This is a genomic window from Aquabacterium sp. (assembly GCF_035476535.1).
Classification (GTDB): Bacteria; Pseudomonadota; Gammaproteobacteria; order Burkholderiales; family Burkholderiaceae_C; genus Pseudaquabacterium.
Map to the genome: position 1 here is coordinate 1 of NZ_DATILJ010000125.1, position 56241 is coordinate 56241.

At 68.6% G+C, this 56241-nt stretch carries 54 protein-coding genes (1 of these 54 only partly in view); 28 read left to right on the forward strand and 26 right to left on the reverse strand.

Going from position 1 to position 56241, the window contains the following annotated elements; all coding sequences use genetic code 11:
- Both VLK61_RS12480 and VLK61_RS12485 read left to right on the forward strand, forming a co-directional pair.
- Positions 1-212, forward strand: a 212-nt coding sequence (locus tag VLK61_RS12480; protein WP_325421608.1) for a hypothetical protein, incomplete at its 5' end; no start/stop codon positions are given.
- Between the two features lie 100 nt (positions 213-312).
- Positions 313-669 carry a DOPA 4,5-dioxygenase family protein gene (locus VLK61_RS12485; RefSeq protein ID WP_325421610.1) on the forward strand — a complete coding sequence of 119 codons (357 nt, stop codon included), beginning with the start codon at positions 313-315 and terminating at the stop codon, positions 667-669.
- A 17-nt stretch (positions 670-686) separates the two neighbouring features.
- Here VLK61_RS12485 and VLK61_RS12490 read toward each other — a convergent pair whose 3' ends face one another.
- The 5 genes from VLK61_RS12490 to VLK61_RS12510 all read right to left on the reverse strand — a co-directional run bounded on the left by VLK61_RS12490 (position 687) and on the right by VLK61_RS12510 (position 4469).
- Complete coding sequence (locus VLK61_RS12490; protein ID WP_325421612.1) at positions 687-1424, reverse strand: amino acid ABC transporter ATP-binding protein; 738 nt, start codon at positions 1422-1424, stop codon at positions 687-689.
- Positions 1421-2062 carry an amino acid ABC transporter permease gene (locus tag VLK61_RS12495; RefSeq protein WP_325421614.1) on the reverse strand — a complete coding sequence of 214 codons (642 nt, stop codon included), beginning with the start codon at positions 2060-2062 and terminating at the stop codon, positions 1421-1423. Before VLK61_RS12495 ends, VLK61_RS12490 begins: the two co-directional genes overlap by 4 nt.
- 6 nt (positions 2063-2068) lie before the next feature.
- The gene (locus tag VLK61_RS12500; protein WP_325421616.1) at positions 2069-2731 is read right to left on the reverse strand and encodes an amino acid ABC transporter permease; all 663 of its coding nucleotides are present in this window, start codon (positions 2729-2731) and stop codon (positions 2069-2071) included.
- Positions 2732-2859: 128 nt separating this feature from the next.
- A complete protein-coding gene (locus VLK61_RS12505) occupies positions 2860-3642 on the reverse strand; it encodes a transporter substrate-binding domain-containing protein (RefSeq protein ID WP_325421618.1) in 783 nt (260 codons plus the stop codon).
- 2 nt (positions 3643-3644) lie between these two features.
- Complete coding sequence (locus tag VLK61_RS12510) at positions 3645-4469, reverse strand: GntR family transcriptional regulator (protein ID WP_325421620.1); 825 nt, start codon at positions 4467-4469, stop codon at positions 3645-3647.
- A gap of 151 nt (positions 4470-4620) precedes the next feature.
- On the opposite strand from VLK61_RS12510, the gene VLK61_RS12515 reads away from it, so the two are divergent.
- A complete protein-coding gene (locus VLK61_RS12515) occupies positions 4621-5388 on the forward strand; it encodes a type III pantothenate kinase (RefSeq protein WP_325421622.1) in 768 nt (255 codons plus the stop codon).
- A gap of 1 nt (position 5389) precedes the next feature.
- On the opposite strand, the gene hslU is transcribed toward VLK61_RS12515, so the two are convergent.
- The 5 genes from hslU to VLK61_RS12540 all read right to left on the reverse strand — a co-directional run bounded on the left by hslU (position 5390) and on the right by VLK61_RS12540 (position 11181).
- Entirely contained in the window at positions 5390-6724 is a 1335-nt protein-coding gene (hslU, locus tag VLK61_RS12520; protein WP_325421624.1) for an ATP-dependent protease ATPase subunit HslU, read from the reverse strand.
- Positions 6725-6728: 4 nt separating this feature from the next.
- Positions 6729-7277, reverse strand: coding sequence for an ATP-dependent protease subunit HslV (gene hslV, locus VLK61_RS12525; protein WP_325421626.1), 549 nt, complete (start codon positions 7275-7277; stop codon positions 6729-6731).
- 78 nt (positions 7278-7355) lie between these two features.
- Complete coding sequence (locus VLK61_RS12530; protein ID WP_325421628.1) at positions 7356-9218, reverse strand: STAS domain-containing protein; 1863 nt, start codon at positions 9216-9218, stop codon at positions 7356-7358.
- Positions 9219-9239: 21 nt separating this feature from the next.
- On the reverse strand, positions 9240-10016 hold the full coding sequence (dksA, locus tag VLK61_RS12535; RefSeq protein WP_325421630.1) for an RNA polymerase-binding protein DksA: 777 nt from the start codon (positions 10014-10016) through the stop codon (positions 9240-9242).
- Between the two features lie 112 nt (positions 10017-10128).
- On the reverse strand, positions 10129-11181 hold the full coding sequence (locus tag VLK61_RS12540) for a CobW family GTP-binding protein (RefSeq protein ID WP_325421632.1): 1053 nt from the start codon (positions 11179-11181) through the stop codon (positions 10129-10131).
- A 131-nt stretch (positions 11182-11312) separates the two neighbouring features.
- On the opposite strand from VLK61_RS12540, the gene VLK61_RS12545 reads away from it, so the two are divergent.
- The 14 genes from VLK61_RS12545 to VLK61_RS12610 all read left to right on the forward strand — a co-directional run bounded on the left by VLK61_RS12545 (position 11313) and on the right by VLK61_RS12610 (position 26790).
- Entirely contained in the window at positions 11313-12200 is an 888-nt protein-coding gene (locus VLK61_RS12545) for an HlyC/CorC family transporter (protein ID WP_325421634.1), read from the forward strand.
- Entirely contained in the window at positions 12197-13783 is a 1587-nt protein-coding gene (gene lnt / locus VLK61_RS12550; protein WP_325421636.1) for an apolipoprotein N-acyltransferase, read from the forward strand. The genes VLK61_RS12545 and lnt overlap by 4 nt, the downstream gene beginning before the upstream one ends.
- Before the next feature lie 24 nt (positions 13784-13807).
- A complete protein-coding gene (glyQ, locus tag VLK61_RS12555; protein WP_325421638.1) occupies positions 13808-14728 on the forward strand; it encodes a glycine--tRNA ligase subunit alpha in 921 nt (306 codons plus the stop codon).
- A 3-nt stretch (positions 14729-14731) separates the two neighbouring features.
- Positions 14732-16861 carry a glycine--tRNA ligase subunit beta gene (glyS, locus tag VLK61_RS12560; protein WP_325421640.1) on the forward strand — a complete coding sequence of 710 codons (2130 nt, stop codon included), beginning with the start codon at positions 14732-14734 and terminating at the stop codon, positions 16859-16861.
- Positions 16862-16918: 57 nt separating this feature from the next.
- A complete protein-coding gene (gmhB, locus tag VLK61_RS12565; protein ID WP_325421641.1) occupies positions 16919-17518 on the forward strand; it encodes a D-glycero-beta-D-manno-heptose 1,7-bisphosphate 7-phosphatase in 600 nt (199 codons plus the stop codon).
- 5 nt (positions 17519-17523) lie between these two features.
- Complete coding sequence (locus VLK61_RS12570) at positions 17524-18297, forward strand: lysophospholipid acyltransferase family protein (protein ID WP_414636808.1); 774 nt, start codon at positions 17524-17526, stop codon at positions 18295-18297.
- A 10-nt stretch (positions 18298-18307) separates the two neighbouring features.
- On the forward strand, positions 18308-19255 hold the full coding sequence (locus VLK61_RS12575) for a M48 family metallopeptidase (protein ID WP_325421643.1): 948 nt from the start codon (positions 18308-18310) through the stop codon (positions 19253-19255).
- A gap of 47 nt (positions 19256-19302) precedes the next feature.
- On the forward strand, positions 19303-19824 hold the full coding sequence (locus VLK61_RS12580; RefSeq protein WP_325421645.1) for a MerR family transcriptional regulator: 522 nt from the start codon (positions 19303-19305) through the stop codon (positions 19822-19824).
- 188 nt (positions 19825-20012) lie between these two features.
- Complete coding sequence (locus VLK61_RS12585) at positions 20013-21194, forward strand: isovaleryl-CoA dehydrogenase (RefSeq protein ID WP_325421647.1); 1182 nt, start codon at positions 20013-20015, stop codon at positions 21192-21194.
- Between the two features lie 57 nt (positions 21195-21251).
- Positions 21252-21932, forward strand: a complete 681-nt coding sequence (gene can / locus VLK61_RS12590; protein WP_325421649.1) for a carbonate dehydratase — start codon at positions 21252-21254, stop codon at positions 21930-21932.
- A gap of 7 nt (positions 21933-21939) precedes the next feature.
- Entirely contained in the window at positions 21940-23742 is a 1803-nt protein-coding gene (gene aceK / locus VLK61_RS12595) for a bifunctional isocitrate dehydrogenase kinase/phosphatase (protein WP_325421651.1), read from the forward strand.
- Between the two features lie 15 nt (positions 23743-23757).
- A complete protein-coding gene (locus VLK61_RS12600) occupies positions 23758-24936 on the forward strand; it encodes an acetyl-CoA C-acyltransferase (RefSeq protein ID WP_325421653.1) in 1179 nt (392 codons plus the stop codon).
- Between the two features lie 31 nt (positions 24937-24967).
- Entirely contained in the window at positions 24968-25633 is a 666-nt protein-coding gene (locus VLK61_RS12605; protein ID WP_325421655.1) for an SDR family oxidoreductase, read from the forward strand.
- A 26-nt stretch (positions 25634-25659) separates the two neighbouring features.
- Positions 25660-26790 carry an acyl-CoA dehydrogenase family protein gene (locus VLK61_RS12610; protein WP_325421657.1) on the forward strand — a complete coding sequence of 377 codons (1131 nt, stop codon included), beginning with the start codon at positions 25660-25662 and terminating at the stop codon, positions 26788-26790.
- Positions 26791-26793: 3 nt separating this feature from the next.
- Here the strand turns inward: VLK61_RS12610 and VLK61_RS12615 are convergent, their stop codons facing one another.
- A complete protein-coding gene (locus VLK61_RS12615; protein ID WP_325421659.1) occupies positions 26794-27939 on the reverse strand; it encodes a GGDEF domain-containing protein in 1146 nt (381 codons plus the stop codon).
- A 196-nt stretch (positions 27940-28135) separates the two neighbouring features.
- Between VLK61_RS12615 and VLK61_RS12620 the strand changes: the two genes are divergently transcribed.
- On the forward strand, positions 28136-28741 hold the full coding sequence (locus tag VLK61_RS12620) for a 2-hydroxychromene-2-carboxylate isomerase (protein WP_325421661.1): 606 nt from the start codon (positions 28136-28138) through the stop codon (positions 28739-28741).
- A gap of 34 nt (positions 28742-28775) precedes the next feature.
- Positions 28776-29951 carry a class I SAM-dependent methyltransferase gene (locus VLK61_RS12625; protein ID WP_325421663.1) on the forward strand — a complete coding sequence of 392 codons (1176 nt, stop codon included), beginning with the start codon at positions 28776-28778 and terminating at the stop codon, positions 29949-29951.
- Here VLK61_RS12625 and VLK61_RS12630 read toward each other — a convergent pair.
- Entirely contained in the window at positions 29911-30957 is a 1047-nt protein-coding gene (locus VLK61_RS12630) for a GlxA family transcriptional regulator (RefSeq protein WP_325421666.1), read from the reverse strand. The two genes, VLK61_RS12625 and VLK61_RS12630, sit on opposite strands and share 41 nt — an antisense overlap.
- Before the next feature lie 108 nt (positions 30958-31065).
- Here VLK61_RS12630 and VLK61_RS12635 point away from each other — a divergent pair, with 108 nt between their 5' ends.
- The gene (locus VLK61_RS12635) at positions 31066-31539 is read left to right on the forward strand and encodes a nuclear transport factor 2 family protein (protein ID WP_325421759.1); all 474 of its coding nucleotides are present in this window, start codon (positions 31066-31068) and stop codon (positions 31537-31539) included.
- 115 nt (positions 31540-31654) lie between these two features.
- Positions 31655-32869 carry a glycerophosphodiester phosphodiesterase gene (locus tag VLK61_RS12640; protein WP_414636807.1) on the forward strand — a complete coding sequence of 405 codons (1215 nt, stop codon included), beginning with the start codon at positions 31655-31657 and terminating at the stop codon, positions 32867-32869.
- 51 nt (positions 32870-32920) lie between these two features.
- On the opposite strand, the gene VLK61_RS12645 is transcribed toward VLK61_RS12640, so the two are convergent.
- Complete coding sequence (locus VLK61_RS12645; RefSeq protein ID WP_325421668.1) at positions 32921-33427, reverse strand: hypothetical protein; 507 nt, start codon at positions 33425-33427, stop codon at positions 32921-32923.
- 240 nt (positions 33428-33667) lie between these two features.
- On the opposite strand from VLK61_RS12645, the gene VLK61_RS12650 reads away from it, so the two are divergent.
- Positions 33668-35485 carry a DUF885 domain-containing protein gene (locus VLK61_RS12650; protein WP_325421670.1) on the forward strand — a complete coding sequence of 606 codons (1818 nt, stop codon included), beginning with the start codon at positions 33668-33670 and terminating at the stop codon, positions 35483-35485.
- A gap of 37 nt (positions 35486-35522) precedes the next feature.
- Here the strand turns inward: VLK61_RS12650 and VLK61_RS12655 are convergent, their stop codons facing one another.
- Together VLK61_RS12655 and VLK61_RS12660 are read right to left on the reverse strand one after the other, a co-directional pair.
- Positions 35523-36101 (reverse strand): PEP-CTERM sorting domain-containing protein, encoded by a 579-nt coding sequence (locus VLK61_RS12655; RefSeq protein WP_325421672.1) that lies wholly within the window; start codon positions 36099-36101, stop codon positions 35523-35525.
- A 53-nt stretch (positions 36102-36154) separates the two neighbouring features.
- On the reverse strand, positions 36155-37696 hold the full coding sequence (locus VLK61_RS12660; protein ID WP_325421674.1) for a PhoX family protein: 1542 nt from the start codon (positions 37694-37696) through the stop codon (positions 36155-36157).
- A 166-nt stretch (positions 37697-37862) separates the two neighbouring features.
- Here VLK61_RS12660 and VLK61_RS12665 point away from each other — a divergent pair, with 166 nt between their 5' ends.
- Both VLK61_RS12665 and VLK61_RS12670 read left to right on the forward strand, forming a co-directional pair.
- On the forward strand, positions 37863-38420 hold the full coding sequence (locus tag VLK61_RS12665) for a DinB family protein (RefSeq protein WP_325421676.1): 558 nt from the start codon (positions 37863-37865) through the stop codon (positions 38418-38420).
- A gap of 119 nt (positions 38421-38539) precedes the next feature.
- Complete coding sequence (locus VLK61_RS12670) at positions 38540-39607, forward strand: NADP-dependent oxidoreductase (RefSeq protein ID WP_325421678.1); 1068 nt, start codon at positions 38540-38542, stop codon at positions 39605-39607.
- An 85-nt stretch (positions 39608-39692) separates the two neighbouring features.
- Here the strand turns inward: VLK61_RS12670 and VLK61_RS12675 are convergent, their stop codons facing one another.
- The 8 genes from VLK61_RS12675 to VLK61_RS12710 form a co-directional block, all read right to left on the reverse strand.
- Positions 39693-41777 carry a hybrid sensor histidine kinase/response regulator gene (locus VLK61_RS12675; protein ID WP_325421680.1) on the reverse strand — a complete coding sequence of 695 codons (2085 nt, stop codon included), beginning with the start codon at positions 41775-41777 and terminating at the stop codon, positions 39693-39695.
- A gap of 58 nt (positions 41778-41835) precedes the next feature.
- A complete protein-coding gene (locus tag VLK61_RS12680; RefSeq protein ID WP_325421682.1) occupies positions 41836-42375 on the reverse strand; it encodes a YfiR family protein in 540 nt (179 codons plus the stop codon).
- Between the two features lie 47 nt (positions 42376-42422).
- Entirely contained in the window at positions 42423-44285 is a 1863-nt protein-coding gene (locus VLK61_RS12685) for a TonB-dependent receptor plug domain-containing protein (RefSeq protein ID WP_325421684.1), read from the reverse strand.
- Between the two features lie 205 nt (positions 44286-44490).
- Positions 44491-44628: a hypothetical protein gene (locus tag VLK61_RS12690; protein ID WP_325421686.1), complete on the reverse strand. Its 138-nt coding sequence runs from the start codon at positions 44626-44628 to the stop codon at positions 44491-44493.
- 127 nt (positions 44629-44755) lie between these two features.
- Complete coding sequence (locus tag VLK61_RS12695) at positions 44756-47404, reverse strand: LuxR C-terminal-related transcriptional regulator (protein WP_325421688.1); 2649 nt, start codon at positions 47402-47404, stop codon at positions 44756-44758.
- 23 nt (positions 47405-47427) lie between these two features.
- A complete protein-coding gene (locus VLK61_RS12700; RefSeq protein WP_325421690.1) occupies positions 47428-48033 on the reverse strand; it encodes a c-type cytochrome in 606 nt (201 codons plus the stop codon).
- On the reverse strand, positions 48030-49172 hold the full coding sequence (locus VLK61_RS12705) for a hypothetical protein (protein WP_325421692.1): 1143 nt from the start codon (positions 49170-49172) through the stop codon (positions 48030-48032). The genes VLK61_RS12700 and VLK61_RS12705 overlap by 4 nt, the downstream gene beginning before the upstream one ends.
- 141 nt (positions 49173-49313) lie before the next feature.
- A complete protein-coding gene (locus VLK61_RS12710; RefSeq protein WP_325421694.1) occupies positions 49314-49679 on the reverse strand; it encodes an SPW repeat protein in 366 nt (121 codons plus the stop codon).
- Between the two features lie 236 nt (positions 49680-49915).
- On the opposite strand from VLK61_RS12710, the gene VLK61_RS12715 reads away from it, so the two are divergent.
- The gene (locus VLK61_RS12715; RefSeq protein WP_325421696.1) at positions 49916-50149 is read left to right on the forward strand and encodes a DUF2789 domain-containing protein; all 234 of its coding nucleotides are present in this window, start codon (positions 49916-49918) and stop codon (positions 50147-50149) included.
- Between the two features lie 71 nt (positions 50150-50220).
- Here the strand turns inward: VLK61_RS12715 and VLK61_RS12720 are convergent, their stop codons facing one another.
- Positions 50221-51978, reverse strand: coding sequence for a SulP family inorganic anion transporter (locus tag VLK61_RS12720; RefSeq protein ID WP_325421698.1), 1758 nt, complete (start codon positions 51976-51978; stop codon positions 50221-50223).
- A 247-nt stretch (positions 51979-52225) separates the two neighbouring features.
- Here VLK61_RS12720 and VLK61_RS12725 point away from each other — a divergent pair, with 247 nt between their 5' ends.
- Positions 52226-53803, forward strand: a complete 1578-nt coding sequence (locus VLK61_RS12725; RefSeq protein WP_325421700.1) for an ABC transporter substrate-binding protein — start codon at positions 52226-52228, stop codon at positions 53801-53803.
- A gap of 14 nt (positions 53804-53817) precedes the next feature.
- Here the strand turns inward: VLK61_RS12725 and VLK61_RS12730 are convergent, their stop codons facing one another.
- A complete protein-coding gene (locus VLK61_RS12730; protein WP_325421702.1) occupies positions 53818-54183 on the reverse strand; it encodes a hypothetical protein in 366 nt (121 codons plus the stop codon).
- Between the two features lie 121 nt (positions 54184-54304).
- On the opposite strand from VLK61_RS12730, the gene VLK61_RS12735 reads away from it, so the two are divergent.
- Together VLK61_RS12735 and VLK61_RS12740 are read left to right on the forward strand one after the other, a co-directional pair.
- A complete protein-coding gene (locus VLK61_RS12735; RefSeq protein WP_325421704.1) occupies positions 54305-55030 on the forward strand; it encodes a helix-turn-helix transcriptional regulator in 726 nt (241 codons plus the stop codon).
- A 398-nt stretch (positions 55031-55428) separates the two neighbouring features.
- Complete coding sequence (locus VLK61_RS12740; protein ID WP_325421706.1) at positions 55429-55926, forward strand: response regulator; 498 nt, start codon at positions 55429-55431, stop codon at positions 55924-55926.
- Here VLK61_RS12740 and VLK61_RS12745 read toward each other — a convergent pair.
- Positions 55893-56241, reverse strand: partial view of a ligase-associated DNA damage response DEXH box helicase gene (locus tag VLK61_RS12745; protein WP_325421708.1) — the 3' end only. It continues 2234 nt past the right edge of the window; only the last 349 of its 2583 coding nucleotides appear in the window; its start codon lies off the right edge, out of view; the stop codon is at positions 55893-55895. The genes VLK61_RS12740 and VLK61_RS12745 overlap by 34 nt on opposite strands.

Here is a 56241-nt window from a genome sequence, read left to right on the forward strand (position 1 = left end):
GGGCCTCGCAGTGGGCGCCGCGGGTGCGCCGCGCGGATGTGCGTGTCGGTGCCTGCGAGATCAAGGCGCTGCCGGTGCGCGTGCATAGCTCGAACACCGAATGGTGGCTGTGGTGGGTGCCGCTGCCCCACGTGGGCGGCAAGCCGCGCCAGTATTTCGAATTCGTGGTCGCCGTCGACAGCCGGGCCTGTGCGGGAGTGGCCAATCCCTGATCCCATCGTCCCCTCCGAGATGAGGCCATGAACGAGTTCCTTCGCGACTGAGCGTCGACACGGGGGGACAGGCGATGGGAAAGGCGCTAACCTTGGCGGCATGCCACGCCGCCCCCAGAACATCCACAAGGCTTACCACGCCCACGTGTACTTCGGTCCCGAGTCGGTGGCCCAGGCGCGGGCGCTGGTGGAAGAGGCGGGCGGGCTGTTCAAGGTGCAGGTCGGGCGCGTGCACGAGAAGCTGGTGGGCCCGCATCCTTGCTGGAGTTGCCAGTTGGCCTTCAGCGCGGCCGAGTTCGAGCAGGTCATCCCCTGGCTCGACGAGCATCGCCGCGGCCTGGACGTCTTCGTGCACGGCTTGACGGGCGATGACCTCGCCGACCACACCGCCCACGCCTATTGGCTGGGCAACGAGTGGCCGCTCAACCTGGCCATGTTCCGGCAGCGCGAGTCGTAAAGGCGGTGGGGTGCCCCTCAGTCGTTGAGCGACGAGAGGAACTGCTTCAGCTCGGGGGTCTGCGGGCTGCCGAAGAGCTGTTGCGGCGGCCCCATCTCGTGCACCTTGCCCTGGTGCATGAAAATCACGCGGTCGCTCACCTTGCGGGCGAAACTCATCTCGTGGGTGACCATGAGCAGGGTCATGCCCTCGTCGGCCAGGCTTTCCACCACACGCAGCACTTCACCCACCAGTTCGGGGTCGAGTGCGCTGGTAATCTCGTCGCACAGCAGCACAGCCGGCTCCATCGCCAGCGCGCGGGCGATCGCCACGCGCTGCTGCTGCCCGCCGGAGAGCTGGTCGGGCATGGCGTCGAATTTCTCGGCCAGGCCCACGCGCGCCAGCAGCTTTCTTGCCAGGTCGGCCGCCGCTGTGCCGTTCTTTTTCTTCACCAGCGTCGGCGCCAGCATGATGTTGCGGCCCACCGTGAGGTGAGGGAACAGGTTGAAGCCCTGGAAGATCATGCCCACGTGCTGGCGCAGCTCGCGCATGGCCATGGGGCTGTCGTGCAGCAGCGGCTTGCCGTCCACGGTGAGCGAACCTTCCTGGAACACCTCCAGGCCATTGATGCAGCGAAGCAGCGTGCTCTTGCCCGAGCCGCTCTTGCCGATGATGGCAATCACCTCGCCGCGGCTCACCGTCAGGTCGATGCCCTTGAGCACCTCGTTGTCGCCGTAACGCTTGCGCAGCGCGTCGATTTGAACAATGGCGTTCATTTCAGTTTTCTTTCCAGGCGGTGGGCATAGGCCGAGACGGGGAAGCACAGCGCGAAGTACAGCAGCGCGACGAAGGCATAGACGGTGAAGGGGCGGAAGGTGGCGTTGCTGATCATCGTGCCGGCCTTGGTGAGTTCGATGAAGCCCAGCACCGAGGCCAGCGCCGTGCCCTTGATCACCTGCACCGCGAAGCCGACGGTGGGTGCCACGCCGATGCGCAGCGCCTGCGGGCCGACCACGTGCAGCAGCTTTTCGCGCAGGTTCAGTGCCAGGCTGTCGGCGGCCTCCCACTGGCCCTTGGGGATCGCGAGCACGCAGCCGCGCCAGATCTCCGTCAGGAACGCACTGCTGTACAGCGTCAACGCCAGGCCGGCCGCGGCCCAGGCCGGCACGTTCAGCCCCAGCAAGGCCAGGCCGAAGTAGGCCAGGAACAGCTGCATCAGCAGCGGTGTGCCCTGGAACAGTTGCACGTACAGGCTCACGCCGCGTTCGGCGCCGGGCAGCTTGGCGATGCGGGCGATCAGCAGGGCCGCGCCGACCAGCCCGCCGCCGATGAAGGCCACCAATGACAACAAGACGGTCCAACGCGCAGCCAGCAGCAGGTTGCGCAGGATGTCCCAGAGACTGAAGTCAACCATGGCAGCTCATTTTCTGACGGTCAAAAGACGCGTCCCGGCCCATTGCAACGCTTGCCGCAGCAGCACCGCCAGCAGCAGGTACATGCCGGTGGCGATGAAGGTGGCTTCGAAAGCGCGGAAGTTGCGGCTGTGGATCAGGTTGGCGCTGTAGCTCAGTTCCTGCGTCGCGATCTGGCCGCAGACGGCCGAGCCCAGCATCACGATGATGATCTGGCCGACCATCGCCGGCCACACGCGGGCCAGCGCCGGCGGCAGCACCACGCGAATGAACACCTGCGCTTCGCTCAGCGCCAGCGAACGCGCCGCTTCGATCTGGCCCCGCGGCGTGGCCTGGATGCCGGCTCGGGCGATTTCGCCGGCATAGGCACCCAGGTTGATCACCATCGCGATCACCGCGGCCCATTCCGGCGTCAGCTTCACGCCCAGGCTGGGCAGGCCGAAGAACACGAAGAACAGCTGCACGATGAAGGGCGTGTTGCGGATCAGCTCGATGTAGGTCGTGGCCGCCCAGCGCAGCGGCAGCGCGCCGTTCAGCCGCGCCCAGGCGCAGGCCACGCCGAGTGCGAGGCCCAGCGTTGCCGAAACCGCCGTCAGCAGCACCGTCATGCCCGCGCCGCGCAGCAGCAGCGGCCAGTCGACGAGTACCGCGCCGAAATCAAAAGTAATCATCGTCGCTACACCACCAAATCATGCGCGGGCCAAGTTCCCAAGTGGCCATCGCGGATCCGGCTTTGCCGGTCCGCAGGTGGCCGCCCCCTTGAGGGGGAAGCGCCGAAGGCGCTCCGGGGGTGGGCTGGTCAATTCGGGAGATCGCCAGTCGGGCGGCCCAGCCACTTCACGGCCATCTTGTCGAGTTCACCCGAGGCCTTGGCGCCGGCGATGATCTCGTTGACCTTGGCGCGCAGCTTGTCTTCGCCCTTGGCAATGCCGACGAAGTTCGGCGAATCCTTCAGCACGAACTTGTATTCGGTGCCCAACTGCGGGTTCTTGGCCATCATCGCGCCGGCCACCTGGGCGCCGGTGGCGATCACCTGCACCTGGCCGGAGACGAAGGCGGCCACGGTGGCGTTGTTGTCCTCGAAGCGCTTGACGTCCAGGTTCGGTGGCGCCACCTTGGCGAGTTCGATGTCCTCCATCGCGCCGCGGGTCACGCCCACGGTCTTGCCGGTCAGGTCGGCCGGGGTCTTGATGGCCAGCGTCTTGGGTGCGAACACCGCCTGGAAGAACGGCGAGTAGGCGATCGAGAAGTCGATGACCTTCTCGCGCTCGGCGTTCTTGCCCAGTGTGGAGATCACCAGGTCGGCCTTCTTGGTCTGCAGGTAGGGGATGCGGTTGGCGCTGATCACCGGCAGCAATTCCAGCGAGACGCCGAGCTTGGCCGCAATCAGCGCGGCCAGGTCGATGTCCAGCCCCTGCGGCTTCAGGTCGGTGCCGACGAAGCCGTAGGGCGGGTAGTCGGTTGGGATCGCGATGGTGATCTGCTTCTTCGCGAGGATGGTGTCCAGCGCGGTCTGCGCCTGGGCCAGCGCTGGCAGCAGCGTGGCGGCGAGCAGGACGGGGAGGAGGGTACGGCGTTGCATGGTCAAGTCTCCGAACGGACGGTGGATCGTGGGGGGGTGAGGGGGGGTGAATCTGGATCGGCGGATGGCCCGGGCACCAGGTCGGTGAACAGGCGCTGGCGGCGGGGGGCCTTGGGCTGGGCTCCGGCCTTCAGCGGCGATAGCGCGGCGCGCAGCGGCGCCAGCGGATCATCGGCCGCGGCGTCCTGGCCCAGGTGGCGTGCCACGCTGTCGATGTGCTCGCGCAGCCGCGCAGTGGCCTGTGCGGCATCGCCCGCCTCCAGCGCAGCGACGATGGCCGCATGTTCGTCGCACGAAGTCGCCGCGGCATGCGTGCTTTGGTAGAGCGTGGCGATCAGCGTGGTGCGCGCGGTCAGGTCTTTCAGGATCTCGGCGAGCAGGCTGTTGCCGGCGCATTCGGCCAGGCAGACATGGAAGTCGCCGAGCAGCCAGCTGCGTTCGCCGGCATCGCCGGCGCGGATGGCGGCACGCTCGTCGGCCACATGGGCCTTCAGCCGGCGGATCGTGGCTGGTGGCAGCGGCCCGGGCAGGCTTTGCAGCAGGCCGGTTTCGATGGCCAGGCGGGCACCGAAGGCTTCGCGCGCTTCGTCCAGCGAGGGCTGCACGACGAACCAGCCGCGCCGCGCGTTGACCTCCACCATGCCGCGTGCCGACAGGCGGGCCAGCGCCTCGCGCACCAGCGTGCGGCTGACACCGAACAGATCGGCCAGGGCCTGCTCGCCCAGCCGCTGACCTGGCGCCAGGCGGCCGGCCAGGATGGCATCGACGATGCGATCGGCGATCTGGTCGGGCCGTTTGCCCTCACTGCTGCCCTCTTTGGGGGCCATCTGCATGCTCCTGGTGCGTCGCGCTGCGGCGTGTGCCGCAGTCTTGTGCGCGTCAAGTGTCGATCAGCCTTGTATGCAAACGCAATGCCAGGCTGCACGGCAGGGCCAATCCCGGGGTGCCGCATCGGCACCGCCTGATACGCTCCGGCCCATGAGCTTTCTCGCCATCGACATCGGCAACACCCGCCTGAAATGGTCGCTGTACGCGTCACCGCAGCCTGGTGCGGCGGTGCTGGCGCATGGCGCGGTGTTCCTCGAAACCATCGACGAACTGGCCGAAGGCGACTGGAAGCGGCTGCAGGCGCCGGCCAGCATGCTGGGCTGCAATGTCGCCGGCGATGCGATCCGCCGCCGCGTCGAAGAGCAGCTGGAGTTGTGGGACATCGAGCCGCGCTGGGTGGTTTCCAATGCGCACGCGGCGGGCATCAGCAATGGCTACGACCACCCGGCGCGGCTGGGCACCGACCGATTCGTTGCGCAGATCGGCGCCCGCCACCATGTGCTGGCACGCGGCGTTTCGCGGCCGGTGCTGGTGGTGATGATCGGCACGGCCGTGACGGTGGACGCAGTAGACGTCGAGGGCAAGTTTCTCGGCGGGCTGATCCTGCCGGGTCACGGCATCATGCTGAAGGCGCTGGAGAGCGGCACCGCCGGCCTGCGTGTACCCACCGGCGAGGTGGTGAAATTCCCCACCAACACCAGCGACGCGCTGACCAGCGGCGGCACCTATGCGATCACCGGCGCCATCGAGCGCATGCACCGGCACCTGACACAGCAATGCGGCGAACCGCCAGTCACACTGATCGGTGGCGGCGCCGGCTGGAAGGTAGCGCCCGACCTGGACATCGAGCACGAGTTGGTCGATTCACTGATCTTCGACGGGCTGCTGGCGCTGCAGTCCCACCGCTTGGCGCTGTGACCTACAGGATGTAGCGGGACAGGTCTTCGTTGCGCGCCAGTTCTCCGAGCTTGGCATCCACCGCTGCGGCGTCGATGCGCACGGTCTGGCCGCCCAAGTTCGGCGCGTCGAAGCTCACTTCGTCGAGCAGGCGCTCCATCACCGTGGCCAGCCGGCGGGCACCGATGTTCTCGGTGCGCTCGTTGACGTCGTAGGCGATCTGCGCCAGCCGGCGGATGCCCTCGGGCGCGATCTCCAGCGTCACGCCCTCGGTGGCCAGCAAGGCCTGGTACTGCTTGATCAGGCTGGCATGCGTGCTGGTCAGGATGGCTTCGAAGTCGTCGACCGACAGCGAACCAAGTTCGACGCGGATCGGAAAGCGCCCCTGCAGCTCGGGGATCAGGTCGCTCGGCTTGGCGAGGTGGAAGGCACCGGACGCGATGAACAGGATGTGGTCGGTCTTGACCATGCCGTGCTTGGTGCTGACGGTGGTGCCCTCCACCAAGGGCAGCAGGTCGCGCTGCACGCCCTGGCGCGAGACTTCGGCGCCGCCATGTTCGGAGCGCGAGGTGACTTTGTCGATCTCGTCGATGAAGACGATGCCGTTGTTCTCGGCATTGGCCAGCGCCAGGGTCTTGATGTCCTCATCATTCACGAGCTTGGCCGCTTCTTCCTCGACCAGCAACTTCTGCGCTTCGTCGATGCGCAGCTTGCGGGTCTTCTTCCGGCCGCCGCCGAGCTGCGAGAACATGCCCTTCAGCTGCTCGGCCATCTCTTCCATGCCGGGCGGCGTCATGATCTCCATCGAGCCGCGCGGCTCGGCCAGTTCCAGCTCGATTTCCTTGTCGGCCAGCGCACCTTCGCGCAGGCGCTTGCGCATCACCTGGCGCGCGGTGTTGTCGGCGGCGGGAGCGCCGGTGTTGCCGAAGCCCAGCTCATGGCGCGGCGGCGGTACCAGCACATCGAGGATGCGGTCCTCGGCGGCGTCTTCGGCGCGCGCGCGCTGGCGCTTCATCGCCGATTCACGTTCCTGCTTGACGGCCATGTCGACCAGGTCGCGGATGATGGTGTCGACATCCTTGCCGACGTAGCCGACCTCGGTGAATTTCGTCGCCTCGACCTTGATGAAGGGCGCATCGGCCAGCCGCGCCAGGCGGCGAGCGATCTCGGTCTTGCCGACGCCGGTGGGGCCGATCATCAGGATGTTCTTCGGTGTGATCTCGCTGCGCAGCTTGTCGTCCACCTGCTGGCGGCGCCAGCGGTTGCGCAGCGCAATGGCCACGGCGCGCTTGGCAGCCGATTGGCCAACGATGTGGCGGTCGAGTTCGGAGACGATCTCTTGTGGCGTCATGCTCATGGTGTCAGCCCAAGGTCTCGATGGTGTGGTTCTGGTTGGTATAGATGCACAGGTCGCCCGCGATGGTGAGTGCCTGCTTGACGATGTCTTGGGCGCTGAGATCGGTGTGCTGCAGCAGCGCACGGGCGGCGGCCTGGGCGTAGGCGCCGCCGGAGCCGATAGAAATAATGCCGAGTTCGGGCTCCAGCACGTCGCCGTTGCCGGTGATGATCAGCGAGGCCTCGTGGTCGGCCACCGCCAGCATCGCTTCCAGCCGGCGCAGCACGCGGTCGGTGCGCCAGTCCTTGGTCAGCTCGATCGCCGCGCGCACCAGGTGGCCCTGGTGCTTCTCCAGCTTGGCCTCGAAGCGCTCGAACAAGGTGAAGGCATCGGCGGTGGCGCCGGCAAAACCGGCCAGCACCTGGTCGCGGTAGAGCTTGCGCACCTTGCGCGCACTGGCCTTGACGACGATGTTGCCCAGCGTGACCTGGCCGTCGCCGCCGAGCGCAACTTGCCAGCCGGCCGGCGTTTGCCGCCGCACGCTGATGATGGTGGTGCCGTGGAAGGGTTCCATGGGTGTTTCAAGTGGGGGAGAAATGGCTGGCCGCAAGTGGCGGCGGCACAGGCGCCGTTGGCGCGGCGGCCTGCGGCTTCAGTCGCGCAGGACCTGCACGCGCGCGTGCTCGTTGATGCCCATCGCGCCGAAGAACAGCGCCACCAGGCGGTGGGCTTCGGTGAAGGTGACGCTGCGGTTCTGGCTGCGCTTGGACAGCACCCAGTTCAGCAGGTCGCCCGCGGCGATGAAGTCGACGCGGATCAAACGTGCGCAGGACACGCTGACCAGCGGCGCCGTGGCCAGCTGGCTGTCGATGCGCGTCAGCGTCGAGCCGATGTCGCCGATCAGTTGGCCGGACAGGTCGACGCTGGCCACCTGCTGGCCGCCCTGCGGGTCGTCGAGCAGGCTGGATTCCATGAAGCCGGTGGACACTTCGCTGACGATGGACAGCGGCGGCGTCGCGGTGGTATGTGAGACGCCGCCCATGCGCACCACGCAGTCGGTGCGCTCCCACGAGGGCGGCGACACTTCGTAGGTGACGCAGTAGTCGATGGCGGCCTCGTCGAACTGGTCCGGCCGGTTGGCCAGGCGCAGGGCCTCAATGCGGGCCATCCAGAACGCCGGGTCGGCATCGCGCACGCCGGTGGGTGCAGCCTCGGCCAGGGTGCTCAGCAACTGCTCGCCGGCCTGCCAGCGCATCTCCACTTTCTGCTTGGCCCATTGGCGGAATAGCTCGGTGAGCTGCGACGCCGCTTCAGCCTCGACGCGCTGCAGCCCGGACCAGTCCAGCACCCAGGGCAGCGGCAACTGCAGCGTGACGGAACGCAGCCGCGCCACGGCATCGATGTCCAGCACCTCGGCACTGACCCAGCCGACATTGCCGATGCTGGGTCGCGCGGCCTTGGGCCGCTCTTCGGCCGCGGCTGCTTCGGCCACGCGCTTGGGCAGCGAATACCACTGCGGCGACGAGCTGCCGAACAGGTTGGCGAACTCCAGCGCCAAGCCCTCGAACTTCATCTGCTGTCCGGTGGCACGGTACAGGTCGAACAGCACCTTCCAGGTTTCCGGGTGCTGGTAGCGCGCGGAGCCTGCGGCCACGAGCTGGGTCAACGAATCTTCGCAGTGGCCGAAATCGGCATTGGCGAACGCAATCACCGCTTCGTCCAGCTCGGGGTCGTGCACCACCTCGCTGACTTCCACCGCAAACTGCGAGCCGAAGTCAGCGCCCGGCCCGGCCTGGCGGTTGCTGGCGGTTTTGGGGTCGATGGCCGCGCTGGCGGTGGCGAAAGCCGGGGTGCTGGCGGGTGCGGGCGCGGGCTTGGGCGCCGGCGTGGCGGCCACCGGGCCCGCGGCGCGCGTCACCGGCGGCGGGTTCAGGGGGGCGACACCGCTGCCCATCACCGCCGGGGCCGGCGCGGACGGCAGCGGCACATCGAATTCGGGCAGGGGCGGCAAGGCCGGCAGGCGCTCGTCGTCGTGGTCCCTGCCGTCTGCCGGCGCATCGTCTTCTGCCGGATGCGACTGGAAGGCCACCGGTTGCGTCGGCGCGTTGTAGAAGGCCGGCGTGCGGCGTGGCGGCGGCGAGGCAGCGCGCAGGCTTTCGCCGACCATCTGCTGCTCGATCTCGTCGATCTTGGCCTTGACCTGCTGGTCCTGGCGCGCGCCGGGCTCCTGCAGCCGCACTTCGGAGTCGTCGATGCGCGACGAGCCGCCCAGGGCGGCCAGTTGCTCCGGCGACAGGCCTTCGCGGCGGAGCCGGCGCAGCACGTCGAATTCGCGCTTGCGCACGAAGTCGTTGCGGCGCTTGCGCTCGACCATGGCCTTGAGCTCGGAGCGCTCCAGGTCCGTGTCGCGGCTGTCTTCCTGGCGCGAATTGATGTCGGACCAATCCGTCGCCGGGTTGGCGACAAAACGCACCACCTTGCGCAGGAAGCTCTCGCCGTCCTTGGGATCCGCCATGGAGTCTGGTCTTCTGGGCGCTTAGTCGCCGAACATTTTTTGCTTGAGCTCGCGGCGCTGCTGGGCTTCCAGCGACAGCGTCGCCGTCGGGCGAGCAAGAAGCCTGCCCAGGCCGATGGGCTCGCCGGTTTCGTCGCAATAACCGTAATCGCCGGCTTCGATGCGGCCCAGCGACTGCGAGATCTTCTTCAGCAGCTTGCGTTCACGGTCACGCGTGCGCAACTCCAGCGCATGCTCTTCCTCGATGGTCGCGCGGTCGGCCGGGTCGGGCACGATGGAGGTGTCTTCACGCAGATGCTCGGTGGTTTCGCCGGCGTTGGACAACAGGTCGTCCTTCAGCGCTTGCAGGCGGGCACGGAAGAAGTCGAGCTGCTTCTCGTTCATGTACTCGGCCTCGGGCATGGCCATCAACTCGGGCTCGGTCAGCTCGCGGCCGGCCTTGGACTTCCAGGCGTTGGCCAGCTTGGGGTCCGCCTTGACGGCGGGCTTCACAGTTTCCATTGGTTCGGGGAATCCACGGGCGGGTGGCTTGGGAGGAGAAAAACGTTCGGCGAAGCGGTTGACGGCGGGCGCCGGGGCCTCCGCCGCATGCGAGCCGGTGGGGGCCGCACTCTTGGCGGGCGCCGTCTTGGCTGGGGCGGTTTTGGCCACCGCGGTCTTGGCGGGGGCTGGTTTGGTGCTGGTCTTGGCTGCAGCCGAGGCGGAAACAGGGGCTGGCGCGTGCACCTCGGCCGCAGTGCCCTTGCGGGTGGCTGCAGGCTTGTCGGTGGCCGGGCTTTTTTCCGAGGTCTTGCTCACTTCGGGACTCCTCGCAGTGGCTTTATACCTGTTAACTGCCCACACCTGTGGTTTTGCAGCGTCGTTTCGGGCGCGCGGATTGTAGCCACGCGCCTTTCTGCCTGAACGGCGATCAGACCAGGCAGCCTTCCAGGCCCTGCAACAGGATGTCGCGCGGCAGATCGATGCCGATGAACACCATCTTGCTGAGCTTTTTTTCGCCCGGCAACCACTTCGGCCCCAGGTCGCTGCCCATCAACTGGTGCACGCCCTGGAAGATGACCTTGCGATCGCTGCCCTTCATGAACAGCACGCCTTTGTAGCGCAGCATCTTCGGTCCGTATACCTGCACGATGGAACCGAGGAAATCCTCCAGCTTGGCGGGGTTGAAGGCCCGCTCGGCGCGGAAGACGAAAGACTTCACATCATCGTCGTGGGCATGGTGGTGCGGGTGGTCGCAGTGCTCGCCATGTTCATGATCGTGATCATGGTGGTCGTGATCGTGCGCATGGTCATGGCCGCCCTCGGTGAGGAATTCGGGGTCGATCTCGAGCTTGGCATTGAGGTTGAAGCCGCGCAGGTCGAACACCCGGGCCAGGTCCACCTCGCCGAAATGTACGCGCTGCTGCGGCGCCCGCGGGTTCATGTGCTTGAGCCGGTGGGCCAGCGCATCCACGTCGGCACCGGGCACCAGGTCGGTCTTGCTGATGAAGATCTGGTCGGCAAAGCCGATCTGGCGGCGCGCTTCCTGGCGCCTGTCCAGCTGGCCGTCGGCATGCTTGGCGTCCACCAGTGTCAGCACCGAATCCAGCAGGTAGCTTTCGGCGATCTCGTCGTCCATGAAGAAGGTTTGCGCCACCGGGCCGGGGTCGGCGAGGCCGGTGGTCTCGATCACCACGCGGTCGAAGTCCAGTTCGCCCTTGCGGCGCTTCTCGGCCAGGTCGGCCAGCGTCGAGCGCAGGTCCTCGCGGATCGTGCAGCAGACGCAGCCGTTGTTCATCTGGATCACCTGCTCCTTCGTATCGGCGACCAGGATCTCGTTGTCGATGTTCTCTTCGCCGAACTCGTTCTCGATCACGGCGATCTTCTGGCCATGGGCTTCGGTCAGCACCCGCTTGAGCAGGGTGGTCTTGCCGGAACCCAAGAAGCCCGTCAGGATGGTTGCAGGAATCAGTCCGTTTGACATGGGGTTCTCCAGGTAACGCTGTCGCTCAAGGGCCGCGAGGATAGACCAGCTTGGCCCATCCTGCCGGCGCAGGGTCGGCCTTGTGCGGCGCATCGGGTATTCTCTGCCCACTTCCACTCCCGACACCCATCGTGTCCGAACCGCCTCCCAGTCGGTCGCGCTATGACGCCGCCGCGCCTGCGGCCAGCAGCAAGCGCAGTTTCTTCGAACGGCTGATTGAATTCGTCTCGCCCGGGCCCGACACACGGGACCAGCTGATCGAGACGCTGGCCAATGCCGAGCACCGCGAGCTGATCGCGCCCGAGTCGCGCATCATGCTCGAGGGCGTGATCCGCATGGCCGACCTCACCGCCGGTGACGTGATGGTGGCGGCGCCGCGCATGGATTTCCTGGACATCGACGCGCCGTACGACGAGTTGCTCAACAGCGTGATCGAGACCAGCCATTCGCGCTTTCCGGTCTACGAAGGCGGGCGCGAGAACATCATCGGCATCCTGATGGCCAAGGACTTGCTGAAGCTGCAGCGGGCGCCCGAGCTGAACCTGCGCACGCTGCTGCGGCCGGCGGTGTTCGTGCCCGAATCGAAGAACCTGAACGAGCTGTTGCGGGACTTTCGCTCCAACCGCAACCACCTGGCGATCGTCATCGACGAGTTCGGCAACACCGCTGGCCTGGTCACCATCGAGGACGTGCTCGAAGAGATCGTCGGCGAGATTGAGGACGAGTTCGACGACGACGACGCCGAGAGCGGCATCTACACGCTGGCCGACGGCTCGCACCGCGTGGCAGGCGACACTTTGATCACCGCGGTGAACCAGGCTTTTGCGGTGATGCTGCCGGCCGATGAGTTCGACACCATCGGTGGCCTGGTCGCGCATGAGCTGGGCCGGGTGCCGCGCCGCGGCGAGGCGGTGCAGCTCGACGAGCTGTCCTTCCACGTGATGCTGACGCGGGGCGGGGCGGTGCGCTGGTTCAAGGTATCGCGCGTTGCCCCAGCCGCCAACGGCGGCCCGGCTTGAGCGCCTGGGCCGAACAACGGTCCGGATCGGGCGCCTGGGCTGAACGCCGCCTGGCGGCGTCCCCCGCGGCCGATATGCTGCTGGCGGCCGCCCTCGGCGCGCTGCAGACCCTGGCCTATGTGCATACCGCCGCCTGGGCGCTGCAGCTGCTGTGCATCGCCGGGCTGGCCTGGCGAGTTCAAGCCGCGACACCGCGCCGCGCCGCGCTGCTGGGAGCGGCCTTCGGCACCACCTGGGTGGCCTCGGGCGTGTGGTGGCTGTTCATCAGCATGCACCGCTATGGCGGCCTGCCGGCGCCGCTGGCCGCCGCGGCGGTGCTGCTGCTGGCGCTGGTCTTGTCGGGCTACCTGGCTGTGGCGACGGCGGCGGCGGCGCGCGCCAGGCGCGGCCATTGGCTTGCCGATGCCGGACTGTTCACACTGGCCTGGCTGGCGACCGAACTGGCCCGGGGGCTGATCTTCAGCGGCTTCCCCTGGATAGCCACCGGCTACGCGCAGATCGACAGCCCGCTGGCCGCCTGGGCGCCGTGGATCGGCGTCTACGGCATCGGCGCATTGGTGGCGTGGGCGGCGGCGCTGCTGGCCGGTGCCGTTGCGCGGGGCTGGCGCATCGCGGCACCGGGGCTGTTGGGCAGCGTGGTGCTGCTCGGGCTGCCGGCGCTGATCGGCCCGGGCGAGTTCACCCGCGCCACCGGCAGCCTGAAGGTCACGCTGCTGCAAGCCAACGTGCCGCAGGACGAGAAATTCGTCATCGAGCGCCTGCCGGCCACGCTGGCCTGGGTGGCGGCGGCGCTGCAGCAGGCCCAGGGCGACCTGGTGATCGCGCCGGAAACGGCGGTGCCGCTGCTGCCCGAACAGCTGAACGACTTCGATCCTCGTTACTGGCCGCAGCTGCGTGAGCACTTCCGCCGGCCCGGCGCACCGGCCGCGCTGCTGGGCGTGCCGCTGGGCGACTTCCAGTCCGGCTACACCAACTCGGTGCTCGCGCTCGACGCCGCCGGCACGCCCTACCGCTACGACAAGACCCATCTGGTGCCCTTCGGCGAATTCATCCCCACCGGCTTTCGCTGGTTCACCGAGATGATGAACATTCCGCTGGGCGACTTTGCCCGCGGGCCGCTGAATGCGCCGTCGTATGCACTCCGCGGCGAGCGGGTGGCACCGAACATCTGCTACGAAGACCTGTTCGGCGAAGAGCTGGCACTGCGCTTCACCGACCCGGCCACCGCGCCGACGGTGCTGGCCAACCTCAGCAACATCGGCTGGTTCGGCGACACCATCGCCGTTACCCAGCATCTGCAGATCTCGCGCATGCGCACGCTGGAGTTGCAGCGGCCGATGCTGCGCGCCACCAACACCGGTGCCACGGTGATCATCGACCACCGTGCCCACGTCAGCGCCCGGCTGCCGCCGTTCACCCGCGGCGCCCTCAGCGGCGAGGTGCAGGGCCGCAGCGGTCGCACGCCGTATGTGGCCTGGGTGGGGACGATCGGCCTGTGGCCGCTGCTGCTGGCAGCCTGGTTGGCGCTGGCGCTGCTGGCCTGGCGCGCTGGGCAGGGCGCGCCCGGTAAACTTGCAGGTTGACCTTTTGAGACAACACGGGCCCCGATGCTCACCTTCCAGCAACTGATCCTTCGCCTGCAGGACTATTGGGCGGCCCAGGGCTGCGCCTTGCTGCAGCCCTACGACATGGAAGTGGGCGCCGGCACCAGCCACACCGCGACATTCCTGCGCGCGCTGGGCCCCGAACCGTGGAAGGCCGCCTATGTGCAGCCCAGCCGCCGGCCGAAGGATGGCCGCTACGGCGAGAACCCGAACCGGCTGCAGCACTACTACCAGTACCAGGTGGTGCTCAAGCCCGCGCCGGCGAACATCCTCGAGCTCTACCTCGGCTCGCTGGAAGCGGTGGGCTTCGACCTGAAGAAGAACGACATCCGTTTCGTCGAGGACGATTGGGAGAACCCGACGCTGGGCTGCTGGGGCCTGGGCTGGGAGGTCTGGCTCAACGGCATGGAAGTCACGCAGTTCACCTACTTCCAGCAGGTCGGCGGCATCGACTGCAAGCCAATCACCGGCGAGATCACCTACGGCCTGGAGCGGCTGGCGATGTACCTGCAGGGCGTTGAGAGTGTCTATCAGCTGAAGTGGACGGAAGGCCTGAGCTACGGCGACGTCTACCACCAGAACGAGGTCGAGCAGAGCACCTACAACTTCGAGCACAGCGATGTCGAGTTCCTGTTGCAGGCCTTCGGCGCCCATGAACGGCAGAGCAAGCACCTGATGACGCAGCAGTTGGCGCTGCCGGCCTACGAACAACTGCTGAAGGCCGGCCACAGCTTCAACCTGCTGGATGCGCGTGGCGCGATCAGCGTCACCGAACGCGCCGGCTACATCGGCCGCATCCGCAACCTGGCGCGTGCGGTGGCGCAGAGTTATGTCGACAGCCGCGCACGCCTGGGTTTCCCGATGGCGCCCAAGGACTGGGCTGCCGAAGTGCTGGCCGACATCGACAAGAAGAAGGCGGCCTGAGTCATGACTGCGACTGTGAAGAACCTGCTGGTCGAGCTGTTTGTCGAAGAGCTGCCGCCCAAGGCGCTGAAAAAGCTCGGCGAAGCCTTTGCGTCCGGCCTGGCCGCGTCATTGCAGGCCCAGGGCCTGGCCACCGCCGACAGCCGCCTGACGAGCTTTGCGTCGCCGCGCCGCCTGGCCGCGCAGCTCACGGCGGTGGCCGACAAGGCCGCTGACAAGGCCCAGCAGCAGAAGCTGATGCCGGTGGCCGTGGCGCTGGACGCCAGCGGTGCGCCGACACCGGCGCTGCTGAAGAAGCTGGCCGCGCTGGGCGCTGATGCGTCTGTCGTGCCCTCACTGAAACGTGCGCCCGATGGCAAGGCCGAAGCGCTGTTTCTCGACAGCCGGGTGCCCGGTGCCACGCTGGCCGAAGGCCTGAAGAAAGCCATCGACGAGGCATTGGCCAAGCTGCCGATTCCGAAGGTCATGAGCTACCAGCTTCACAAGGGCCAAGGTGCGGACTTCCGCCCGGGCTGGACCACCGTGAACTTCGTGCGACCGGCGCACGGCCTGGTGGCGCTGCACGGTGATGCGGTGGTGCCGGTCTCGGTGCTCGGCCTGGATGCCGGCCGCACGACGCAAGGCCACCGCTTCGAAGCCGCCCAGAGCCCGGTGACGCTGCGCGATGCCGACAGCTATGCCGAACAACTGGCCAGCGAAGGCGCGGTGATCGCCAGCTTCGCCGCGCGCCGCGCTGAGATCCAGCGCCAGCTGCAGGCGGCAGCGTCGACGCAGGGCTTGACGCCGATCGACGACGACGCGCTGCTCGACGAAGTGACGGCGCTGGTCGAGCGCCCGAACGTGCTGCTGTGCCGCTTCGAACCCGAATTCCTGGCCGTGCCGCAGGAATGCCTGATCCTGACGATGAAGGCCAACCAGAAGTACTTTCCGCTGCTCGATGCGGCGGGCAAGCTGACCCACCAGTTCCTCGTCGTCAGCAACATCCGGCCGGACGACGCCTCGCAGGTGATTGGCGGCAACGAACGGGTGGTGCGACCGCGCCTGGCGGATGCCAAGTTCTTCTTCGACCAGGATCGCAAGAAGAAGCTCGAAGACCGCGTGGCCGGCCTCGACAAGGTGGTCTACCACAACAAGCTGGGCACGCAGGGCGAACGCCTGGCCCGCGTGCGGACCATTGCGCGCGGCATCGGCCAGGCGCTGGGTGGCGCGGCGCTGGCGCAGGCCGCCGACCGTGCCGCGCTGCTGGCCAAGGCCGACCTGCTGACCGACATGGTCGGCGAGTTCCCCGAGTTGCAGGGCACGATGGGCGGCTACTACGCCCGCCACGACGGCGAGCCCGAAGACATCGCGCTGGCCATCGAAGACCACTACCGCCCACGCTTTGCCGGCGACGCGCTGCCGCGCAACACCGTGGGCCTGGCGGTGGCGCTGGCCGACAAGCTCGAGACGCTGGCCGGCCTGTTCGGCATCGGCCAGGTGCCCACCGGCGACAAGGACCCGTTCGCGCTGCGCCGCCATGCGCTGGGCGTGATCCGCATGCTGATCGAGGGCGGCCTGGCGCTGAACCTGCCGACGATGGTGGACGCGGCCTTTGCCGCCTTTCCCGGCGGCCATGGCGACGCCCGCGAGGCGGTGGCGCAGTTCATCTACGAGCGCCTGGTGGGCTACCTGCGCGACCAGGGCTACAACGCCCATGAGGTCGATGCCGTGGTCGCCGTGCGGCCGCCCTGGGCCGAATTTCCGGCGCGTCTGGCGGCAGTGCGCAGCTTTGCCGCATTGCCGGAAGCCGCTTCGCTGGCCGCCGCCAACAAGCGTGTCGGCAACATCCTGAAGAAGTCCGAAGGCGCCGGAACCGCCGCGGTGCTGCCAGCGTTGCTTAAGGAGCCCGCCGAAGCGGCGCTGCACCAGGCGCTGCAAGCGGTGCAGCCCCTTGCGGACGCAGCCTTCGAGCGCGCCGACTATGCCGCGTCACTGCAGGCCCTGGCCGCGCTGAAAGGCCCGGTCGACGAATTCTTCGACAAGGTGATGGTGAACGCCGAAGATGCAGCCCTGCGCAGCAATCGCCTGGCTCTGCTGGGTGGCTTGCATGCGGCGATGAATCGCGTGGCCGACCTGTCCCGCCTGGCCACTTGAGTCCATGAGGCCCGATGGCGGGTGAGGCCGCGCCTGGTCAGACGAGGAGGATGAACAATGCAACCGGTGGTCAAGCTGGTGATCCTGGGCCGTGACGGCATCCTCAACGAGTACCGCGACGACCACGTCAAGGCGCCGAACGAATGGCAGCCGATCGACGGCGCGCTGGAAGCGGTGGCGCGGCTGAACCACGCCGGTTGGCACACGGTGGTGGCGACGAATCAATCCGGCATCGGCCGCGGCATGATCGACATGGCCTCGGTGAACGCGGTGCATGCACACATGTACCGCCAGCTGATGGCGGTGGGCGGGCGTGTCGATGCGGTGTTCTTCTGTCCGCACACGCCGGAAGACCAGTGCGATTGCCGCAAGCCGTTGCCCGGGCTGATGAAGGAGATCGGCAAGCGCTACGGCATCGATCTGCGGCTGGTGCCGATGGTGGCGGACACCTTGCGTGACCTGCAGGCGGCCCAGGCCGCCGGCTGCGAGCCGCACCTGGTGCGCACCGGCCGGTCCCAGCTGATGAGCGAAGAGCAGCTCGCGCATGTGCTGGCCCTGGTGCCGGGCACGGTGGTGCACGAGGACCTGGCGGCCTTCGCCGACTACATGATGCGCCGCGACCACGCGCCGATCTCGACGCCGGGGGACCTGCATTGAGCCCGCTGAACACGCTGCTGTGCGCCCTGCGCTCCGCGCTGTTCGTGCTGTGGCTGAGCGTGACCGTGATGCCCTGGGCCTTGGCGGTGGTGCTGGCCTCGCTGTTCCTGCGCAGCACCACGATCTACTGGATGTGCGCCGGCTGGCTGCGCGTGTCGATCTGGGGCGCGCGGGTGATCTGCGGCGTGCGCCACCGCGTGCAGGGCATGGAACACCTGCCCACCAAGGCGGATGAAACGGCCGCGGTGCTGCTGGCGCCCAAGCACCAGTCGACCTGGGAGACTTTTGCGTTCCCGACACTGATGTCGCACCCGCTGGCCTATGTCTTCAAGCGCGAGTTGCTGTACATCCCGTTCTTCGGCTGGGCCATCGGCCGGCTGGACATGATCCACATCGACCGCAGCCGGCGCGCCGAAGCCTGGAACCGCGTCGCCGAGCAGGGCCGCGAGCTGATGTCGCGCGGCTGCTGGGTCATCATGTTCCCGGAGGGCACCCGCACGCCGCGCGGCAGCCAGGGCAGCTACAAGAGCGGCGCCAGCCGGCTCGCGGTGACCACCGGCACGCCGATCGTGCCGATTGCCGTGACCTCGGCGCGCTGCTGGCCGCGCAAGAGTTTCCTGCTGCGCCCGGGCATCGTCGACATCTCGATCGGCCAGCCGATCCCCTCCCAGGGCCGCGAGCCGGACGAGTTGATGCGCCAGGTGGAAGCCTGGATCGAGGCCGAGATGCGGCGCCTCGATCCCGAGGCCTATCCGCGACCCACCCCTCTTGCTGCCTAGAATCGGGGCCATGGTGCGATCCGGAGCCGACCCGAACCCGCAGCAGCTTTCGCTGTTCGATCGGGTGGCGTCGCCGGCCCCCGCCGAGACCCTCTCACCGAATGCCCTTGGCAGTGCCGCCACGGCCGGCGCGCCGGGGGCCTGTGCCGAACTTCCCGTGTTGAACCCGCCCGCCCCGCCCGTACCGGTGCAGAGTGCACCCCGTTTCCAACATCCGCGGGCCCAGCGCCAGATCCAGCTGGGCGAGCACCGCGTGGCTTATGAGTTCCGCCGCGCGCGCCGGCGCAGCATCGGCTTCGTCGTCAGCGCCGAGGGCCTGAGTGTCAGTGCGCCGCGCTGGGTCGGCGTCGGCGAGGTCGAGCAGGCGCTGCAGGCCAAGTCCGGCTGGATCCTGCGCAAGCTGCATGAACAGCAGCAGCGCGCCGAGCGGGTGCAAGCCACGCGCGTGCAGTGGCATGACGGCACCAGCCTGCCCTTCCTGGGCGACACGGTGATCGTGGTGCTGGACCCGCGCACCACCGGCGCGGTGCTGCATGCCGACGCGCAGGCGCTGCCCGGCGTGCCGCGCATGACGCTGCATGTCGGCCTGCCGCAAGGCGCTTCACAGGAGCAGATCCGCGAGGCGGTGCAGAGCTGGCTGCAGCGCCAGGCGCGGCGCGTGTTCGAGGAGCGCTGCGCGGTGTTCGCGCAGCGCCTGGGCGTGCGCGTGAAGCGCCTGTCGCTGAGCTCGGCGTCCACCCGCTGGGGCAGCGCCAGCGCCGACGGTTCGGTGCGGCTGAACTGGCGGCTGATCCACTTTGCGCTGCCGGTCATCGACTATGTCGTCACCCACGAGCTGGCCCACCTGCGCGAGATGAACCACAGCGCGGCGTTCTGGGAGGTGGTGCGTTCCGTGCTGCCGGACTACGAGCAAAGCCGCGGCCTGCTGCGCACCGAGGTCCTGCCGGCCTTCGATTGAAGTGCGGCCTCGCGGTACATTGACGTGAACGTCAACCCGCCGCCGACATGACCCGCACCGCCAGCCCGAGCGCCCGCACGCGCCCCGCCAAGACGTCCCCACCAGAAGCCCCGGCGGCCGCCCGTCCGCGGGACGAGCGCAGCTACACCATCACCGAGCTGGCGCAGGAGTTCGACCTCACGACCCGCGCGATCCGCTTCTACGAAGACGTGGGTCTGCTGGCGCCGGCGCGGGCCGGCCGCAACCGCGTCTACAACCAGCGCGACCGCACGCGGCTGAAGCTCACGCTGCGCGGCAAGCGGCTGGGCTTTTCGCTGACCGAGATCCTGCAGCTGGTGACGATGTACGAATCGCCAGCGGACTCCGCGGCGCAGCTCGAAGCCTTCTCGCAGGCGCTGGCCCGGCACCGCCAGCAGCTCGAGCGCCAGCTGGAAGACCTGCAGCTGACGCTGTCGGAGATCGGTCAGCATGAAGAGCGCTGCGCGCGCCTGCTGGCCGAACGCGGCAAGAGCCGTCGGCGCGCGGCCGGCGGCGCGCCCCAGGCCGCGCGCAGCAGCGAGAAGTCATAGCGCGCACCGCGACCCGGGCGTGGCGCGTGCACTTGCCAAGCAGCGCCAGGCTTGGATAAGATGTGACGTTTACGTAAACGTCAATCTGCACCGGGTCGGCCGCGCCGGCCGTACCATCCGCAGAGTCGTTGGGCATCAGCGATGGCACCCGCGACGGCACATCCTCGACCGCACCCAGGAGACTCCCCATGAGCACGCTGCCCGGACTCGACTTCCAACTCGGCGAGGACATCGATGCACTGCGCGACGCGGTGCGTGCCTTCGCCGAGGCCGAGATCGCGCCGCGCGCGGCCGAGATCGACCGCTCCGACCAGTTCCCGGTGGACCTGTGGCGCAAGATGGGTGAAGTTGGCGTGCTCGGCATCACCGTGCCGGAGCAATACGGCGGCGCCAACATGGGCTACCTGGCGCACATGATCGCGATGGAGGAGATCAGCCGTGCCTCGGCCTCGGTGGGCCTGAGCTACGGCGCGCATTCCAACCTCTGCGTCAACCAGATCAAGCGCAACGGCAGCGAGGCGCAGAAGGCCAAATACCTGCCCAAGCTGATCACCGGCGAGCATGTCGGCGCGCTGGCGATGAGCGAGCCCGGTGCCGGGTCTGATGTCATCAGCATGAAGCTCAAGGCCGAGGACAAAGGTGGTTATTACCTGCTCAACGGCAACAAGATGTGGATCACCAACGGCCCCGACGCCGACACGCTGGTGGTTTACGCCAAGACCGACCCGGAGATGGGCGCGCGCGGCGTCACTGCCTTCCTGATCGAAAAGGGCATGAAGGGTTTTTCCATCGCGCAGAAGCTCGACAAGCTCGGCATGCGCGGCAGCCACACTGGCGAGCTGGTGTTCCAGAACGTCGAGGTGCCGGCGGCCAACGTACTGGGCGCGGTGGGCGGCGGTGCACGGGTGCTGATGAGTGGGCTGGACTATGAGCGCGCGGTGCTCGCCGCCGGGCCGATCGGCATCATGCAGGCGGTGATGGACAACGTCGTGCCCTACATCCACGACCGCAAGCAGTTCGGCCAGAGCATCGGCGAGTTCCAGCTGATCCAGGGCAAGGTGGCCGACATGTACACCGTGCTGCAGGCCGCGCGCGCCTTCTGCTACACGGTGGGCAAGAACCTCGACAAGCTGGGCACGGACCACGTGCGCCAGGTGCGCAAGGACTGCGCCAGCGTGATCCTGTGGTGCGCCGAGAAGGCCACCTGGATGGCCGGCGAAGGCATCCAGGTCTACGGCGGCAACGGCTACATCAACGAGTACCCGCTGGGCCGCCTGTGGCGCGATGCCAAGCTCTACGAGATCGGCGCCGGCACCTCGGAGATCCGTCGCATGCTGATCGGCCGCGAATTGTTCGCCGAGACGATGTAAGAGGCGGTGCGTAAACTCTGATGCACTGCAACAAATCGGGCGCATCCGCCGACTGCCATGAGCGTTGAACTGCAGGAACTTTTCGACAAGAACCGCCAGTGGGCCGCGGCCACCGAGACGCGCGAGCCCGGTTTCTTCACCCGGCTGATCAACCAGCAGACGCCGCAGTACCTGTGGATCGGCTGCGCCGACAGCCGCGTGCCGGCCAACGACCTGGTTGGCCTGCTGCCGGGCGAGTTGTTCGTGCACCGCAACGTCGCGAACCTGCTGGTGCATTCGGACCTGAACGCGCTGTCGGTGATCCAGTACGCGGTCGACGTGCTGAATGTCGAGCACATCATCGTCGTCGGCCATTCCAATTGTGGGGGGGTGCGTGCAGCGATGAACAACAAGCGCGCCGGACTGGTCGACAACTGGCTGCGCCATGTGCAGGACGTGCGCGATACCCACGCCGGCTTCCTGGCGGGGCTGCCCGATGGGCTGAGGGTTGATGCACTGGTCGAACTGAACGTGCTGGAGCAGGCCCGCAACGTCTGCCATACCACCGTGGTGCACGACGCCTGGCAGCGTGGCCAGCAGGTGGTGGTGCATGGCTGGGTCTATGGCCTGCACAACGGCCTGCTGGAAGACCTGCGCATCACGGCGGCCCGGCCGGAGGACGTGGGCCTGGCCTACGACACCGCGCTGGCCCAGCTGAAGCAGCGCTGGCGGCAGCGCACGGCCGCCGACGCGGTCTGATCTCCGGATGTTTCCGCATCGCCTGACCGACTCGCGGGCCTACGACATCGCGCAGGCGATGCTCGAAGGCTTCAACCGGCACTACCTGCTGTTCAGCGAGACCAACCGCGCCGCCAAGCAGCGCTTCGAAGCCGCCGACTGGCATGGCCAGCAGCGGGCGCAGCGCGAGCGTATCGAGTTCTACGACACCCGTGTCGACGAGGCGGTGGAACGGCTGCAGCGGGAGTTCGACACCGGCAAGCTCTCCGGCGACACCTGGCAGCAGGTCAAGCTGCACTACATCGGCCTGCTGACCAACCACCACCAGCCCGAACTCGCCGAGACCTTCTTCAACTCGGTGACGACCAAGATCCTGCATCACCGCTACTTCCGCAACGACTTCCTGTTCGTGCGGCCGGCGATCAGCACCGAGTACATCGAGAACGACGAGCCGGCCTCGCTGCCGACCTACCGCGCCTACTACCCGACGCGCGAGACCTTGCGCGACACCTTGCTGCGCATCGTCAATAACTTCCAATTGGCGCGTGAATTCGAGGACATGGGCCGCGACGTCGACCAGGTGCTGGCCGCGCTGCGCAAGCAGGTCGGCGTGAACATCCGGCTGCGCGCGAACTTCCAGATCCAGGTGCTGTCGTCCCTGTTCTACCGCAACAAGGGTGCCTACCTGATCGGCAAGATCGTCAACGGCTTCGCCGAGACGCCGATGGCGTTGCCGATCCTGCACAACGAGCAGGGCCAGCTGGTCATCGACACCGCGCTGTTCAGCGAAGACGACATGCTGATGCTGTTCAGCTTTGCGCGCGCCTACTTCATGGTCGACATGGAGATCCCCAGCGCATATGTGCAGTTCCTGCGCTCGCTGATGCCGCGCAAGCCGCGCTCGGAGATCTATGCCGCGCTGGGCCTGCAGAAGCAGGGCAAGAACGCGTTCTATCGCGACTTCCTTTACCACCTGCGCCATTCGAGCGACAAGTTCGGCATCGCGCCCGGCATCAAGGGCATGGTGATGCTGGTGTTCGACCTGCCGTCGTACCCGTATGTCTTCAAGGTCATCAAGGACTTCTACCCGCCGCAGAAGGACACCACGCGCGAGCTGATCAAGCGCAAGTACCTGCTGGTGAAAACCCACGACCGTGTCGGGCGCATGGCCGATACGCTGGAATACACCAGCGTAGCCTTCCCGCGCTCGCGCATCAGCGACGAGCTGGTCGCCGAGCTGAAGCACTTCTGCCCCAGCCTGATCGAAGAGGATGGCGATGTGCTGGTCATCAGGCACCTCTACATCGAGCGGCGCATGATCCCGCTGAACATCTACCTGCAGGACGCCACGCGCGAGCAGATCGAGCATGCGGTGATCGAGTACGGCAATGCGATCAAGGACCTGGTGGCCGCCAACATCTTCCCCGGCGACATGCTGTGGAAGAACTTCGGCGTCACCCGCCACGGCAAGGTGGTGTTCTATGACTACGACGAGATCGAATACCTCAGCGATTGCAACTTCCGCCGTGTGCCCGAGCCGCGCAACGAGGAAGAGGAAATGTCCGCCGAGGTCTGGTACACGGTGGGCCCGAAGGATGTGTTCCCCGAGACCTTCGGTCCGTTTCTGCTGGGCAACCCGGTCGTGCGCGAGGTGTTCATGGCGCACCATGCCGACCTGCTGGACCCGGCGTTCTGGCAACTCCACAAGGACCGCATCAAAGCCGGCCACGTGCACGATGTCTTTCCGTATGAAGCGCCGCGGCGTTTCAGCTTTCAGCGGCAGGTGCAGCCTGCCTTGTCGCCCCCCGCTGTCTCCACCACCCCTGCCTGAATGAAGGAGCCCATCATGGCCGATCCCATCGTCATTGTTTCTGCCGCACGCACACCCATCGGCGGGCTGCTGGGCGACTTCTCGTCGCTGGCCGCCTGGGAACTGGGCGCCGTGGCGCTGAAGGCTGCTGTCGAACGCGCCGGCGTGCCCGGTGATGCGATCGACGAGGTGCTGCTCGGCAACTGCCTGATGGCCGGCCAGGGTCAGGCGCCGGCGCGCCAGGCCTTGCGCCGCGCGGGCCTGCCGGATTCCGCCGGCGCGGTGACCTTGAGCAAGATGTGCGGCTCCGGCATGCGCGCGATGATGTTCGCGCACGACATGCTGGCCGCCGGCTCGGCCAAGGTGATGCTGGCCGGTGGCATGGAGAGCATGACCAACGCGCCGCACCTGATGTTCGCGCGCAAGGGCGTCAAGTACGGCGCAGCGCAGATGCTTGACCACATGGCGCTGGATGGCCTGGAAGACGCTTATGAACGTGGCAAGGCGATGGGCGTGTTTGCCGAACAGTGCGTGGCCAAGTACGGCTTCACGCGCGAGGCCCAGGACCAGTTCGCGATCGCCTCGACCACACGCGCCAAGGCGGCCAATGAAGACGGCAGCTTCGCCTGGGAAGTCGCGCCGGTCACCGTGCCCGGCAAGTCCGGCGACACGGTGCTCAAGTTCGACGAGCAGCCGTTCAAGGCCAAGCTCGACAAGATCGCCGGCCTGAAGCCGGCGTTCAAGAAGGACGGCACGATCACTGCGGCGACATCGTCGAGCATTTCCGATGGCGCGGCGGCGCTGGTGCTGATGCGTGATTCGACCGCGAAGCAGATGGGTGTCACGCCGGTGGCGCGCATCGTTTCGCATGCGGTGCATGCGCAGGCGCCGGAATGGTTCAGCACCGCGCCGGCAGGGGCCATCGAGAAGGTCCTGAAGAAGGCGGGCTGGGACGCCAAGAGCGTCAACCTGTGGGAAGTCAACGAGGCTTTTGCCGCGGTGACGATGGCGGCGATGGCCGAGTTCAAGCTGCCGCACGAGATCGTCAATGTGCATGGCGGGGCGTGTGCGCTGGGGCATCCGATCGGGGCATCGGGTGCGCGGATCGTCGTCACGCTGCTGGGGGCTCTGCGCAAGCGCGGGTTGAAGCGGGGTGTTGCTGCGCTCTGCATTGGTGGCGGTGAAGCGACCGCGATGGCGGTGGAGCTGGTCTGAGCACGAACCCTGATCCAGGCGAGACAGAAGAATGAACGTCCTCATCCTGGGCGCCTCCCGTGGCATCGGCCTCGAACTGACCCGCCAGCACCAGGCGGCGGGTGATCGTGTCATCGCCACCGCCCGCGGCGACGAAGGCTTGAAGACGATCCAGCAAGCCGGCGCCAAGCCGCTGAAGCTGGACATCACCGACACCGCCAGCACCGCCGGCCTGGCCCGGCGACTCGACGGCGAGAGCTTCGACACCGTCTGGCTCGTCGCCGGCGTCTACGGCCCTCGCAGCAGCGCACTGCAGTCGCCGACGGAAGAAGAGTTCAACACCGTGATGCACACCAATGTGCTCGCCGCGATGCGCGTCTTGCCGATCGTCGCCGAAGCCCTGGCGCCGCAGGCCCGCATCGCCGTGATTTCATCGCGCATGGGCTCGATCAGCCTGCGCAGCAACCCCAGCGGCTGGCTCTACCGCGCCTCCAAGGCGGCGCTGAATTCGCTCATGAAAGACGTCTCGCTGGCCCTCGAAGGCCGCGCCATTTGCGTGTCATTGCACCCAGGCTGGGTGCGCACCGACATGGGCGGCACGGACGCAGATATCGAGGTTGAACACAGCGTGCGCACGATGCGCGAGACCGTCGCCGCCCTGACCCCCGCCGACAACGGCAGCTTCCTCAACCACGACGGCGAGCGCCTGAGCTGGTGACCCCGACAACACCCGGAGACAACACCATGCTGCTCAGCGACGACCACCGTGCGGTGCAAGAAGCGGTTCGCGACTTCGTGCAGGCCGAGATCGCGCCGAGAGCCGCGGCCTGGGACAAGAGCCACCACTTCCCGGCCGCCGAACTGAAGGGCCTGGCCGCGCTGGGTTGCTACGGCGTGGCCGTGCCCACTGACTACGACGGCGCTGGCCTCGACTACCTGGCGCTGGCCCTGATGCTCGAAGAAATCGCCGCCGGCGACGGCGCGACCAGCACGGTGGTCAGCGTCAACAACTGTCCCGTCTGCTCGATCCTGATGGCCTTCGGCAACCAAGACCAGAAGCAGCGCTTCCTGAAACCGCTGGCCCGCGGCGACATGCTGGGCGCCTTCTGCCTGACCGAGCCGCATGTCGGCTCGCAGGCCGACGGGCTGCGCACGACGGCCGTGAAAGAGGGTGACCACTACGTCCTGAACGGCGTCAAGCAGTTCATCACCAGCGGCAAGAACGGCGATGTGGCGATCGTCATGGCCGTCACCGACAAGGCCGCCGGCAAGCGCGGCATCAGCGCCTTCGTGGTGCCCACGACGACACCCGGCTACAGCGTGGCGCGCATCGAGGACAAGATGGGCCAGCATGCCAGCGACACCGCGCAGATCAACTTCGACAACTGCCGCGTGCCGGCCGAGAACCTGCTGGGCGAAGAAGGCCAGGGCCTGAAGATCGCACTGTCCGGGCTGGAGGGCGGGCGCATCGGCATCGCGTCACAAAGCGTCGGCATGGCGCGAGCGGCCTTCGAGGCGGCACTGGCCTACAGCAAGGAACGCACGGCCTTCGGCACGGCGATCTTCAACCACCAGGCCATCCAGTTCAAGCTGGCCGAGATGGCGACGAAGATCGAAGCCGCGCGCCAACTGATCTGGCATGCCGCCAGCCTGAAGGACGCCGGCCGCCCCTGCCTGAAGGAGGCCGCGATGGCCAAGCTCAACGCCAGCGAGATGGCCGAAGCCGTGTGCTCGGCGGCGATCCAGGTCTTCGGCGGCTACGGCTATGTCAGCGACTTCCCGGTCGAGCGCATCTACCGCGACGTGCGCGTGTGCCAGATCTACGAAGGCACGTCTGAAGTGCAGAAGATCCTGATTGCGCGGGCGCTGGCCTGATCTTCAGTCCGCCACCTCGATGCGGTTGCGTCCCGCGTCCTTCGCCCGATAGAGCGCTGCATCGGCCCGCGCGATCACGCTCTCGGCGCTGTCGTCCACCGAATGCGCCAGCGCGATGCCGACGCTGATGGTGGTGCCCAGCGATTCGGCGCGCACCAGCACGCGCAGGCGCTCGGCCAGCGCGATGGCCTGCTGCGACTGGGTGTCGGGCAGCAGCAGCAGGAACTCTTCGCCGCCGACGCGGCCAACCACGTCTTCGCCGCGCACGTGGCTTTGCAGCAGCGTGGACAGGTGCATCAGCACGCTGTCGCCGGCGGCATGGCCGAGTGTGTCGTTGATGCGCTTGAAATGGTCGATGTCGATCACCAGCACCGCCAGCGGTGCCTGCGTGCGGCGGTGGCGCAGCCACTGGCGTTCCAGCTGCTCGGTCATCGCGCGGCGGTTGAACAGGCCGGTCAGCGGGTCGCGCACGGCGGCCTGCTGCAAGCTGGCCACCAGGCGCTGCGTCAGCAGCACGAAGAAGCCGAAAGTGAACAGCGCGCTGCCGCTCAGGTAGAGGTACATCAGCGCGATGTTGCCGCTGACGCCCAGATGCATTTCGATGGGCTCTTTCCACAGCACGACCTGGCGCAGTCCCAGGCCGATCAGGACCAGCCCGATGACGATCGCGGGCAGGCAGATGGCGAGCATGACCTTGCGGCCGAACTCCTGTGCCAGCGCCGGGCGGATGACGGCGGCCATGCGCAGCATGATGAAGGCTTGCGCCCCGTAGGCCAGCGTGACGCGCAGCGGAGCCCACTGTTCGCTGGGGCCGATCAGCGCAATCATGCCCAGCACCGGCAGCAGCACCGCGAGTTGTTCCCGGTCGTAACGGTCGAGCCCCAGGAACTGCTCGGTACCGCGGCGCATCACTGCAAAGCCCAGCACGGCGATCATGTTCGCGCCGTTGTAGAACAGCCAGAGCCGCGGCTCGCTGCGGGCGCCGGCCAGTGCCAGTCCCGCGCCCAGCAACAGCATGAAAAGCGCCCAGTGCGCCACGGCGGAACGGGATTCGCGCAGCATCAGGCTGCTCAGGCCCCACAGCAGCGCATGCAGGCCCATCTGGTAGGCCACCAGCCACAGCAGCGGAGGTATGTTCAGGTCCGTCATCAGCGGGCGAGACTGTAAAGGAAGCCGCGCCTGGCCAACCAGCGCCGCAAACCCGCGGCCGGCGGCGGGGCGGGCCGGCAGGCGGCAGGGCGCTGCACGAGTCTCATGCCGCATTGTCGGTGCTGCGGCCGGCCGCGCCGCGCGCCTCGCATCGTTACCGATGGACACGCGCGCGGCAGCGGGCTAGCGTGCCGCCATGCACTCGCCGATCGACTTCTACTTCGACTTCTCGTCGCCGTACTCCTATATCGCCAACGAATGGATCGACGCGCTGGCCGCGCGCCATGGCCGCATGGTGCGGCGCCACGCCATCCTGCTGGGCGTCACCTTCCAGGCGGCTGAGCTGCGCAGCCCGGTGGATCATCCGCTCAAGCGGGAGTACAGCCTGCGCGATTTTGCGCGTTCAGCGCGCCACGAAGGCCTGCCTTTCGTGATGCCGGAGCCCTTCCCGATCCCCACGCAGAATGCCGCGCGGGTGTTCTGGTGGCTGCACGATGTGCAAGGCCCGGACGTGGCATCGCACTGGACCCGCAGCGCCTTGCGCGCGTATTTCGTGCGTGGCGTGCCGCTCAACGAGCGCGCGGCCTTGAAGGCGCTGGCGGCCGAGTCCGGGCTCGATGCCGAAGCCGCCGAACGCGCCTGGAACGACCTGGTGTGGAAAGACCGGCTGCGCCTGGCCAACGAGCAGGCAGTGGCCGCCGGCGTGTTCGGTGCGCCCTATTTCATCGTCGACGGGGAGCCCTTCTGGGGCAATGACCGCAAGCCGCAGATCGAACGGGTACTCACCACGGGACCCTTCTGACCCTTGCGCCGGTCCGTCGCCGGACAATGGGCCGATGAACGAAGCGCATCCGCACATCACATGGACCGACAACGAAGGCCAGGCGCAGCAGGCGCGTTGGCTGTCGCTGGCCGGCCACCCGCCGCCCAAGCGGGTGCGGGTGGTCGATGACAGCCTGAACGCCGATGCGGCCTACAAGCTGGCCTGCGAAGGCACCGGCCTGCTGTGGGTGGGTGACTTCCACAATGCGCGGCAGTTGCTGCAGGCGCTTGGCCGGCGCATCGACAGCAAGGCCGAGCGGGGTGCCAAGCGTGGTGCCGGTATTGCCAAGCCCGCCGCCCATCTGAAGGACGCGTTCCATGCCCATCGCCAGGCCCAGGCGCTGCGGGCGCGGGTGCTGGGCATGCTGCTGCTGCCCTTCGAGTCCGACCACGGCGTGCCGCTGCGCCGCGCCCCGGACGTGCGCCAGGCCGGGCTGGAGGCGCATGGCGCGATGGCCGAGCACTACGTGGCATCGCTGCGTGAACTGCAGGGCCTGATCGGCGCGTTCGAGTGGCGCAAGAAGGGCGTGGAGATCCCCGCGTTGAAGGACCGCATCCACCCGCACCACGGCGTGTTCTCGCCGGTGCGCGGCGAGTATGTCGAGCTGGTGGCCCAGGCGCCGCTGCCGGCGGCCTCGAAGAATGCTGGCGCCTTCGACATCGGCACCGGCACCGGCGTACTGGCCGCGGTGCTGGCACGGCGCGGCGTCAAGCCGCTGCAGGCCACCGACCTGGACCCGCGCGCGCTGGCCTGTGCGCAGGACAACCTGGCCCGGCTGGGCCTGGCCGAGCGGGTGAAGCTGGTGCAAGCCGATCTCTTCCCGAAAGGCAAAGCCGGTCTGATTGTCTGCAACCCGCCCTGGGTGCCGGCGCGGCCGAGTTCACCGCTGGAATCCGCCGTCTACGACCCCGACAGCGCCATGCTGCGCGGCTGGCTGGCCGGCCTCGCCGCGCACCTGGCGCCGGGCGGCGAAGGCTGGCTGATCCTGTCCGACCTGGCCGAGCACCTGGGCCTGCGCAGCCGCGACGAGCTGCTGGGCTGGATCCACGACGCCGGCCTGCAGGTGCTGGGCCGGCTGGACACCCGCCCGGCGCACCGCCGCGCCGCCGATACCAGCGACCCGCTGCATGCGGCACGCTCGGCGGAAGTCACCTCGCTGTGGCGGCTGGGTGCGATGACTCGGCCGTGAGTGCGCGCGCCCGCCGGCCATAGGCGGCCGGGCTCTCGCCGGTCAGCCGCTTGAAGATCTTGGCGAAGGCCGCGCGGTCTTCGTAGCCGACGGCCCAGGCCACCGTCTCCACCGTTTGCCGGCCGTCGCCGAGCTGGGCTTCGGCGGCGGTCACCCGCACACGTTGCAGGTAATCGATCGGCGTCAGGCCGGTGGCCGCCTTGAAGCGGCGCAGGAGCGTGCGCGGCGAACAATGGGTGCGCTCGGCCAGTTGCTCCAGCGTCACGCTGTCGGCGTAATGGCCATCGAGCCAGCGCTGCAGCCGCTGGATCGCGCCATCACCATGGCCGCCGGCGGGCACGCGCGGCGCATAACGCAGTTGCGTTGTGCGCAGGTCGTCGATCACCAGCAGGTTGGCCACCTGGCGTGCCAAGCCCTCGCCGCCGCACAGCCGCACCAGGTGCAGGCACAGGTCCAGCCCGGCATACGCGCCGCCCGAACAGCAGACGTCGCCGTCCTGTGTCAGCAGTGCGTCGATGGCCAGGCGCACCTGCGGGAAGCGCCGGCGGAACAGCGCCTCCAGCGTCCAGTGCGTGGTGGCGCGGCGGCCATCGAGCAGGCCGGCAGCGGCCAGCACGAACGCGCCGCTGCACAGGCTGGCGAAGCGCGGCGGCGCCGCGCGGGTGGACGACGCAGCGCCTGCAGCGTTGGTGCGCCGGCCGCGGCGCAGCCGCAACCAGTCGATCAACTGCCGGTTGTCGGCAATCACCGCATCGAGCTGGTGGCCCACCGCCGGCACCAGCAGCAGGTCGGCTCGTGCGGCGCCGTCCAGCCCGCCGTCCACGTTCAGCCGGCCGAGCGGGCTGTCGATCGGCCGCGCATCAATGCTGATGCGCTGCAGTCGGAACAACGGTGCTCCGCCCGGCGCCTGGCTGGCCACCTGGTTGGCCAGTTGGAAGACGTCCAGCGCCATCGCCAGGCTGGACGGCACGGTGCTCGGGCACAGCAGCAGCGCAATCGTGATCATGCGGATTCGCAGAAACGGAGGAGTGTGGCGCTATTAGACACGTTTATGTCGATCCGGCCAACGCCATGCGCGCGCCATGCGGCGCACAATCCCGCCACACTGGAGACCCTGATGCATGCCAACGCTGAGCTCTTGACCCGTTTCTACAGCGCCTTCCAGCGCGGCGATGCCGAGACGATGGCCACCTGCTATCGCGCCGATGCCAGCTTTTCCGACCCGGTGTTCACGGCGCTGAAGGGCGCCGAGGTCGGCGACATGTGGCGCATGCTGACCGCGCGCGCCAAGAATTTTTCACTGAGCTTCGATGGCATCGAGGCCGACGCGCAGCAGGGCCGTGCGCACTGGGTGGCGACCTATCTGTTCAGCGGCACGGGCCGCATGGTGGTCAACGACATCCAGGCCAGCTTCACCTTCCGCGACGGCCGGATCCTGCAGCACCGTGACCAGTTCGACCTCTGGCGCTGGACGCGCCAGGCGCTGGGCGCCAAGGGCCTGCTGCTGGGCTGGACGCCGCTGGTGCACAACGCGGTGCGCAAGCAGGCTGCGCAGGGCTTGGCGGCCTATCGCAAGAACGGGCGTTGATCCGGGGGCAATGATCGGCCAGGGCCTTCACCGATCGGTCACACGCGGGTCACCGCCCCGTCATCGGCGCTGCTGAACATCGCGGGCTTGCCAGCCCAACCGAGTCCAGCCGACCATGACCGAAGCCCGTACCCTCCGCCGCGCCCTTGGCGTGCTCTCGTTGACCGCCCTGATGTCGGCCACGCTGGTGGCCTGCATGGGCGGTGACGATCCCGAGCCGCTGCCGACGCTGGACGGCCAGCAGCCGCTGGTGGTGGGCCATCGCGGTGCCGGCGGCTACCTGCCCGAGCACACGCTGGAGGCCTACCAGAAAGCCATCGACCAGGGCGCCGATGTCATTGAACCGGACCTGATCTCGACCCAGGACGGCGTGCTGATCTCGCGCCACGATCCGAACCTCGCCTACAGCACCAATGTCGCCAGCCTGCCGCAGTTCGCCGACCGCAAACGGGTGGACTGGCTGGTCGACGGCGAGAAGCAGACCGGCTGGTTCGCTCATGACTTCACGCTGGCCGAGATCAAGCAGCTTGGCGGCATCTCGACCGATGCCGAGCGGCCGCAGCAGTACAACGGCCTGTACAAGGTGGTGACTTTCCAGGAGATCATCGACCTGGCCAAGGCCCAGAGCACCAAGCTCGGCCGCACGATCGCGGTGTACCCCGAGACCAAGAACCCGACCTATCACCGCGACCTCGGCCTGCCGCTGGAAGAGAAGCTGGTGGCGATGGTCACGGCGGCCGGCTGGAACAGCAAGACCGCGCCGATCTACGTGCAGAGCTTCGAGCCGGGCAGCCTGAAGCGGCTGAAGACGCTGGGACTGGCGACGAAGCTGATCCAGCTGATCGATGCCGACGACTACAACCTGAAGACCGGCGGCCTGAGCTACGCCGCGCCCTACGACCGTCCCTACGACTGGTTCAAGGCCGGCGATGCGCGCCTGTTCAGCGCGATGGTCACGCCCACCGGCTTGGCCGAGATCAAAACCTATGCCGACGGCATCGGCCCGTGGAAGCCCTACATCGTGCCGATGAAGGGCACGCTGGACGCGGCCGGCAACCTGCGCGACGTCAATGGCGACGGCAAGGTCGACCTGCGCGACGCCACGTCGCAGGCGCCGACCACGCTGATCGCTGACGCGCACAAGGCCGGCCTCTTCGTGCACGCCTACACCTTCCGCAACGAAGCGCGCCGCCTGGCGGGTGACTACAAGGGTGACCCGAAGGCCGAGTACATTCAGTACTATCGCCTGGGCCTGGACGGCCTGTTCTCGGACTTTCCGGACACTGCGGTCGCCGCGCGCACGGACTACCTGAAGGAAACCGGCCGCTGAGCGACCGGTTCCGGGCGGCGCCGGACAGCGCGGTGCCGCGCATCCTGCCGGCTATGCGCCGGTGCGGATGATCGAGAACGCCGGCTGCAGCGGCCCGTCGGCGCCGGTTTTTTTCAGCAGGCCGATGATGATCTGCCAGTGCTCGTCGGTCATCATGCCGGACACGATGAAGGACCGCGGCGGCAGGCCCGCCGGCAGCAGGTTGACGAAGGCCCAGCCGATGGCGGGGTTGTTGGGCACGCTGAAGAAGCTGCCTTGCTCCACCGGCTTGCCGGGGGCACTGAGCTTGTAGGTGCCCTGGTTGCCGACATGGCCGGCGTCGAACTTGAAGTTGATCTGGGTGGCGGCCACCGGGTCTTCCGACCACAGGAAACTGCCCTCCAGGCCGGTCAGGGTCTGGATGTCGTCGGATCCATGCCAGCCGGCGGCACCGGCGATCGCTTCCTTGACGGACTTCTTGTAGTCCTGGTGCAGACGGTTCACTGCTGTCGATCCCAGCGTGCTCTCGCGCAGCACCTTGTCGACGAATTCCGCATTCACAGAGGGTTTGTGTGCCATTGCAGGCTCCTTTCAGAATCTTTCCCTGGATGGGATTCACGGGCCAGGCCCGCAATCAACACGAGGGGCATCATCTCTTTCCGCATCGTGGTGACGCTGCCTTGGCAAGTTATCCCGCTGCAAGCTTGGCGTGCAGACCGGCCAGCGTCCAGTGCCGTATTGCAAGCTCTTGAAAGCGTCGTTCCGCGTGGCGCAATGGGCACGCGGTGCGAGGGGTGAGCGCACTGCTAGCATCGCCCGATGCTGCGAATCATCAAGTGGACCCTGCTGCTGCTGTTGACCTTGGTGCTGCTGGCGGCCGCGCTGCTGGCTCACACCTGGTACTTCAAGCCATTGCGGCTGGACTGGTTCTACACCCGTGTCTTTGCGTCGTTTGCACTGGACAAGCCGGAGCTGCTGTCCAGCCTGCGCATCCTGCCCGGCTGGGCGGATTTCTACAGCAGCCGGCTCGACGATGCCTCGCCGGCAGCCGACGAACGCGGCGCGAAGCTGGTGCGCGAAGGCTACGCGACGCTGCAGCGCTACGACCGTGATGCGCTGGACCGCGAGGGCCGGCTGTCCTACGACACGCTGGCCTATTTCCTGCGCATCCAGGTCGAGGGCGAGCCCTGGCTGCACCATGACTTCCCGGTGAACCAGCAGTTCGGTGTGCAGAGCGACCTGCCGAACTTCATGACCCAAGTGCACCAGGTCAACAACCTGGCGGACGCGCAGGCCTACATCGCGCGGCTGAACGCCTTTCGCGAGAAGTTCGCGCAGCTGCTGGAGAGCCTGCGCCTGCGCGAAAGCAAGCAGGTCATTCCGCCGCGCTTCACGGTGGACAAGGTGCTGCTGCAGATGCAGGGCTTCATCCAGCCCGCGCCCCAGGACCATTCGCTCTACACCAGCTTCCGCGACAAGCTGGACAAGCTGCCCGAGGCCGAACTGGATGCCGCCACGCGTGAGCGGCTGCTGGCGCAGGCGGCCGGCGCCGTCGAGCAGCAGGTCTATCCGGCCTATCGCTCGCTGATCAGCTACATGCAAGCGTTGCGGCCCAAGGCCGACGGCAACCACGGCGCCTGGCACCTGCCCGACGGCGAGCGCTATTACGCCTGGTGCATCCGCCAGCACACCACCACCGACATGACGCCGCGGCAGGCGCATGAACTGGGCCTGGCCGAAGTGGCACGCATCAGCGCGCAGATGGACGAGATCCTGAAGGCCCAGGGCCTGGCCCAAGGCACGGTGGGCCAGCGCGTGCTGCAACTCGCGGCGCAACCCGCGCAGCAGTATCCGAACACCCCGGAAGGCCGCGCGGCGATGCTGGCACGCTACCAGGCCATCATCGACGAAGCCAATGGCAAGCTCGATACCGCCTTCGATGTGCGGCCCAAGCTGGGCATGGAAGTGAAGGCCGTGCCCGAGTTCGCGCAGGCCACCGCGCCGGCGGCCTACTACCAGGGCGGCGCGTTCGACGGCACGCGCCCCGGCGTGTTCTACGCCAACATGCGCGACACCACCGAGACGCCGAAATTCGCGATGCGCACGCTGGCCTACCACGAGGGCATTCCGGGGCATCACTTCCAGATCGCCATCGCGCAGGAACTGCAGGGCGTGCCCTTCTTCCGCCGCGTGCTGCCCTTCACCGCGTTTGCCGAAGGCTGGGCGCTGTATGCCGAGCGCCTGGCCTGGGAGCTGGGCTTCGAGCCGGAGCCGCTGGACAACCTGGGCCGGCTGCGCGACGAGATGATGCGTGCCGTGCGCCTGGTGGTCGACACCGGCATCCACGCCCAGCGCTGGACGCGCGAACAGGCCATCACCTACATGCGGGACAACACCGGCATGGCCGAGGCCGATGTGGTGACCGAGATCGAACGCTACTTCGTCAACCCCGGCCAGGCGCTGGCCTACAAGGCCGGCATGCTGAAGATCCTGGCGCTGCGCGAGAAAGCAAAGCTGGCGCTGGGCGCGCGCTTCGACCTCAAGCAGTTCCACAACGAGGTGCTGACCCACGGCGCGCTGCCGCTGGTGGTGCTGGAGCGCGTGGTGGACGACTGGATCGCGAGCCGCAGGATGTGACCCACCCCCGGAGCGCCTGCGGCCGCTTGGCGGTGCTTCAGCTGTGCGAGCGGCTTCGCAGCGTTGTCCAGCCCAGCAGGCCCAGCGCCGCGAGCACCAAGGCCAGGCTGGCCGGCTCCGGCACCGCGCCGACGGTGATGCTCAGGCGGTCGCCGGCGTGCAGGTCGGCGGTGGCGAGGGTCCAGTCGGTGGCGCTGCCGGTGGCCAGCGGGTCGCCGATGTGGATGTCCAGGTATTCGGCCGGCGTGAAGTGCAGCCAGGCCAAGCCGCCGTTGACATCGATCTGCGTGCTACCACCGAAACTGCGCGTCACGCTGCCGCTGCTGTCGAAGCTCGACAGGCTCAGCATCAAATACAGGTGTTCCAGCCCGGTGCCGGTGAGGTTGCGCACGACGGCATTGAAGTCCAGCGGCGCGGCCAGGTCGCCCGCCGTCAGTTCGTAGTCCAGCCGCACCGAATCGGCGCTGGCCAGGTCGGCGTCGAATGAGATCAGGCCGGTGCTGCTGTAGTCGGCCACCACGCTGGCGCCGGTGGTCGATGAGCCGACGAGCAGCGCCGCCGAAGCGGGCAGGCAGGCCGCCAGGCCCAGGGCCGCGGCAATGAGGAGTTTCTTCATGGGGGTCAGGTCCTGAGAGGAATGAGTGCGGGAGGGCTGCGCGTTCACGGTGTTCACAGCGAGCCGTTGGCCCACGGGCCGGTGATGGCCAGCGTGACGCCGGGGCCTTGCAGGTTGGCGAACAGCACGCGGCCATCGGGGCTGAAGCAGGCGCCGCACCATTCGGTGTTGCGCAAGTTGCCGCTGGCGGCGGCCGGCTTGCCGGCGGCGGTCAGCTGGGCCGCCGTGAAGTTGTAGTTGTTCTTCGCGAAGATCGACGAGCCGCCGTTGGGGTGCACCACCATCAGCCGCTGCTGCGTGACCGCCGGCCCGCTGTTCGGCCCGCTGTTGCCGCCGTCTTCGCAGAACAGCACGCCGCCGCGCGGGCTGATGCACAGGTTGTCCGGCGAGTTGCCGACGCTGATGTCGTTGCTGACGAAGATCGCCTTCAGCACGCCCGAGGCCAGGTCCAGCGCCCAGATGCGGCCGGCGCGCGCGGGGCTGGTGGTGACCTGCTTGTCGGTGAAGAAGACCACGCCGTTGGCGACCCAGCAGCCTTCGTTGGCGCCGAAGATCGCCGCGCCCTTGGCATAGGCCTGCAGGTAGGGGCCGCTGGCCGAGACCGTGCCCAGCACCGACGCCAGGTTGGCGCCGTCCAGGTCCGGGTTGGCGATGTCCACCCACTCGACGTCGAACTCCTGGCACAGCGTCGGGCCGCGCAGATCGGCATTCATCACGTTGCGCAGCTTCAAGCCCTGCAACTGGCCGCCGGCCTGCAGCGAATGCAAGCCGCCCTGCAGATTGGCCGGCCGGAAGCGGTACAGCGTGTTGGCATTACCCTGGTCCTCGGTCAGGTACCAGTAGCCGGTGGCCGGGTCGATCGCGCAGGCCTCGTGCGCCATGCGGCCCATGCCGACGATGGGGTTCGTGCTGGCGGCGTTCAGACTCGTGTCCGCCGGGACCTCGAACACATAGCCGTGGCGCTTGCCGGTGTCGCTGACGGTGTTGCTGCGCACTTCTTCGTTGGTCAGCCATGAGCCCCAGGTCGAACAGCCGCCGGCGCAATTGCGGTAGGTGCCGCCGAAGGAGGCGTAGCTGCTGACCCACTGGCCGTCGCGGAACACCAGGTTCGAGGTGCCGCCGAGCTGGTAGCCGGTGATGCCGGACGCGGTGCGGCCGGTGTCGTACTTGGCCACCGACGCGCTGCCGGCGCCGATGATGGCCGCTGCGCTGCTGCCGTTGGACAGCTCGTGGTTGCGCACCAGCACGATCTCGGTGCTGCGGCCGACCCGGCGCTGCAGCACCACGCCCATGCCGTCGTGGTTGCTCGGCGTGGCCAGCCCGTCGGCCATGATGTCGCCGCGCCAGCCGTAGGACTTGTAGCTGAAGCCGGGCGGCAGCTCGATCAACGGCAGGCCGGTCGTCAGGTCATTGACCGGCGCCACCGCGCCGTAGGGGCTGTCGAGCAGCACCGACGCGGTGGCGGCGTTGCAGGCCGCGGCTTCGGCGACGCGGCTGGCCAAGGCGGCGATCGGCCCGCCGAAGGCGGCGGCAATGGCGACCGAGCCGCCTTTGAGAAGTTGGCGTCTCGGGTTCGAATGGGGTGTGGCTGTCATGGGGTGTCCCTCGTTACTGCGGATGGCCGCGGCGCGGCGCCGGCAGAATGAACGAGCGCGATGACCACCGCGTGTCACGACGATGTCGCCGCCCCGTTCATCGGGCCTGGCCGCCGAGGCCCACCCCCGAAGCCCACCACCCAAGCCGACAGCCAAGGAACCGACGATGGACTTGATCGACTACCTGCGCATTCAGGCCCACGCCAACCGGCTGGCCAACCACCGCCTGCACGCAGCCATGCGTCCGCTGACGCGCGAGGCGCTGCATGCGCCGCGCACCAGCTTCTTCCCCAGCCTGATGGCCACGCTGCAGCACATCCTGGCGGTGGACGTGTACTACATCGCCGCGCTGTACCGCGAGGCCGACATGGCCGCGCAGTACGACGCCGTGCCGAGCCACGACGACCTGCAGACGCTGGCCCCCGCCCAGGCCGCCGCGGACCAGCGCCTGATCGACTTCTGCGAGCGCCTGGATGCCGCCGCCGCGAATGCCGAGGTGCAGCTGCAGCGCGGCGACCATGTGCAGCGCGACCGCGCCGCCAACGTACTGGCCCACCTGCTGAACCACCAGGTGCACCACCGCGGCCAGGTGCATGCCATGCTCGCCGGCACCGCCACCGCGCCGCCGCAACTCGACGAATTCATGATGCCCAGCGAGGCGCACCTGCGCACGGTCGACATGGCCGCGCTGGGCTGGCAGGAGGCGTTTGTTTACGGCCGCTGAAGCGCTGGCCCGATCTGCCCGCAGGGGTCGAGAACTCCGATACCGTCGCCACCGCGACTGCGGGGCCGCGGTCCTGCGCCTAGCATCGGCTCCCTCAAGTTCGTTCCCCGGAGACACCGATGCCCAGCACCCACGCCACCCTCGTCAACCACCAGGTTCGCCTGGCATCCCGCCCGGTGGGCCAGGCCACCGTGGAGAACTGGCAGTTCACCGAGGAGCCGCTGGCCGACCTCAACGATGGCGAACTGCTGATTCAGGTGCTGGCGCTGTCGCTGGACCCGGCGATGCGCGGCTGGATGAACGAGGGCAAGAGCTACATCCCGCCGGTCGGCATCGGCGAGGTGATGCGCGCCGGCGGCATCGGCCGCGTCATCGCGTCGCGCAACCCGGCTTTCGCGGTCGGCGATGTGGTCAGCGGCACGCCCGGCGTGCAGGAGTACTGGCGCGTGGCGGCCGACCAGCTCAAGCGCTCGGGCCTGGCCAAGATCGATCTGCGCGTGGGCTCGGTGACGCAGTGGCTCAACGTGCTGGGCATGCCGGGCATGACCGGCTACTTCGGGCTGATGGACGTCGGCCAGCCGCAGGCCGGCGAAACGGTGGTGGTCTCTGGCGCCGCCGGAGCGGTGGGGCAGACGGTGGGCCAGCTGGCCAAGGTCAAGGGCTGCAAGGTCGTCGGCATCGCCGGCGGCGCGGCCAAGTGCGAATGGGTCGTCAAGGAGCTGGGCTTCGACGCCTGCATCGACTACAAGGCCGCCGCGCCCGAAGGCGTGCAGCGCTGGGACGCCGTGCGTGAAGGTTTGAAGCAGCACTGCGCGGACGGTGTCGACGTCTACTTCGACAACGTCGGCGGCGACATCCTCGATGCCGTGCTGGCGCGCCTGAAGCGCAAGGCTCGCATCGTCATCTGCGGCGCGATCAGCCAGTACAACAACACCGGCGCGATGGTGGGGCCGAAGAACTACATGTCGCTGCTGGTCAACCGCGCGCGCATGGAGGGCATCGTCGTGTTCGACTACGCCGACCGCTACCACTTGGCGATTGCCGAGATGGCCGGCTACCTGAAGGACGGCCGCATGAAGAGCAAGGAAGACGTGGTCGAGGGCGGTGTCGCTGCCTTCCCGGCGACGCTGAACAAGCTCTTCAACGGCGAGAACTTCGGCAAGCTGGTGCTGAAGGTGGCCGACTGAATGGTCAGCCCCTGGGCGCCTGCGGCGCCTTCCCCCGAGCGGAGCGCAGGCCGCTTGGGGCGGCCCGGCGCTGGCCTGCCGACGCTCAGCCGCCGCGCGGCTCGGCCAGCGCGGCGTCGATGGCCTCGTTCAGCTCGGCGATCTCGATCGGCTTCGTGACGTAGCGGAAGAAGCCGGCCGAGTAACCCCGCAGCTTGTCGCGCGGCATTGCGTTGGCGGTCACCGCGATCACCGGGATGTGTGCGGTGGCCGGGTCGGCGTGCAGGATCGCCAGCGCATCGAGGCCGCTCAAGCCCGGCAGGTTGATGTCCATCAGGATCACGCGCGGCGCATGCACGCGCGCCAGCTCGATGCCCAGCTGCGCATCCGGCGCCGAGATCTGCCGCAGGTCACCGCGGATCGCGACGATCTCGGACACCAGCTGCAGGTTTGCCGGGTTGTCTTCGACATGCAGCAGCAGCGGCTGGATCGCGCCTTCGCCGGCGCTGCGCGGCGGCAGCGCGTCGAAGGGTGTGGGGGCGCTGGCAAGCGCCGCGCTCGAGGCCGCGCCGGTGCCCTTCAATTCGATCCAGAACACGCTGCCGACGCCCACCGTGCTGCTGACGCCGATGCGCCCGCCCATCAACTCGACCAGGCGCTTGGTCACCACCAGGCCGATGCCGGTGCCTTCCACCGCACCAGCCTCCTGACCCAGGCGGTTGAAGGGCTGGAACATGGCATCGAGCTGTTCCTGGCGCAGGCCCTGGCCGGTGTCCTGCACGGAGATGCGCAGGCCACCCGCCGGCGTGTTGCCGACATCGACGATCACCGTGCCGCCTTCGCGGTTGTACTTGATGGCGTTCGACAGCAGGTTCAGCAGCACCTGTTTCAGCCGCGTGCGGTCGGCCACCACGCTCTGCCAGGGATCGGCGGGGAACAACATGCGGATGTTGCGCTGGCTGGCGGCGGGGTCGATCATCGTGCGGCATTCGGCCAGCATGTCGGCCAGTGCCACCGGTTCCAGCGACAGCATCAGGTTGGCCGATTCGATCTTCGCCAGGTCGAGGATCTCGTTGATCAGGTTCAGCAGGTGGTTGCCGGCCTTCAGGATGTGCCGCGTGAAATCACGCTGCTTGGCGGGCGGCAGCTCGAAGCTGTCCGATGCCAGCAGCTGGCCGAAGCCGAGGATGGCGTTCAAGGGTGTGCGCAGTTCATGGCTCATGCTGGAGATGAACTCCGACTTGGCCTGGTTCGCGCGCTCGGCCGAATCGGTGGCCAGCGCCAGTTCGCGGTTGGAGGCCTCGAGCTGCGCGGTGCGGTCGCGCACGCGCTGCTCCAGTTCGGTGTTCAGCCGCATCACTTCCTGCTGCACCGCGCGGCGTTCGACCACCTCGCGCGCGTTCTCGGCCAGCGAACGCTCCAGTTCGTCGGTGCGCCGCTGGATCTCGGCCATCATGCCGTTGAAGGACATCACCAGTTCGCCGACCTCGTCGTCGCTGAGGCGTTCGGCGCGGCGCGAATAGTCCTTCTGCTCGATGACTTCACGCGCGATGGTGCTGATCGCCAGAATCGGCCGCGTGACGATCTTCTGCAGCCGGGCCGACAGCACGAAGGCCACCAGCATCGCCGTCAGCGCCACCGCCAGCGCGATGCCGCCGTAGCTGCGCACGCGGTCGTACAACTCGTAGTCGGCACGCAGGTACACGGTGCCGAGGATCTCGCCGTTCGAGACGATGCGCTTGAAGACCACCAGGTCCTGGCCGCGCACGTGCACACCGTCAGGCTCGGGCATCTTCGGCAGCCTGGTTTCGGCGGCCGTTGCGGCATAACTTGCAAACAGCGCGCCCGTCGCGCCATACACCGCCGCGGCCCGCACCTGCGGCCGCAGCCGCAGCAGGTTCAGGTTCTCGCGTGCCAGCTTGGCATCGTCGAAGCTCAGCGCCGGCGCGGTGGTCTGGCCCAGCAGCTCGGCCTGGGTGTTCATGTCGCTGAGCCAGGCCTGGTGGTAGGCGCGCAGGTCGTAGGCCACCATCGCACCGAGCGCCACCGCCAGCGCCACCAGCGTGGTCAGCAGCACCACGCCGATCAGCTTGTTGCCCAGCGAGCGTGGGCCGCGCGGGCTGAGGCCCAGGCGCTGCACGGTCTGCTGCTGCAGCGAGCGGGTGTTCGCGGGGCCGGGTCGCGTGCTCACTGGACTACCCTCCGCACTGCGTGCTCCGGGATGAGCGCTTGGGGGCGGCCCGGCGCGCTCATGGTGTCCCCATCACCTTGCGCGCCACGGTCAGCAGGCGGGCGCTGACGCGCAGATTGGCCTTGTCGAAAGCATGCGTCGCGACGTCGAAGCGCACCTTGTCGTCGACGACGACGAAGTTGATCGCGCTGTGCTGCGGCATCGCCTCGTCGGATTCGGTGACGATGAGCAGCGCACGGTCCCGCGCGGTGGCGGCGATGGTGGGCAGGCGGGCGTTCTCCGGCCGCGCGATGAAAAGCACCTGCAGTTCGGTGGCGGCGTCACCGGGCCGCAGCTTGCGCACGGCCAGTGCGCGGCCGCCGACCTGCCGGCCGCTGGCCACCTGCGCCAGTTCGTCGGCCAGCGAGCCGGCGCCCAGCACGCCGATGACCAGCGGCGCATCGCCAGCGCCGAAGGCCTGGGACGGCCAGTCGATGTAGCCGAGGAACTTCACCAGGTACGCGGCCTTGATCTGGTATTCGGCCGCGCTCGGCGAGGCTTGCGCCAGGCTGGGCGCGGCCACCAGGCTGCTCAGCAGGACGAGCGTGACGGCTAGCATGCCGCGTACCCAGCCTGGCTGCCGCGGTGGCGCCCGCGTTGCCGAGGTCACCAGGCCCACCTCAGCTGCAGCCGCAGGCTGCGCGCCATCTCGCTGCGGTCCGGGGCGGCGTTGAACTCGGCATGCCCGGGATCGAACAGGTTCTGGCCGATCAGCGCGAACGACAGATCGTCCGACAGATGCCAGCCGTAGCGCAGATCGACCGCGGTGTAGGCCGGCACCGCCGGGTTCGGCAGTGCCGACACGCGCCGCACGCCGATGTCCAGCTCATGCCCCGGCGCCGGGTTGAACGAAGAGCGCAGCTGCCATTGCCGTTTCGGGTCGTTGCCCAGCGCGCTGGGGCCTACCGGATCGGTGCTGCCGGGCTTGATGCGCAGATCGTGATGCAGCACCGTGGCCCCGGCGCTCATGCGCCAGCGCGGCGACAGCTGCCACAAGGCCCAGGCTTCGAGACCCTGCGTGCTGCCGTCGATCATGTTCTGCACCAGCGCGTTGGGGGCCGGCTGGCCGCTGCGCAGCCGGTCCCAGCGGTGGTGGAACAGCGTGGCCGAGAACGAGAAGCCGGCCGCCGGCTGCGCGCGCCAACCCAGCTCGACGACGTTCGCCACCTCGGAGATGAAGTCCGGCCCGCCGGCGATGAAGAACGGCGGCCGCGGCGGCAGCGTCATGTCGTGGTCCAGCCGCGCCGGCGCCCGCACCGCGCGCGACCAGGCGGCCCACAGCAGATGATCGTTCGCCGGCTTCCAGGCCAGGCGTGCGCTGGGCAGCGATTCGGTGCCGGTGTAGTCGTTGTGCTCCAGCTTGGCGCCCAGCGTCAGGTCGAGCGTGGGCGTGAGGCCGATCTCGTCCTGCACGAACACATTGGTCCAGTGCAGCGTGCGCTGAGCCGGGTGGAAGCCGAAGAAGAGGCCGGGCTGGATGTCATCGCTCGAGCGGCGGTAGCCACCGCCCCACACCAGCTTGTGCGAGGCCAGCTGCAGGCTGTGCTGCAGCTCGAGGTCGGCGATGTCGACGGTCGGCCGGTACAGCAGCGCGTCGTCGCGCGTCGAATGGTCGTAGTAGGCCTGCACGCGCAGGCTGGAACCGTCGGCCCAGCGCCGCACCCAGCGTCCGAGCAGGTTGACGCCGGAGACCTCGGTCGGCGCCAACACCAGGACGCCGAAGGCCCGGCGGCTTTCGTCCCCCTGGCCCTCGTAGGCGTCGCCCTGCAGCGTCAGGCTGTCGCGCGCGCCGGCCCAGTCGGCGCGAAAGCCCACTTGCTGATGGTCCCAGCCATCGGGGATCGCGGTGCCGCTCTCGGTGCGGGTGTTCTGGCGCTGCGTGCGCTTGGCATAAACCCGAAAGTGACCGTCCGCCGGCAGCGTGCCGCCGAAGCGCAGCGCCAGCAAGGCCTCTTTCTCCCCGCCCTCGGCGACCAGCAGCGGGCCCTGCGTGCCCTGCGCCGCCCGCGTGATGACGTTGATGACGCCGTTGACGGCGTTGGCGCCCCACAGCGTCGCACCCGGGCCGCTGATGACCTCGATGCGCTCGATGTCCTCGAGCACCAGGTCCTGCTGGTCCCAGAACACCCCCGAGAAGACGGGCGCGTAGACCGTGCGGCCATCCACCAGCACCAGCAGCTTGTTGCCGAAGGTGTTGTTGAAGCCGCGCGCGCTGATCGCGAACTGCGACGCATCGGTCTGTGCCACCTGCAGGTTCGGCGCCAGGCGCAAGACCTGCGGCAGCGAACTGGCGCCGGAGCGCCGGATCGCATCGGCGGTGATCACGTAGACCGAGGCCGCCGCGTCGCTCAGCCGTTCGGTCCGGCGCGAGACCGAGGTGATCTCGAGCGTGGCCAGCTCCTCGAACGACAGATCGACCAGTGCACGTTCAGCCGCATGGGCGTCGGCCAGTGCGGCACATGCCAACAATCCCCACCATCCTCGTTGAAATGCGCCAGCAAGCGCATGCCTTCCATTGCCAGCGCGCATCGGTCTCCCTTGGGTCTGCACAGTACTGCATCAGGCTCCAGCGAGGCTATTGAAACAGGCTCGGCGGATGCTGACAAGCACGGGAGGAACCCGCGTCGGCTGTGGTGCCGACGCGACGGGAGTTCAGTGAGCGCGTCCAGCGCGCCTATCGACGCTTGTTGCGCTCCAACGGAGCGACGACGGCCAATGCCGGCACGACGCCACCAGGGGCCAAGGGCGTGGCCGGCGAGGGATCACGCTTGGGTTTCTTGGCTTCCTTGTTGCCGCGTTGGCCTTTGGACATCGGAGCCTCCTGATTCGGGTGATGAAGACAATGGGCTGCGCCGTCGGCGAAGCCTTGCGTTCACCAGGGTCCTCTTGTGCGACGTGCTTGTCTGTGCGCCGGCGTACCCAGCGCCGGACCCGGTCGATCAGCGATCGGGCAGTGCCGATCCGGCCTGCGCGCGGTACCAGGCTGCGGCCTGGCCGCGCGAGGCCAGTGCCAGCTTGTCCAGGATGTTGGCCACATGCCGCTTCACCGTGTGCGGGCTCAGGTCCAGCGCGCGGGCGATCAGCTTGTTGCTGGCGCCTTCGGCGATCTGCGCCAGCACCTCGGCTTCACGCGGCGACAGGAACTCGGCCTCCGGTGCATCGGCCGTGGCCACCGCCGGGCTGCTGCCGCGACGGGGCTGCACCATCGCGGCCCAGCGCTGCAGCGTGAGCGCATGGTGCGGCGCGAGCGCGGGGCCCCAGGCGGTGCTGCTCAACTCCTGCAGCGCCTCACCGGCCAGCAGGGCACCGCCCGGGCCGGCCTCGGTGTCGACCAGCAGCGGCTTCAGCCAGCTCGCCGCCTCGGCCAGCGCGCGGCGCTGCACCAGCGCCGCTGCCAGGCGCACCCGCACATCGGCGGCTTGGCCCAGCAGGTCGATGTGTTCCTCATGCAGCAGCGCGGCGCGCCATTGCGAGATGGCTTCGTCGCGCCGGCCCTCCAGCCAGGCCAGCGTGCCCAAGGCGCCGAGCCAGGGGCGCAGCCGCGGCGCATCGGCATCGGGCAGGCCGGGCTGCAAGGCCAGCGCGCGCTGCGACCAGTCGCGCAGCGCCACGGCGTTGCCGCAGGCACTGGCCACGCGGCTGGCGAAGTACAGGTGGTGCCACAGGCCCCAGTCTCCATAACCTGCAGGTTGCTCGGCCAGGCGGGCTTGCAAGGTGGCCAGCGCGGCTTCATGATCGCCGCGCAGCGCCGCGAGCAGCGCACGCAGCGCCAGCGACTGGCTGCGCGCCACGACCTGGTGGCCGGTCCATAACGCATCGGCCTCGGCGCGCAGCAGCAGCGCGGCGGTGTCGTCCAGCCGGCCTTGCCACAGTGCGTGCCAGCCTTGCGCCAGCAGGGCCAGCGCGCGCAGCGCCCAGGGCCGGTCGCCGCCGACGCGCAAGGCCCCGGCGGCCCAGCGCGCCAGGCCCGGTGCCATGCCGCGGCAGACCGTCTGGCGTGGCGGCGGCACGGTGAAGAACCAGACCTCCAGCGCCGGCCGCTCTTCCAGCGCCTGCACCAGCGCGTCGAACAGCGGCGCCACCGCATGCAGCGCGCCGCTCTCCATCGCATGCCAGGTGCGCGCCAGCCGGATGACGATGCGCGCTTCGGTGCTCATGGCCTGCTGTTCATCCAGCGAGGCCAGCACTGCGCCGGCATCATGCAAGCGGCCCAGGCCGATCAGCGTGATCACGCGGTGGCCGCGTGCCACCTGCGCCAGGGCCGGGTCACCGCGTGCGGTGAACAGCTTGTCGGCCAGCCCCAGGTGGCGTTCGGCGGCGCGGGCGTCCCAGATCGTCCAGTTGGCCATGCCGGCGACGCGGTGCAGCTCGGCGCTGGTCTCGGCAAAGGCCGGCGGGAACTGGTCGATCAGGTTCAGCACGGTCTTCACGCCGCCCTGCGTGATCAGCCCGGTGCCGGCGTGCAGCAGCGCACGCGCGGCCTGCTCCGGCTGGCCGGCGGCCAGCAGCAGTGCCTGGCGGCGCACCGGGTCGGTTTCCACCGTGGCCGCACGTTCCAACAGCTGCGGCCAGGCCTGCGGCTGCTCCAGCTTCAGCCGGTGCTGCAGCGCGTCGCGGAACAGGTCGTGCAGCCGCAGCGTGGGCTGCACATCGTCGACGACGGTGGCAAACAGGCCCAGGCGTTCGATCTCCTCCAGCCAGCGCTCGGCCTGCCCATCACCGCCCGAGCCGCTGACGGCGGCGCAGCGCGGCGCATCCAGGTCGTGCAGCACGCTGGTCTGCAGCAGGAAGCCGCGCAGCCGCGGGTCGATGCGGGCCAGCACCTCGGTGGCCAGGAAGTCGAAGGCCTGGCGGTCGATGGCGCTGCCGGGGCTGCCGCCGCGCGCGCCGTTCAGCGCCAGCCGCAGCCCGGCGGCCCAGCCGGCGGTGCGCGCGTGCAGCGCATCGGCGGCCTCGTCGCCGACCGAAGAGCCGGCCATCAGCTGGCGCACCTCGTCGCGGCCGAAGCGCAGCTGCGCCTCGCCAAAGTCGGCCAGCTCGCCGGCGGCGCGCAGGCGGCCCAGGCGCAGCGCGGGCTCGTGGCGAGCGGCCATCGCCACCGTCCAGCGCGGGCTCATGCGCTGCAGCCAGCGGTCCAGGAAGCTCAGGCAGGCCGGGTCGCTGAGGTGCTGCAGGTCGTCGAGCACGATCACGCCATGCGGCAGCTCGCAGGCGTCCAGCGTGTTGACGATCTCGTCGGCGACATCGGGCAGCGCCTTGCCGTCGGGCCTTGTCGCCGCCGCGATCAGGCCCTCGGGCGCCGTGCGCCACGGCGGATCAAACGGCTCCAGCGCAGCGATCAGGCAATCCAGCAGCCGGTGCAGGTCGTCGCCTTCGTCCAGCGAGACCCAGGCCGAGGCATGGCCTGGAGGCAGCTGCTCGAGGGCCCGCCCGAGCAGCGCCGACTTGCCGTAACCCGCCGCGGCGCAGACCAGCACCACGCGGTGGTTCAGCAGCGCCGCCACCAGCGCTTCTTCGAGCGCCGGGCGCGGCAGCAGCAGGCCGCTGCGGGGCCGCGGTTGCTGGATCTTGGTGCGGGCGAAGGACATCGCCCGCGATGATAGGGGGTGCGCTACTTGTGCGCGACGGGTGCTGCGCCGGCCGGCGGCAGCGGATCCGGCACGCGGTTCTTCACCGCCGGCACCGTGCGCAGATAAGCGTAGATCGCCGCCAGGTCGCCGTCGGTGAAGTTGCGGTAGACGGGAATCGGCATCGGCGGCAGCACCGGCCGGCCGCGGCCCATGTGGCGGCCGGTGCGGATGGTGTCGATGAAGTTGCGCTGCGTCCATGGGCCCAGGCCGGTGTCGGCATCGGGCGTCAGGTTGGCGGTGAAGCTCACGCCCCAGGGGCCCGCATGCGCGGTGTTGGTGGCCGCCGAGACCACCAGCCACGGACCTTCCGGCAGCTGCGGCGCCGGCGGCATCTGCAGCTGCTCGGGGTGACCGGACAGCGCGCGGCTGAAGTCCGGCTCAGGGCCGTTCGCGCCCATCTTGAAGGGCGTGTGGCAATCGTGGCAGCCGGAGGTGGTGACCAGGTACTTGCCGCGCGCCACGGCCGCCGGCTTGGGCGCTGCGGCGCTGGCTTCGGCCGAGGGCGCGGCGTAGGTGTCGGACGAGGCAGCGAGCAACGCGGCAACCAGCGAGATCGGGACCAGCAGCGGAACGGGCAGGGTCTTCATGGCGGGGTTTCCTTGAGGGTGTTGGTGGGGGTGGAGGCGAGGGCTTGTCGGGCGGACAAGTGAGTGCGGATCCAGCTGTCGATCAGGGCCAGGCCCTGCGCATCGGCCACGCGGGTGCCCAGCGGCGGCATCTGTGCCTGCGGCTGGCGGGAGTGCATGCGCTGGCGCAGCGCGCTGGCTTCGGGCTGGCCGGGCACGATCACCGGCGCGTCGGTGATCGCACCGGCCGGGCGGTAGCGCGCCGGCAGTTCCAGCAGCGTGCGCAGCACCTGCTGCGCGCCGGCCTGCGGTGTGGCCACGCTCTGTGCCAGCCGCAGCCGCACGGGGGCCGGCGTGCCGTTGTCGTTGTGGCAATGGCCGCAGTTGGCATGCAGGTAGCCCAAGGCAGCGCGCTCGGTCGGCGAAGCCGCGGCAATGCGCGGCGGCTGGCTGATCAGCGACGGCGGCAGATGGCGCAGCCAGCCCCGGTCCACCAGGCCGCGCAGGTCGACATCCGATGGCGCGGCCGGCGCAGCATGCGCTGCCAGTGGGTCGCGATCGGGCGACAGTTGCAGTGCGCCGGCGCCCAGCACCGGGACCGCGGCGCCTTCGTGGCAGGCCTGGCAATCGGCCTGCGCCGGGATGTCATAACGTCCATCGGGTGCGTCCTTGACCGGCCAGCCTGGCAGGCCGGCGGCCGGCGCCAGCAGCGCCTGGCTGCCTTCGGCATTCCAGACATAGGCGGCGTAGGTCCAGCGGCCGTCGGCACGGCGTTCGATGTAGCGGGTTTCGACGCGGCGGCCCTGGTGCGAGAACTCCTTCCACAGCCGCGTGCCGGGCGGGAACTGCCAGGCATCGGGCCGCGAGGCGTCGATGGCCTTGCCGGCCGGAATCCAGAGCCAGCGCCGCTTGCTGGCGCCGTCGGACCACAGCGGGTACTGCGGCGAGAACGAGGCGATGCCCGGTCGGATGTCGTCGACCGAGCCGGCGACGAACAGGCCGGTGTCGCGCAGGTCACGCGGTGGGCCGGCCGGGGCCGATGGCGCTGCGCCGGCCAGTGGCGCCACGGCGCCCAGCGTCAGCCCGATGGCCGACGCGACCAGCCCGATGCGGGCGCGCTGTCGCAGCGGAGTCCTGGCAGGGGCAGACGGGGAGGGCATGCTCGGCAGTGTCCGGCGCACGCCGGCTGCGAACATCGCCCATCGGAGCCATCGGCAGGCTCACGACGGGCCATGGCCCGTCGTGGCCGGGACGGCCCATGCAACGCGGGGGCCGGCCGCCAGGCGGCCGGCCGTCGACGCTCACTGCGCCGTGCGCTTGCGCCACCAGGCGCTGTAGTCCTTGTCGGTGAACAAGGTCCACAGTGCGAGTGCAAGGACCACGATGCCGGTGACCACCGCCACGCCCCGGGCCTCCTTCAGGCCGGCGAAGCCCAGCGCCCAGGGCGAGACGATCAACCACAGCCCCAGCGCGCCCTCGGTCCATTCTTCCCAGGCGCGCGGCACGAAGATCGCGCCCAGCGCCGCGGCGGTGAGGAGCAGCCCGATGACGATGGCGTTGCCGGTCGCCGACGCGTCACCCACGTAGCCCATCGCCCAGGGCGACAAGACCAGCCATGCGCCGAGGACAGCGGTCACCGCGTCCTGCCAATGCTTCAGTCGCATCATGACGGCACCTCCTGTGGGGTGTGGAGAGAGTTGATTGGATCGATTGCGCGGGGGCTCGTTCCATGGGCGCTGAGGTGGCGTGCCGGCAAGGCCTTGCGGTGGACTGACATATGGCACGGGGCAACCGTATGATCGTGCGTCGTGATTGCGCAGACCCGCGGGTGGGCCGGGGCCGCTGGCCCAGGCCTTCTCCATCGCCTGTCGGCGGACAGGCCTGTTTTGCCTGGAGCGGCTTCATGGAATCTCCCATCCACAGGCTCGCCGACTTGTTCCGACAACTCGGCCTGCCTGACGACCCGGCGGCCATCGAGGATTTCATCGCCACGCATCGCCCTCTGCCCGCGGGTGTGGCGCTCGCCGATGCGCCGTTCTGGACCCCCAGCCAGGCCCAGTTTCTGCGGGAGGAAGTCGACGACGACGCGGATTGGGCCGAACTGGTCGATTCGCTGGGGGCGCAGCTGAGTCCGTGAGCCGGGAGGGGTGATCGATGCCCGGCGGCCCCGAGCGGCTGCGCGCGCCGGGTGCGCAGCAGGCCGCGGGGTCAGATCATCGGCGACAGCGGCGCGCCGGGCCGTTCACTGCACTCTTCGAACAGGCGCACGCTGCAGCGCGCGCAGATGCCGTCGTCCAGCTGCGGCACGATCTGCGCGATCGCGCTGCGCTTGTCGGCGAACACATGGTCGGCGCCCAGCCGGCCGATGAAGCCGGTGGCCTGCCAGGTGGCCAGCACCTGCGGCCGCGGGCGGTGGAAGTACAGGTCGCCGCCGATCTCGCGCCGGCGCAGGCGCTCGTCGTCCCACAGGTCGGCGGCAGCCAGGTCGATGAAGTTCATGCTCTTGCTCATCACCAGCAGGTGTCGCTGCACCGGCGGCCGCTGGCGCAGGCTGCGCAACTGGTCGGCCACATGCGGTACCGCGCCGAACCAGATCGAACCCTCCATGCGCAGCAGCTTGAGCTGCGGGCATTCGGGCAGCGCGGCGGGGCCGGCGTCGTCGAGCACGACGAAGGGCCGGCCGTGGCGCTGGCGGTCGAAGCCCATCGTGCGCATCGCCGGCCGCGCGGTGCGGTAGAGGTAGGCCACCAGCGACAACATCACGCCGGCCAGCACCGCCACCTCCAGCCGCAGCACCAGCGTGGCCACGGCGGTGACGCCCGCCACGGCGGCTTCGCGCCGGTCCAGCCGCCACAGCCGCCGCCAGCCGGCGGGATCGATCAGCGAGGCCGCCGCCAGCAGCAGCAGCGCGCCGACGCCGGCCAGCGGAATCCAGGCCAGCAAGGGCCCGGCCACCGCCACGAGGCCCAACAGCCACAGCGCGGCGCTGACGCCAGCCAGCGGCGTGCGCGCGCCGGCCTCGAGGTTGGGCAGCGAGCGGTTCAGCGAACCGCAGGCCACGAAGCAACCCGTCAGCGCCCCGGCCAGGTTGGCCAGGCCCTGGCCACGGCATTCGCGGTTGGCGTCCAGGCGCTCGCCGGTGCGCGTGGCCAGGAACTTGCCAATCGACATAGCCTGGCCCAGCGCAATGATCGTCAGGGCCAGCGCCATCGGCAACAGCTGCGGCAGCAAGGCCCAGTCGATGGCCGGCAGCTGCCAGCCGAGCCAGGCCCCCGGTGGCGTGCCCAGGCGCAGCGCGGCATGGCCCCGATGCTCGAGCCAGGCCCCCAGCAGGCCGCCGGCGGCCAGCGCGATCAGCGGCGTGGGGCCGCGCAACCACACTTTGCGTGCTAGCAGCGCCACGGCCAGCGTCAAACCGCCGATGGCCAGCGCGGGCCACGACAGACCCTGCTGCAGCGCCTGCACGGGCGTGTCGCGCCCGCCGGCGCCCAGCATCGCGGCCAGCGCATACCAGGCGATCAGCAGCGCTGCGCCGCTGGTGAAGCCCAGCATCACCGTCGGCGAGATGAAGTTCGCCAGCGCGCCCAGCCGGGCGAAGGCCAGTGCCAGCTGCATCAGGCCCACCAGCAGCGTCACCGCCACGGCCAGCACCACCAGGCGGGCGGGGTCGGGCCCGGCCAGCGGCAGCAGCATCGCGCCCAGTGCCAGCGAGGTGGCATTGGTCGGCCCCGACAGCACGAAGCGGCTGGAGCCGGCCAGCGCCGCCACCGCGCAGGGCAGCACCGCGGTGGCCAGGCCCATCGCCGGTGGCACGCCCACCAGCGCGGCAAAGGCAATCGCCTGCGGCAGCACCAGCACCGCGCCGAGCAGGCCGGCCAGCGCATCGGCGCGGCAGGTGGCGGCATTCAGCTCGTTCACCCAGGCGCCCAGCCAGCGGGCGGCGAAGGAGCGAAGGCCGGTCTGCATGGGCTGCGGATTGTAGGGATGCAGGGCCAGCGCGCCGGGCCGCTTGCCGCCCCCGGACGGATTGAGCGTCGGCACCTGATGCGCAAAGTGAGCGGCACAGGGCGCGGCACGGGCCGGCGCCGGGCCGGGCCGCTGAAGAAGTCACCGCGGTGACAGGGGTGGGCAAGTCGGATGCGGCACGCCAGAATGCGGGCGCGGCGGGATCCGGCCAACCCGCAGGTGGCGCCGCGCCTGTTCCGGAGCTGCCATGCCTGCCCACCGATTCCTTCGCCGTGCCCTGGTCGCGCTGTTGCTGGGCGCGGCCGCCTGCGTGCAGGCTGCCGCGCTGCGTGTGGCCAGCGCCTTCGATCCGCAGACCATGGACCCGCATGCGGTGGCGCTGCTGTACCACTCGCGCATCGTCTTCCAGGTGCACGACTTCCTGGTCAACCGCGACGAAAACTTCAAGCTGGAGCCTGCGCTGGCGGTCTCCTGGCAGGCGACCGGCGCTACGAACTGGCGCTTCAGGCTGCGCCCCGGCGTGAAGTTCCACGATGGCTCGGCCTTCAACGCCGACGACGCCGTGTTCTCGATCGAACGCGCCTTGGGCCCCACCTCGCAGCGCTCGTTCAGCCTGAAGGGCCTGGTGGCCGTGAAGAAGGTGGACGACCTGACCATCGACTTCGAGCTCGCCGCGCCCGACGCGGTGTGGCCCGAGAAGCTGTGGCTGGTGGCGATGATGAGCAAGCGCTGGGCTCAGGCGCATGGCGTGGAGAAAGCGCAGGACTTCAACGGCAAGCAGGAGACCTACGCGGTGCGCAACGCCATGGGCACCGGCCCGTTCAAGCTGGAGAGCTACCAGCCTGACGTGCGCGTGCTGCTCAAGCGCCATGCCGCGTACTGGGGCGCGGCCGACAAGCGCCAGGGCAATGTCGACGAGGTCAGCTTCCTCGGCATCCGCAGCGACGCAACGCGGCTGGCCGCGCTGGCCTCCGGCGAAGTGGACCTGGTGCTGGACCCGCCCTACCAGGACGTCGGCCGGCTGAAGACCGACGCCAGGCTCACGGTGTTGTCGGCCACCGACATCGGCACGCAGTACTTCACCTTCGACCAGGCGCGCGACGAGCTGATCCAGGGCGAGCTGAAGGACCGCAACCCGTTCAAGGACAAGCGCGTGCGGCAGGCCGTGGCGCATGCGCTGAACATCGAGCTGATCATCAACAAGGTGCTGCGCGGCCAGGCCACGCCGGCCGGTTCGTTCATCTCGCCGCTGGTCGACGGCTACCTGGCCGAGGTGGACAAGCGCATCCCGTACGACCCGGCGAAGTCACGCGCGCTGCTGGCGGCGGCCGGCTACCCCAACGGCTTTGGCGTGACGCTGGAATGCGTCAACGTGGCCTACCGCGAGGCGGTGTGCCAGGCCGCCACGGCGATGCTGGCGCAGGTGGGCATCCGCACCAGCCTGCGCAGTTCACCGACCAACCAGTTCTTCCCGAAGTTGACCCAGGGCACGGCCAGCTTCATCGAGTTCGGCTGGACACCCTCGCTGGACCCCTGGGCGACGCTGAATGCGCTGTTCCGCAGCTGGGATCCGCAGGGCGGCGGCACCTTCAATGCCGGGCGCTACAGCAACCCGCAGCTGGATGCCTTGATCGATGCGGTGCGGACCGAGCCCGACCTGATCAAGCGCCGGGCTCGGGTGGGCGTGGCCTTGCGGCTGCTGCACGAGGACTTGCCCTATGTGCCTTTGTACCGGCGCACGCTGAACTGGGCGATGGCCAAGAAGGTCAGGGCGGTGCAGTGGCCGAACGACACGATGGAGTTGCGGTGGGTCCGGGTGAATTGAGTTGCTCGACGCGCTCAGGCCAGCGCCAGCATCCGGCACCGGTCGCGCAATTGCCGCCGCACCTGCGGCTGCCAGTCGACGCTGTGGATCAGCCTGTTCAGCACCATCGCGCGGCGTGAATCAGGCACCGGCGCGCAGCATTCGTCGACCACGCACAGGTTGCTCAGGATGTTCATCGGGTCGGCCAGCGCGATGACGCCAGACCGCACTTCGATCCATTCCCACGCCAGGCCGGTCATGCCGGCGGCGCAGTCGGCCGTCCACACCGCCTGTCCACGCCGGCGGCCGAACGCCGTCGTCGAGCGATCGATGATGGTTTCCAAGTGCCGAAGCCGCATGTTTGGCCACGGCTTTGGCCACAATACCGGTTGCCACGCCATGACTGCCCACGCACCCATTCCTAACCTCGTTCACGCTTGGCCGTTGCTGGCCGAATGTTGGTGGATGCGCGGCCGCTTGCAACCTACTCCCTTTCGTAGGTAGACAAGGAGGTCCGATCCGATGCTGCTCGACGACTATGAACGTGTCAGCCAGGCCCCCACGTGCGATGCGCTCAGGGAGGCCCTGGTGTCGTTCGCCGAGCACATGGACTTTCCGCTGGTCAGCGCCACGCTGGTGATCGAGCAGCCCGGCGCGCCCAGCACTTACGTCACCGTGTCGAACACGCCGCCAGCCTTTCTGGACGCATCGCAGTCACTGGAAGACGGCCGGCGCGACCCGGTGCTGCAGCGCCTGCGGGTGCAGAGCACGCCGGTGATCTACGACCAGCGCACCTATGTCGAAGCGAGTGCCGCCGACCTGTGGGAGACCCAGGCGCCGTTCGGCTTTCGCGCGGGCATCGGCATTGCGCTGCACCTGCCGCACGGGCGGCACCTGCTGCTGGGCATGGACCGGGAGAAGCCCTTGCCCCGGCGCGATGCCAAGCTGGCCCGCATGCTCGCCGACCTGAACCTGCTGGCCGTGCATGCCCAGGACGCCAGCCTGCGCCTGTTCCTGCCGCCGAACCCGCCGGTGGCCGACGTGCTGCCGCGCCTGACGCCGCGGGAGCTGGAAACGCTGCGCTGGATTGCGCAGGGCAAGTCGGACTGGGCGATCGCGCAGATCCTGCAGGTCAGCGAGCACACCGTCGACTTCCATGTCCGGCAGATCCTGAAGAAGATGGCCTGCAACAGCCGGCACCGGGCCGTGCTGAAGGCCCTTCAACACGGCCTGATCGACACGGCCTGATCGACACGGCCTGATAACGAGCCAATAGCACAGGGGGGGGGCTGCGTCAACCTACCTCCCAGCGTAGTTTCCGGCGCCCGGCGCGCCTGCTGCAATGTCCCTGCCACAGATCGTGTGGTCACACAGCACAGGAGCCGCCATGAACACGTACCGGAAAATCTCTGTCTCCCCAGCGCTTCCCCGTACCGGCTTCTGATCGCGACGTGTTCTCATGACTCAATGTGGCTTTGCCAGTTGAGTCATACCCCTCGGGCGGCGGCGGCAGCGCCGCCTGGGGGCGTTCTAAAATAACAAGACAGGCTCAGGGTTTCTCAACAGCGCGGCCTTCGTAGTTGTCGCAGTAAGGGCGTCGGCCGCTTCATTTCACTTGTTCCACAGTCCAAGGCGGGGCCACTTTGGTGAGCGACAACCAAGCCGCGTCGGCCGATGTTTCACTGGTCGGCAAGATCGTCTACATCGAGGACGATCCAATCAGCGTCATGCTGGTCCAGTCGCTGGTCGACATGCTGTATCCCCGGGTCGAACTGCTGCATGCCGACAGTGCGGCCACCGGCATCCGGCTGGTTCGCCGCAAACAGCCGGACCTGGTGTTGCTGGACATGCATCTGCCCGGCGCAACCGGCATCGACGTGCTGCGCGAACTCAACCCCGAGGTCTCGACGCAGGGGCTGCGGGTCACGCTGCTCACTGCGGACGCCGCCACGCCCAGCGTGATCAAGGCCATGAGCCTGGGGGCCTACGAGTACTGGCGCAAGCCCTTGAACCTGGCGCTGTTCCGCAACGGCGTGCGGCGGGCCCTCACCGGTAGCCTGCCGGACGCTTCCTGCCGGCTGCCGAGCCTGCGCGTCCAGAGGCGGCCGGACTATTCGGACGAAGTCCGCCCCGGCGAGGGCTGACCCGCGGCGCGGGACCGCCGGCCGCGCGGCACGCCGGCGGGCTGCGCTGGCGGCGCCTCGTCGAGCACCCCCTCGGCCTCGGCAATGATGCGGGCCAGCCGGTCGGCCAGCTTCTCGGTGCTCAGCTGTTCGCGGAAACGCTCGACCATCAGTGCCAGTGCAAACGGGCTCGGCGCCCGCAGCGTGACCGGCTCGATGCGCTGGCGCTGCATGCGCTGCATCGCGGCGCGCAGCCGGCGCAGGTCCAGCTCCTGCGCCAGCACCTCGGCATCGGCCTGGCCGAGCAGACGGTTGCCGGGATCGTATTGCCGGAAC

Bases quoted from the DNA above. Each gene is read 5' to 3' on its own strand.
- VLK61_RS12485 (WP_325421610.1), top strand. From the start codon at position 313: ATGCCACGCCGCCCCCAGAACATCCACAAGGCTTACCACGCCCACGTG.
- VLK61_RS12490 (WP_325421612.1), bottom strand. From the start codon at position 1,424: ATGAACGCCATTGTTCAAATCGACGCGCTGCGCAAGCGTTACGGCGAC.
- VLK61_RS12495 (WP_325421614.1), bottom strand. From the start codon at position 2,062: ATGGTTGACTTCAGTCTCTGGGACATCCTGCGCAACCTGCTGCTGGCT.
- VLK61_RS12500 (WP_325421616.1), bottom strand. From the start codon at position 2,731: ATGATTACTTTTGATTTCGGCGCGGTACTCGTCGACTGGCCGCTGCTG.
- VLK61_RS12505 (WP_325421618.1), bottom strand. From the start codon at position 3,642: ATGCAACGCCGTACCCTCCTCCCCGTCCTGCTCGCCGCCACGCTGCTG.
- VLK61_RS12510 (WP_325421620.1), bottom strand. From the start codon at position 4,469: ATGGCCCCCAAAGAGGGCAGCAGTGAGGGCAAACGGCCCGACCAGATC.
- VLK61_RS12515 (WP_325421622.1), top strand. From the start codon at position 4,621: ATGAGCTTTCTCGCCATCGACATCGGCAACACCCGCCTGAAATGGTCG.
- hslU (WP_325421624.1), bottom strand. From the start codon at position 6,724: ATGAGCATGACGCCACAAGAGATCGTCTCCGAACTCGACCGCCACATC.
- hslV (WP_325421626.1), bottom strand. From the start codon at position 7,277: ATGGAACCCTTCCACGGCACCACCATCATCAGCGTGCGGCGGCAAACG.
- VLK61_RS12530 (WP_325421628.1), bottom strand. From the start codon at position 9,218: ATGGCGGATCCCAAGGACGGCGAGAGCTTCCTGCGCAAGGTGGTGCGT.
- VLK61_RS12540 (WP_325421632.1), bottom strand. From the start codon at position 11,181: ATGTCAAACGGACTGATTCCTGCAACCATCCTGACGGGCTTCTTGGGT.
- glyQ (WP_325421638.1), top strand. From the start codon at position 13,808: ATGCTCACCTTCCAGCAACTGATCCTTCGCCTGCAGGACTATTGGGCG.
- glyS (WP_325421640.1), top strand. From the start codon at position 14,732: ATGACTGCGACTGTGAAGAACCTGCTGGTCGAGCTGTTTGTCGAAGAG.
- gmhB (WP_325421641.1), top strand. From the start codon at position 16,919: ATGCAACCGGTGGTCAAGCTGGTGATCCTGGGCCGTGACGGCATCCTC.
- VLK61_RS12575 (WP_325421643.1), top strand. From the start codon at position 18,308: ATGGTGCGATCCGGAGCCGACCCGAACCCGCAGCAGCTTTCGCTGTTC.
- VLK61_RS12580 (WP_325421645.1), top strand. From the start codon at position 19,303: ATGACCCGCACCGCCAGCCCGAGCGCCCGCACGCGCCCCGCCAAGACG.
- VLK61_RS12585 (WP_325421647.1), top strand. From the start codon at position 20,013: ATGAGCACGCTGCCCGGACTCGACTTCCAACTCGGCGAGGACATCGAT.
- can (WP_325421649.1), top strand. From the start codon at position 21,252: ATGAGCGTTGAACTGCAGGAACTTTTCGACAAGAACCGCCAGTGGGCC.
- aceK (WP_325421651.1), top strand. From the start codon at position 21,940: ATGTTTCCGCATCGCCTGACCGACTCGCGGGCCTACGACATCGCGCAG.
- VLK61_RS12600 (WP_325421653.1), top strand. From the start codon at position 23,758: ATGGCCGATCCCATCGTCATTGTTTCTGCCGCACGCACACCCATCGGC.
- VLK61_RS12605 (WP_325421655.1), top strand. From the start codon at position 24,968: ATGAACGTCCTCATCCTGGGCGCCTCCCGTGGCATCGGCCTCGAACTG.
- VLK61_RS12610 (WP_325421657.1), top strand. From the start codon at position 25,660: ATGCTGCTCAGCGACGACCACCGTGCGGTGCAAGAAGCGGTTCGCGAC.
- VLK61_RS12615 (WP_325421659.1), bottom strand. From the start codon at position 27,939: ATGACGGACCTGAACATACCTCCGCTGCTGTGGCTGGTGGCCTACCAG.
- VLK61_RS12620 (WP_325421661.1), top strand. From the start codon at position 28,136: ATGCACTCGCCGATCGACTTCTACTTCGACTTCTCGTCGCCGTACTCC.
- VLK61_RS12625 (WP_325421663.1), top strand. From the start codon at position 28,776: ATGAACGAAGCGCATCCGCACATCACATGGACCGACAACGAAGGCCAG.
- VLK61_RS12630 (WP_325421666.1), bottom strand. From the start codon at position 30,957: ATGATCACGATTGCGCTGCTGCTGTGCCCGAGCACCGTGCCGTCCAGC.
- VLK61_RS12640 (WP_414636807.1), top strand. From the start codon at position 31,655: ATGACCGAAGCCCGTACCCTCCGCCGCGCCCTTGGCGTGCTCTCGTTG.
- VLK61_RS12645 (WP_325421668.1), bottom strand. From the start codon at position 33,427: ATGGCACACAAACCCTCTGTGAATGCGGAATTCGTCGACAAGGTGCTG.
- VLK61_RS12650 (WP_325421670.1), top strand. From the start codon at position 33,668: ATGCTGCGAATCATCAAGTGGACCCTGCTGCTGCTGTTGACCTTGGTG.
- VLK61_RS12655 (WP_325421672.1), bottom strand. From the start codon at position 36,101: ATGAAGAAACTCCTCATTGCCGCGGCCCTGGGCCTGGCGGCCTGCCTG.
- VLK61_RS12660 (WP_325421674.1), bottom strand. From the start codon at position 37,696: ATGACAGCCACACCCCATTCGAACCCGAGACGCCAACTTCTCAAAGGC.
- VLK61_RS12665 (WP_325421676.1), top strand. From the start codon at position 37,863: ATGGACTTGATCGACTACCTGCGCATTCAGGCCCACGCCAACCGGCTG.
- VLK61_RS12670 (WP_325421678.1), top strand. From the start codon at position 38,540: ATGCCCAGCACCCACGCCACCCTCGTCAACCACCAGGTTCGCCTGGCA.
- VLK61_RS12680 (WP_325421682.1), bottom strand. From the start codon at position 42,375: ATGCTAGCCGTCACGCTCGTCCTGCTGAGCAGCCTGGTGGCCGCGCCC.
- VLK61_RS12690 (WP_325421686.1), bottom strand. From the start codon at position 44,628: ATGTCCAAAGGCCAACGCGGCAACAAGGAAGCCAAGAAACCCAAGCGT.
- VLK61_RS12695 (WP_325421688.1), bottom strand. From the start codon at position 47,404: ATGTCCTTCGCCCGCACCAAGATCCAGCAACCGCGGCCCCGCAGCGGC.
- VLK61_RS12700 (WP_325421690.1), bottom strand. From the start codon at position 48,033: ATGAAGACCCTGCCCGTTCCGCTGCTGGTCCCGATCTCGCTGGTTGCC.
- VLK61_RS12705 (WP_325421692.1), bottom strand. From the start codon at position 49,172: ATGCCCTCCCCGTCTGCCCCTGCCAGGACTCCGCTGCGACAGCGCGCC.
- VLK61_RS12710 (WP_325421694.1), bottom strand. From the start codon at position 49,679: ATGATGCGACTGAAGCATTGGCAGGACGCGGTGACCGCTGTCCTCGGC.
- VLK61_RS12715 (WP_325421696.1), top strand. From the start codon at position 49,916: ATGGAATCTCCCATCCACAGGCTCGCCGACTTGTTCCGACAACTCGGC.
- VLK61_RS12720 (WP_325421698.1), bottom strand. From the start codon at position 51,978: ATGCAGACCGGCCTTCGCTCCTTCGCCGCCCGCTGGCTGGGCGCCTGG.
- VLK61_RS12725 (WP_325421700.1), top strand. From the start codon at position 52,226: ATGCCTGCCCACCGATTCCTTCGCCGTGCCCTGGTCGCGCTGTTGCTG.
- VLK61_RS12730 (WP_325421702.1), bottom strand. From the start codon at position 54,183: ATGGCGTGGCAACCGGTATTGTGGCCAAAGCCGTGGCCAAACATGCGG.
- VLK61_RS12735 (WP_325421704.1), top strand. From the start codon at position 54,305: ATGCTGCTCGACGACTATGAACGTGTCAGCCAGGCCCCCACGTGCGAT.